Genomic DNA, 45,289 nt, shown 5'->3' on the forward strand with positions numbered 1-45,289 from the left:
GGGAGGGGTGCTTCTGCTCTAGAGCTTTTAGCGCTTGACGCCAGCCAACACCGCAGCACGCATCGCCTCGTACTCCGCCTCACCCATCTGCCCGGCCTGCCTGCGCTGCTCCAACGCACGCAGCTTGGCATCCACATCACTGCCCTGCGCTGCCTCACGCTGCAGCCGCTCGGCCGCCGAGTGCAGTTCTGGCGGACGCTTGCCGGCACGCACGATGGCAGCAATGAACACACCAATCGCCACTGCAAACAGCAGCACCCCGATCAGCCATACCGCCCAGTTGTAGCCTTCAAGGCCGGGAACATTCATCTCACGCCTCCTTCAACCAACGTGCGATCTGCGGTGCGTAATAGGTCAGTACACCGTCGGCGCCGGCACGCTTGAAGCCGATCATCGTCTCCATCACGCACTTGCGTTCGTCCAGCCAGCCATTGGCCGCGGCCGCCTTCAGCATCGCGTATTCGCCGCTGACGTGATACGCGAAGGTTGGCACACCGAACTCGGTCTTCACCCGGCGCACGATATCCAGGTAAGGCATGCCCGGCTTGACCATCACCATGTCAGCGCCTTCGTCCAGGTCCAGTGCGATCTCACGCATGGCCTCGTCGCTGTTGGCGGGGTCCATCTGGTAGGTCTTCTTGTCAGCCTTGCCCAGGTTGCCCGAGCTGCCCACCGCATCGCGGAACGGACCATAGAACGCCGAGGCGTACTTGGCCGAGTAAGCCATGATGCGCGCATTGATATGGCGGGCCTCGTCGAGTGCGGTGCGGATGGCGCCGATGCGACCGTCCATCATGTCCGAGGGCGAGATGATGTCCACACCGGCATCGGCATGCGATACCGACTGCTTGACCAGCGCCTCGACGGTGATGTCGTTGAGCACATAGCCTGTTTCGTCGATGATGCCGTCCTGGCCATGCGTGGTGTACGGGTCCAGCGCCACGTCGGTCATCACCCCCAGCTCGGGGAAGCGCTGCTTCAGCGCGCGCACCGCACGCTGCGCCAGGCCATCCGGGTTCCAGGCCTCGGCCGCGTCCAGCGACTTGCGCGACGGGTCGATCACCGGGAACAGGTCGATCACCGGCACGCCCAGTTCCAGCGCCTGTTCGGCCTCGCGTAGCAGTTCGTCGATGGACATGCGGTCCACGCCCGGCATCGATGCCACCGCCGCGCGGCCTTGCAGCTCATGCACGAACACCGGCCAGATCAGGTCGTTGCTGGTGAGCGTGTTCTCACGCATCAACCGACGCGAGAACTCGTCGTGACGCATGCGGCGTGGGCGGTACTGGGGGTGGATCATCGCGATACTCCTTGATTCCGGAAACGGGGCTTACTGCAGCCGGTAACCCTCGGGCTGCAGTGGCTCGGGCAGCGGGCTGTGGCCCACTGCATCGAGCAGATCGATCTCGATGGTACGCACCATGGCGTCCAGCGGCAGGTCATTGGGTTCGGTGCCGAACGGGTCTTCCATTTCCTCGCCGAGCTGGTCCAGGCCGAAGAAGGCATAGGCCAGCAGCATTGATACCACCGGCGTTGCCCAGCCCAATGCGCCGGCCAGGCCAAACGGCAGCAGCACGCAGAACAGCCAGGCACAGCGGTGCAGCAGCAAGGTGTAGGCAAACGGCAGCGGGGTGCCGGCAATGCGCTCGCAGCCGGCCTGTACGCTGGCCATGCCCTGCAGGCGCGCGTCGAACTGCGCGTAGAGATAGGGATCCAGGCGACCTTCGCGCAGGGGCACGGCCAGTTCGCTGGCCAGCTGGTCCAGCACGGCATCGGCAATATTGCGTCGCGCCAGCAGCGCCTCCTGGTCCGGCTGCAACCAGGCGGCGCAGGCGGCGGCCTGGTCGCGCCCACGCAGGCGCGCGGCCAGGGCATGGGCAAACGCGATGACCAGGTGCGTGCCGCGCTCACGCAGCTGTGGTTCGGCAACCAGCAGCGCGCCCGCCGCACGGGCGAAACCGCGCGATTCGATCAGCAGCTGCCCCCACAGTTTGCGACCTTCCCACCAACGGTCGTGGCAGGCGTTGTTGCGGAAGCTCAGGAAGATCGACAGCACCAGGCCCAGCAGGGTGAACGGCACCACCGACAGACCGCTCCCACCCAGCGGGTGCCAGCTGCGGCTGAACGCCGCCACCAGCACCGCCAGCACACCGATCGCCAGCACCTTGGGGGCAATGGCCGGCACGATCGAGCCGCGCAGGATGTACAGCAGCTGCCAGCCAGTGGGACGGGGGCGGATGATCATCGGAAAGCCGGTAACGCCTGCAACAGGCCAACGACGCCGGAGGGCTTCCGGCCAGCCGTGTCATTTTACGCCCCCCGGCTGTACCCCGCCGGCACGGCGGTGGCCCCGATCAGATGAAGCCGCCGCCAATGCTCAGGCGGATCACCCCGACGACAATGACGATGGCATTGAGCAACAGACCGGTCTTGGCCCGGCCGCGCTTGCTGGCATGGGTGAACAGCAGGCCGATGGCAGCGATGATCGCCCCCACGGCCGCGAACGGGATCAGGAACCAGTTACCCCAGCCAAGCAGTGGAATGAATGCCAATACCATCCACAACAGGGCAATAATTCCCCAAATCAGGCTGATCAGCCCCATGTGCCTTCCTCCACCAGATACAGCCTGCAAGATAGCCGGGAACACGTGCAGAGCAAAAGGCCTTCACCCTGGCCGGAAGTTCTCGACAGATTCAGCCGGCGCCATGGATCATCCGCAATTACCGATCACCGGGGAGTGAAACCATGAAACTTCCGCTCGTTATCGCACTGTCACTCGGCGTCGCGCTGGCTGTCGGCGGCTGCGCCAGCACTTCCAAGGTCATGCTTGGCCAGGCCCGCGCACCGGTGGACCCGGCCAGCGTGCAGATCTATTCCACCCCGCCGGCCGGCTCGGTGGAGATCGCCCAGCTCGAATCCTCCAGCGCGGTCGGCTTCGGCACCCAGGGCCAGACCGATGCGGCGATTGCCCGGCTCAAGCGCGAGGCCGCCGCACTCGGCGCCAACGGGGTGATCCTGATGGGCGTGGGTTCCGGTGGTTCGCCGGTTGGCATGTCGGTGGGTGCGGGCAGTTATGGCCGCCACACCGCCGGCGGCCTCAGCGTCGGCATCCCCACCCAGCAGAAGCGTGCCGCAGGCGTGGCGATCTGGGTACCGCCGGGCGCAGGCAAGTAAGTCCTGCTGCCCGGGTAATGCAACAAGGGCGCCGTGAGGCGCCCTTGTTGCAGGCAATCCGGTGGTGGTCAGCTGTGATCGCGCAGGAACCGCGCCATCGACGATACCCCGGGTACCGCCGGTTCGAATTCACCGGCCACGTCGATGAAGCCGCGCATGATGGCGATGTCGCGCGGGGTACGGTTGATCGCATCGCGCATCTCCGGATCGGCACCAGCACGCAGCAGCCGCTGTACCAGTTGCGGCAGGCCGTGCAGGGCGGCCAGATGCAGCGGACCGAAGCCGCGCGGGTCGCGTACGTCCAACGACACGTCCTCATCCAGCAGCCGATCCACGGCCGCCAGCACCACGCCTTCGTCGCAGGCCGTGCCCGGTTCGGCGCGTGCACCCAGCAGCAACAGCAACGGCGTCACCGTGCCGGCGGAGGCCTGGTCCGGTTCGGCACCGGCCAGCAGCAAGGTATCCAGCAGGGCCAGCAGGCGGGTACGGTCACGCGAAGTGAAACCGTACAGCGCGGCACAATGCAGCGGCGCCAACTGCTGGTCGTCACCGGCATGCACGTCGGCACCGGCAGTGAGCAGGCGCGCGACGATATCCGGCAAGCCCAGCGCCGCGGCCAGCATCAACACGGTAACGCCGCCGGGCAGGCGATGTTCGAGTTTGGCGCCGGCATTGAGCAACGCGGCCACGATCGTGGTCTGGCGCATGCTCACCGCCGCCGACAACGGCGTGGCACCGCTGGCCGCCGCATGCTGTGGGTCGGCACTGCGCGACAACAGCAGGTCCACCACCGCCGCATGACCACCGCCGGCGGCACGCAGCAGGCCGGTGCAGCCCTGCGCATCGACCGCGTCGACGGCAAAACCAAGATTGAGCAGGCGGCGTACCGCATCGGCATCGCCGGCCATGGCCGCGGCCGCGACGTCGGCATCGCGCAGGGCGCGCAATGGCAGCTGCCAGCCACGCCAGTCCAGCAGGTCGGCCAGATCGCGACGTCCGCTGGACAGGGCAACACCCAAGGGCGTCTGTCCATCCGCCGCACGTGCATCCGGCGATGCGCCCTGCAGCACCAGCTGCTTGAGCGCCGCCTCGCGTGCCAGTGCGGTGGCCAGGTGCAGCGCGGTCATGCCATGGCTGTCGCGCGCCTCGCGGTCGACGCCATTGAGCAGCAGGTGCTGCTGCAGCTTCAGCCAGCCCAGGCGTACCGCCAGCGACAAGGCCGGATCACCGGCCGGCGAGGCGGCAAACGGATCAGCGCCGCGCTCCAGCAGTTCCAGCGCGAATTGTTCGGTGCTGCGCGCACCGTGGTCGTGCTGCGCGCAAGCAGCCAGGAAACGGGTCAGGCCACCCCGGCCGGCCGGCGACACGCCCCGCTGCAGCAGTACCTGCAGGGTCGGGATCGCATCGACGCCACGCGACAGCAGCGCGAACATCGGGGTATCACCGCAGGCATCGAGCACTTCCGCCGCGGCGCCCTGCGCCAGCAGCCAATCGACCACGCGCGGCTGCAGGGCCAGTTCCGGATCGTGCAGCAGTCCACCCAGTTCATCGGCCGCGCACAGCTTGGCCAGGGGTGCCATGCCGTCGACGTTGCCGAATACCAGCGCTTCGCGCAGCAAGGCCAGCGGCGCGCGGTCGTTGAGCACCGGCACGGCGTCACCTTCTGCACCTTCGGCGCTGCTGGCGGCAGCATCGCTGACGGCCGCAGGTAATGGATAGCCCGGGTCAAGCAGCGAGACGATGCTCCAGCGGCCGGCGGCAGCGGCATGTTCGATGGCGCGACGGCCATCGCTGCCGACCACATCGGCGGCAATGCCCAGGTCCAGCAGGCGGCGGATCAGCGCCGCCGAAACATGCTCGGCACGGCTGGCCAGCAGCAACGCGTTGCAGCCCTCGCCGTCAACGGCATGGACATCGGGCTTGTGCGCCAGCAGCCGCTCCAGCACCCCGGCATGTCCCTGCGAGGCGGCATCCAGCCACGGCGTGCGGCCAGCGGCGTCGCGCGGCTCCACATTGGCACCGGCATTGAGCAGGGTTTCGACGATATCGACATGGCCGGCCACGGCGGCCTCATGCAGGGCGCTGCGACGCTGGCGGTCGCGCGCATCCAGTCGTGCCTTGTGCTTGAGCAGCAGCTGCACACCGGCCGGGTCATCGTCATCGGTGGCGGCGGCCTGGACCAGCACCGGCACGCCATCGGCCGGTTCCACCTTGGCGCCGCGCTCCAGCAGGAACTTGCCCAGCCGCCAGTTGCCGGCCTGGCAGGCCACCGCCAGCGGGCTGTGGCCATCGTTGTTGAGGGCATCGATCTCGGCTGCGGCATCGCGCAGCAGGGCTGCCACGCCGGGATCGGAACTGCGCGCGGCGTGGTGCAGCGGGGTATTGCCATCGGCGTCCGGCGTGCGCGGATCGGCACCGTTGGCCAGCAGGGTCATCACCGCCTCGGGACGGCCGTGCCAGCTGTCGCGGGTTGCCGCCAGCAGCGGGGTCATGCCCTTGTGGGCCTGGTTGACGTCGACGCCACGGCTGATCAGCGCACGCAGCAGCCGCAGGTCCGGCAGTACCGCCGCCAGTACCGCCAGGCTGCGCTGGTCGCGCGATTCGGCAGGCGCCGGCGCATGCGCATCGGCACCTGCATCCAACAACTGCAGGGCACGATCAATGCGGCCGCCACGGGCGGCGTCATACAACTGCGGCACCAGTTCGTGCTGCGCGATCGGCTCCAACGGTGCAGGCTCGGCCAGCGCTTCGGCAAACGGATCGAAGGCCGGCTGCGGATTGCCGCTGGCCTTCGCCGCAGCCACGCCCGGCGCACTGCGCATCGACTGCAACAGGTAATGCAACAGCGGGGCGGCGATGGCGGTGGCAATGGCCAGCGGCCAACGCAGGCCGCTACCAACCAGGCCCGGCCAGGCCGCAGCGACGATGGCCGCACACAACAGCAACACCACCGCTGCCGCGCCCAGGCCATGCCAGGAATCCAGGCTGCGGCCGCTCAGGGCCTGCCATTGCGTGCGCAGCGCGCTGTCCTCACGCTCCATCGCCTGCCATAGCGGCCAGGTACGCCACAGCGCCAACAACGCCACGCTGACCGCGATGCTCAGCGCCAGCACCGCCGCCAGGCTGCCGCTGTCGTGCAATGCCGCCAACGGCCAGGACACCAGCACCGCGACGATGGCCGCGCCGCCGGCCCACAATCCCAGCAGGCCAGGCAGTTCACGTTTGAATACTGCCAGCGACGGGGTCACGCTGCGGGTACGCCGCCACCACGACACCGCCAGCGCGAAGGCCGGCTGGGCCAGCACCCCGCATACAGCCGCGGCCACGCCACCGAACGCCGTGGCCAGGGTCAGCAACACCCCCAGGCCCAGCGCGGCGGCAACAACACGGCTACGTAATGCTTCAGTCATCGCGACCGTCGATGCGGGCGATTTTCACCGGTGCCAACGGCATCGGTGGTGCCTGCAGGTGGAAACCGCGTTCGGCCAGGTTGGCGCGCACCTGCGCGACATCGGCCTGGGCCAGACGACGTTCGGGAGTCAGCGCCACCTCCAGCACGAAGGTGAACGGCGCCAACGTGCTACCCAGCACGGCCGGAATCACATCGAAATCATCACGCTTGGCGAGGTACACGTAGGTGTCCTGCTTGCGTTGGCTTTTATAGACGTAAGCTTGCATGCCAGCGGGCTTTGCCCTGCATCGGGAGTCAGAGATTGTGTCGGAAATCTGGCGCTGTTGAAAGGCGGCGCGCCTCGTCGCAGCGGGATTTGCCACGGTCTTATACATTCATTTACATCAAGATTCTGTTGAGATGGGGGTATGCCCGCGGTCCGGCTGATCGACGGGAAGCCACCTGTCGATATACTCGCGCCCCTTCGAACCCTTGGAAGACAACGTGTCGCCTGCATCACCGCCACGCCTGGCACCGCTGAACATCCTTGCCCACACCGCGACGACGGCGCTGGGTGCGGGCCTGGCTGCGCAACGACAAGGGCTGCGCGCGCGGCGCAGCGGTCTGCGTCCGAACGATTTCGGTGATGAACCGCTGCCCTGCTGGATCGGCCGCGTAGCCGGCCTGGAGGAAGTGACGTTGCCGCCGGACCTGGCCGGGTTCTCCTGCCGGAACAATCAGCTGGCCTGGCTCGCGTTGCAGCAGGACGACGTGCTGGCAGCGCTGCAGCAGGTGCGTGAACGCCACGGCGCATCGCGGGTGGCGGTAGTCATGGGCACCTCCACCTCCAGCATCGGCGCCACCGAAGAAGCCTATGCCCGGCTTGAAGCCGATGCCGACGGCAACCTGCATTTCCCGCCCGACATGCTGCGCCCACGCATTCATACCCCACATTCGCTGGGCGATTTCGTGCAGGCCGCAACCGGGCTGGGCGGCCCCTGCGTCACCGTTGCCACGGCCTGCTCGTCCAGCGCCAAGGTTTTCGCCCAGGCCGCGCGCCTGATCAATGCCGGCCTGGCCGACGCTGCCCTGGTCGGCGGCGTGGACACCTTGTGCGGCAGCGTGCTGTATGGCTTCAACTCGCTGCAGCTGGTCGCGCCCACGCCATGCCAACCGTTCGACGCACGCCGGGTCGGCCTGTCGCTGGGTGAAGCCGGTGGTTACGCGGTGCTTGAACGTGTCGGCGCAGGCCCGGCCACGCCCCTGCAGCTGCGCGGCTATGGCGAATCCAGCGATGCACACCACATGTCGGCCCCGCATCCGGAAGGACTGGGCGCACGGCTGGCGATGCAGGCAGCGCTGCAACGCGCCGGTATCGATGCGGCCGAGCTGGGTTACCTGAACCTGCATGGCACCTCGACCCCGGCCAACGACAGCATCGAAGCCGCCGCGGTTGCCGCGCTGTTCCCGCCGAGCCTGCATGCCAGCTCGACCAAAGGCTGGACCGGCCACACGCTGGGCGCGGCCGGCATCGTCGAATCGGTGTTCGCGCTGCTGGCGTTGAGTGACGGCGTGCTGCCGGGCACCTTGAACAGCGAGATCCCCGACCCGGCCTGCGGCCCGCAGATCCGCTTTGCCAATGCCCAGGCCGAGATTGACTATGCGATGAACAATTCCTTCGGCTTCGGCGGCAACAACTGCGCGCTGGTGTTCGGCAAGGCAGGATGAGACAGATGCTGGAAGCTACCTTGGAAGGTGTCGGATTCTGGGGCAACGGCCTGCCCGACTGGGACAGCGCCTGTGCCTGGATGCGCAAGGGCGAACGCCCGCAGGACCCGCCGGCGCGCCCGTCGCCGCAGCTGCTGGCTGCCAATGAGCGGCGCCGCGCACCCGGCACGGTGGCGGTCGCGCTGGAGGCCGCGCTGGCCGCCTGTGAGGCGGCCGATCGCGCACCGGCAAGCCTGCCGTCGGTGTTCACCTCCACCCACGGCGAGCTGACCATCACCGATTACATGTGCGCCACCCTGGCCACCGACCCGGCTGCCATTTCGCCAACCAGGTTCCACAACTCGGTGCACAACGCCGCCGCCGGCTACTGGACCATCGGTGCCGGCGCACACGTCTCGGCCACCGCGATCAGCGCCGGCCACGACAGCTTCGCGCAGGGCCTGCTGGAAGCCATGGTGCAGCTGCAGGCTGGCGAGGAAGCGGTGCTGCTGGTCGCCTATGACGGCAACGCCAGTGGCCCGGCCGCCGAAGTGTCACCCAGCAGCGGCCTGCTGGGTGCCGCCTTCGTGCTGTCACGCAGCCCATGCGATGGCCTGCCGGGCTTGCAGCTCAAACTGCATGACGCAGCACCGTCAGCGATCCTGCGTGATGTGCCGCAAGGCCCACTGACGCAGTTGTTTGCCGACAATGCGATGCACCCGGTGCTGCCACTGCTGGAGGCCCTGGCGATGGATCAGGACATGCTATGGATGCGCGCAGGCGCGCAGCAGTGGCTGGAGATCGGCATCCGCCATGACTGAACCGGGCCCGCTGTCCGCGGACAATGTCGCCGTGGTGATTCCGGCACTGAACGAAGAACTGCGCATCCGCCAGGTGGTCGAAGGCGCGCTGCAGTACTACCCGCACGTCATCGTCATCGATGACGGCTCAACCGACCGTACCGCCGACTGCATCGCCGATCTGCCGGTCACGGTACTGCGCCACCCGCAACGCATGGGCAAGGGCCAGGCACTGCGCAGCGGCTTTGCCGAAGCCAGCCGACTCGGCCTGCGCGGCGTGCTGACCCTGGACGGCGACGGCCAGCATGTTGCCGCCGACCTGCCGCGCCTGCTCGCCAGCGCCAACCGCCACCCCGGCTGTATCATCATCGGTGCGCGCCTGCGCAAGCGCGCATCGCAACCGCTGTACCGCCGCCTGGCCAACGAGTTCGGTGACTGGGGCATCGCCTGGGGCACGCATTACCAGGTGGCCGACAGCCAGAGCGGGCAGCGTTTCTACCCGGCCGAGGTGATCGCCCTGCGCGACATCGCCGCCGAGGGTTTCGTGTTCGAAGCACAGGTGGTGATCTCGGCTGCGCGCCAGCTGGGCACGCGCTGCGTGTCGGTACCGATCGAATCACGCTACCGCTGCGCCGACAGCGACGAACAATTCCGCCCCAGCCATTTCAAGCCGCTGCAGGACCTGTACCGCATCACCAGCCACATCGTGCTGCTGGCGCTGCGGCATGGCCATGTCTGGCGCGTCTACCGCACCATCCGCAGGAATCCGCCGGTGATCGACAGCACCGACGTCGCCAACTGAGCGACCGCGCTCAGCCCATGCCGCCGTTGATGCCGATCACCTGGCCGTTGATGTAGCCGGCGGCATCGCTGCACAGGAAGGCCACCAGCGCCGCCACCTCTTCCGGCTTGCCGGCGCGCGCGGCCGGTACGGTCTGCTTGATCAGCTCAGGCGGAAACGCATCGGCCGCCATCTGGCCCTCGATCACCCCCGGCGCGACCACGTTGACGCTGATGCCACGGCTGGCCATTTCCCGCGCCAGCGACTTGCTTGCCCCGTGCAGGCCGGCCTTGGCCGCGGCGTAGTTGGTCTGGCCGCGATTGCCCAGCACGGCTGCCACCGACGATACGCTGACAATGCGGCCCCAGCGCGTGCGCGCCATCGGCAACAGCAGCGGCTGGGTCACGTTGAAGAAACCGTTGAGGCTGACATCAATCACCCGCTGCCAACGCTGCGCATCCATGCCGGCCATCGGCGCGTCATCGTGGATGCCGGCATTGTTGACCACGATCTGGATGGGACCATCGACCAGCAGGGCCTCCAGCGCGGCATTCACCGCTCCATCATCGGCAACATCGAAGGCCACCGCCTGCGCACTGCCACCGTCGGCGACGATCTGCGCCACCACCGCTTCGGCGCGCGCCAGGTTGGCGTTGGCATGCACGATCACATGCACGCCGTCGCTGCCGAGCCGATGGCAGATCGCGCCACCCAGATCACCACTGCCACCGGTCACCAGCGCACGTCGCTGCTTGCTCATCAGGGGTTTGCTCCGCTAGGTCTCATTGAATATTCATGGCAGCTGCAGCATCACCGCGGCACGGCCTTCTGCCAGCAACTGCCCGCGGTGATGGATGCGGAACGCATACTGCTGGCTGCCCTCGCCTTCCACCAACACCTGCGCGGTCGCCTCCAGTGCATCGACCAGATCATCGATGCGCACCACATGCAGCTGCACGTCACGCAGCGCGACCAGTACGCCCGGCAACGCCGCGCCACCCCGTTCGCGCCCGCGCAGGCCACCATGCACGGCCATCGCCTGTGCACCATATTCGCAGAGGTGGATTGCGCGCAGCTGGCCGTCATCGCACAGCGGATGCGCCGCATCGCGGTGGTTGAACGCCCGTAGCGCGATGTCCTGCGCCGACCAGCTCACGACCTCGTCCCACAGGCACATGCCGCCCTGATGCGGGACCAGTTGCAGGATTTCCTCACGTCCCAGCATGTCCAACCTCCTGCAGCGGATGCCGCGATATCAGCAGGGCCAGCACGAAATTGCAGACCACGCCCAATGCCACCGTGCTGCCGATCGCACGCAGCACCGGTATCGAGGACAAGCCAAGCAGGCTGAACACCAGCAAGGTCATCACGCTGCATACCAGCAAGCCGTGCAGGGTGCGCAGCTGGTCGGCATGGCTGTCGCCTGCGTGTTCGAAGAACAGCCCGTAATCCAGGCCCAGGCCAGCGGCGAGGATCAAGCCGATAAGGTGGAACAGGTTCAACTCCACGCCCACGCCGCGCAGCACCGCCAGCACCAGCACGGTCGTCAGCAGCATCGGCAGCAGCACCCGCAACACGCGCCGTGGCGAGCGCAATGCAGCGCCAACGGTCAGTGCCAGCAGCAGTACCGCAAGCGCAAGCGCGACCAGCACACGGCCGCGATAGTCGGCAACGAGGGATTCGGAGGCCTGCTTCATGTCCAGCAGCTGCGCGCCATGCAATTGCGCCGTGCTGGCCACCGCGGCCACATCGTTGAGGCCGCTGAGCGAGACCAGCGCGATGGCGTGATCCCTGCCCTGCACCAGCAGGCCATCGACTGCCGTCGCCAGTGGCGTGCCCTGCAGATCAGCCGGTTGCAATGGCGGCGCACGGCGCGCCTGCTGCACATCGGCGACAAATGGCTCGAACGCATCATCGATGAACGGCGTTCCCGCCACCGCCGTTGCCAGCGCCGCGCGCAGGCTGGCTTCATCGGGCAGCTGTTGCTGGCGCTGGCGCTGCACGGCGGCGCTGGGCAGATAACGCGCCGCCATGTCGTAGCGCTCCAGCGCGCCGTTGGCGACCAGCGCATCCAGGGCCGGCCGCAGCCGTTCACTGGCGGCCAGCGCAGCCTGTGCGTCGCTGCCGCGCACGGTGACCAGATAGCGCACATCCGGCGCGCCCAGTTCGCTGCGCAGCTGTGCATCACGCTGCAGGTCCTGCGGGTCCACCGGGGTCAGCCGGCCCAGGTCGTTCTGCCAGAAGGTGCCCGGGGCAAACACCATCACCGCCACCGCCAGCGCGGCGAGTACGGCCAGTGACCAGCGCGGCCGTGGCAGGCGCTGGGTGTGCTTCCACAGCCGCGCCAGCCGGTCGGAGTCGGCGAAATCGCGTGTTGCCGGGTCAATCAATGCCGGCAGCAGATAGCGCGTGGCCAGCGCCGCCGTCGCCAGTGCGGTGATGGTGAACACCGACAGCTGTTTCAAACCATCCACGCCGGAGAACAGGAAGGTCAGGTAGGCAATGCAGGTGGCGATCACCCCCGTGCCCAGCGTCGGCCACAGCGCGCGCACGTTGTCCCATGCCGAGCGACCCGGCCGCTGGTGGCTGAAGAAGTGGATGGGGTAGTCCTGCACAACGCCGATCAGGGTGAAGCCGAACGCGATGGTGATGCCGTGTACGCCATCAAAGCCCAGCGCCACCGCGCACAGCCCGGCCAAGCCGGCACTGGCCAGCGGCAAGAAACCCAGGATCGGCATTTTCCAGCTGCGGTAGGCGAACCACAGCAGCAGGATCATGCCGATGGTATCCAGCGTGCCGATCATGCCCGCTTCGCTGGCGGTGCGGTTGCCGATCTTGACCGAGAACGCGCCCGGCCCGCTCAGCTCGATGCGGCTGCCGCTGGCGGCGGCGATGCCGACAAACCGGTTGTTGATCGTATCCACCGCCAGCTGCTGGGCGCCAGGATCAAAGCCTGCCGCATGGGTCTGCACCAGCAACAACGCCTGCTTGCCGGCGCGATCGAACCAGACGTCATCGATACGTTGCGGCGCATTGGCTGGTTGCAGGGCCTCGGCCACGCGCAGCACCTGCAGGGTGGGATCGGAAGGCAGCAGGGGTTCGATCAAACCACCGGCAGGCGAGCCAAGGTCCTGCAGGCGTGCCTGCAGTTCTTCACCGAGACGGGCGCTGGAAAACGCATCTGCCGGCAATGCACCGATCAGATAGCGGTAGGGCAGCAGACGCTCGGGGAATGCCTCCAACCCGGCCTGCTCACCATTGGCAACCAGCTCGAACTGCGCATCGGCGGCCAATGCTGCACGCAGCGCGCGCGACTGCTGCGCCAGCTGCTCGGGTGCGGCGTCGGACAGTGCGACCAGCAACAACCGCGCACCCGGGCCTTCGCCCAGTTCATCCAGCAACAGCTTCTGCGCGGGCGTACGTGCGTCGGGCATGAACTTGCGCAGGTCGCCGCTGACCTGGATTCGGCTGCTGATCCACATGCCCAGCACACCGAGCAGCAGCAACCAGGCAATGGCCAGGCCGATGCGCTGCATGGATGACAGCTTCAACGCGTGCCACCGGCACTGCACAGCCCACTCAACGCGGCGGCGTCGCGAACGGCGGCCGCGGCAGTGGCGGCACCGCCCAGCAAGGTGCGCTGCACCTCGCCCTTGGCCGGCTGGGTTTCGATGCAGCGCAGTTCCGCGTTCTGGCCGTGCAGGATCACCGACCGCACGCGCCGGGCCAAGGCCTCTGCCTTGGGCGTCAGCTGCAGTTGCCAGCGCTGCGCACTGCCGGAGGCCTGCAGGCGATAGTTCTGCTCCAACGCGGCCAGATCACCGGCCAGCATCGCCCCGAAACTGGCCTGCAGATCGGCCAGTTCGGGCACGCGTTGCAGCGCGAACACCCGCGGCGGCTTGCCGGCGCGGGCAATGCTGACCTGGCCATCGGCGATGGTCGTTGTCTCTGCATAGGGCGTGCGCACCTCGCGGACCAGCGTGCCGGCATCCGGGCGGCGGTATTGGCCTTCGACCCGCAGCGGCTCCTTCAGCAATGCCGAGCCACGCAGTTCGACGAAGTTGGTCTGGCTGGGTGCCGGCTGCGCCAGTTGCCGCAGTATCCATGTGGCATCGACGCCACTGGCCAGGGCGGGGCTACTGGCCAGCAGGCCGGTCAGCAGGCACGGGAGCAGCCGTCGCACGGTCTTGGGGATGCCAGAAATCATAGAAATTGAACCAGTTGTAAGGGGCCTCGCGCAGGTGATGCTCCAACCTGCCGGCATAACGGTGGATAAGCGTGGAAAGGATCTCCGCCCGGCCGCGGCGCGGGATATCCACCACCTCGGCAAATGACTCGAAGCGCAGGTCGTAGCGGTTGCCGCCAAGGTACAGGCCAAAGGCCAGCACCACCGGTGCCTTCAATGCGTTGGCGATCAACCACGGCGCTGCCGGGAATGCAGCGTCACTGCCCAGCAGCGGGGCGGCGACAGCCGGTTCATCGGGACGCGCCCGGTCCACCAGCAATGCCACCATCGCGCCATCTTCCAATGCCTGCTGGATGGCCAGCACGATCGCGGTGCCCTCCTGTCCGGCATCGATGATGCAATCAGCCAGCTTGGGGTCGAGTTCGGCCAGCAGTTCGGTGATGGCGGCATTGTGCGCGCGGTCCATCAGCACCCGCAGCTTCAGGTCCGGGCGCATCCTGGCCAGTACCCGCAGCGCATCGAAGCTGCCGAGGTGGGAACCGAACACCAGCACCCCGCGCCCCTGGTCCAGCTGCTGCAGCAAGGGCTCGGTACCGCTGCTGCGGATGTCGAACAGGGCGGTGCGGCCGGCCAGCAGGAATACCCGGTCGAGGATGGTGGCGGCGAAGGTATGGATATGGCGGGCCACTTCCAGCGCACGCGCCGGACGCCCGCGCAGGCGTCGCAGGTAATCGGCGGACGCGCGCCGTTCGGCACCCCGCACACAGTAGAAATACAGGGTGATCGGGTACAGGCAGGCGCGCGCGATGCCGCGCCCGCCATGCCGCGCGATGCCGCCGATCAAACGAATGGCGAACCGTCCGCCGCCTTCGGGACGATGCTTCCAGTCCGCCTCGTTCATGCGCCTGCGTCGCCTTCGACCAACACCAGCTCGCCACGCACCAGCAGCTGGTCCTCGCGCAACACGCGGAATTTCCAGCGTGGCGCCTGGCCTTCCAGCTCCACCCGTGCCTGCTGATCCGGCAGCAGTGGTGCCATGAACTTCACCTGCGGCAGGCGCAACGCGCCGACCGCCTGCCCCTGCTCGATCGCCACCGCCTGCAGTACCTGCTCCAGCACCACCACGCCAGGCACCAGCGGCCGACCGGGGAAATGCCCGGGCAGGCAGGGATGATCGGAGGGAATACTGAACTGCATCAGATGCTGTACCGGCGACTTTGGCACACAGGATACCGGCAGCCTTGTGTTTCAGCGCAGCAGGTCGCGCCAGAACGCCGGGCCCAGCTGGCCCATCTGGCGCAGGAAATCCCAGGCATTGCGGTAGGGCCGCTGCGGGAAAAACTGCGAACGCACGGCGTACTCCACTGCGAAAAAGCCACCGATCAAGCCCCAGTCGGCGATGTTCGCGCACCACGACCATTGTTCATGGGTCACCGGCCACCACGGTTGGATGCCGAAGGCGGCCAGCAGACCGTCGGGGACGGCGCTCATCGCCAGGCCCAGATTCACCGCCGCCAGCAGCACCAGCACCAGCGCCCAGGCAGCACTGAGGCGGCGCGTATAGCGCTCCAGTGCCGCGGTCACCGGCATGCCGGCGCGGCTGTACAGGGCCTGCACGATGCGGGTGATCAGCGGAATCCGCCCGGGCAGCAGTGAGCGCGCGAAACCCCAGGCCACCAGCAGCGGAAACACCACCGGTGGCGCCAGCAGCAGCATCCACGCCCAGGCCGAACCGCCCAGCCACCACAACAACGCACAACTGGCCGCCAGCAGGCCCCATGCCCACGCCTGCCGCCGCGCCAGCGGTTCCAGCAGGCACAGCAGCACCAGCCCGGCCAGGGCGGCCGCGGCCCACATGCCCTCGTTGCGCAGGCTGGCCACATGCGACAGCACCGGATAGGCCAGCAGCAGGATCACCCGCAGCGCCAGCGCCACCGGCCCGTGGCCGGGTTCAGGGCTGGCGGCACTCACGCCGTTCAGACCGTCTTGTTGGCTTGGATATGCGCCGACAGGGCCCGCAAGGAACCGAAAATACGGCGGTTGTCCTCGTTGTCCGAACGCAGCTGGAAGCCATAGCGCTTGCTGATGGCCAGCGCCAGTTCCAGCGCATCGATCGAATCCAGGCCCAGCCCGTCGTTGAACAGTGCCGCCTCCGGATCGATCTGGGCCGGGTCCACGTCTTCCAGGTTCAGGCTCTCGACCAGCAACCCGGCCAGCTCGCGCTCGGCTTCATTTTGTTGCGACATTTCCATACCCACGGCAAATAGACCCGCAACGATCCGGCATCGCCGACGGTTGCGCAAGCATGACAGTTCAGACGCGCGGGGTATCATTGCCGTCTCTGCGATGCCCGATACGCCGTGCAATGACGTCCCCGCTCCACGCCCGCCGCCGCTTCCACCTGCGCGCCACCTGCCTGCCCACCAATGTCACGGAGGTCTGAGATGAATGCCCAGACGTCTCCGGCGGCGGCTGCCGCGCTGCACATCGACTATGCCGATCCCTCGCAGCTGCCGGCCCTGTTGGCCGATCCGCAGGTGCTGGCCGTTTTCGGCTTCCAGGCCGGCGACGCGGCGGCCCCCAGTGACGATCCGCGCTATCTGCAGGTAGGCCTGCAGGCCGACGGCGTGGCCAAGCTGGAAGTGTGGCGCAGCGACAAACCGGTCAGCCATGGCCGCGATGCCAACGGTGTGGCCTGGGCCAGCGACGGTGCGCTGATGTTCGGCGCCCTGCAGGTAGACGAAAACCTGCACGGCGGCATCCTCGGCGCCTCCGAACACGCCTACGCCCAGATGCTGCAGGCATTGTCGGCGCATGCCTATCCGCACCTGCTGAGGATATGGAACTACCTGGATGCCATCACCGAAGGCGAAGCCGACAACGAGCGCTACCGCGAATTCTGCGTCGGCCGAGCACGCGGCATCGGCGCTATCGACACCGCCACCCTGCCCGCCGCCACCGCCATAGGTCGGCTGGATGGGGTGCGCGTGCTGCAGGTGTATTGGTTGGCCGCACGTGATGCCGGCACGCCGCTGGAAAACCCGCGCCAGGTCAGCGCCTACCGCTACCCGCGTCAATACGGGCGGCAATCGCCCAGCTTCGCCCGCGCCATGCTCGCCGCGGGCGGCAGCCGCCTGCCGCTGCTGCTGTCGGGCACCGCCAGCGTGGTCGGCCATGCCACCCTGCATGGCGACTGCACGCAGCGCCAGCTGCAGGAAACCTTTGCCAATTTTGAAGCCCTGATCGGCGCGGCCCGCGCGCACCGGCCGAGCTTGCCAGCGCAGTTCGGCGAGGGCAGCCGGCTCAAGGTCTATGTGCGCGATGCGGCTGAAATCGGCGATGTGCGCGCGGCGCTGGCCCTGCATCTGCCGGCGCAGGTGCCGTACATCGTGCTGCATGCCGCGGTATGCCGGCGCGACCTGCGGGTCGAGATCGACGGCGTCCACGACGCCTGACAGCCTTCAGGCAGAGGCGCCGCAGCAACAGCCGCGGCGTGGCGCCTGTTCAGTGCCCCAGCAAGGCCAGCACCGCATCGCGCGGCAACTTGCCGGTGTCATTGCGCGGCAGCACCGCCACCTTGCGCAATGGGCGTGGCAGGAACACCGGATCCATGAACTCGCGCAGATCGCGCAGGATGTCGGCCTCCTCGCGCCCGGGTGCCACCACCAGCGCGGCAATGCGACCCACCGCGTGGCCGGGCTCGGCGGCCAGTTGCACCACCACCGCATCCACCACACCGGGAACGGCCTGCAGCTTGCGGGTCAGGTCACCCAACGAGGCGCGTTTGCCGGCGATTTCCAGCAGATCGGCACGCCGACCGCGCAGCACGAAGCGATCCCCCGGCAACAGTTCCACCAGGTCCGCCAGGTTCACCGGCGCGGGCAGGTGCGCCGCATGCACGCGCGTGCCATCGGGCTGGGGTTCCAGGCTCACACCCGGCAGCAGGCTCCAGGCGGTTTCGCTGGCGGTGCGACGGCGGGCAAAGATGCAGGTCTCGGTAGAGCCGAACATCTCCCGCACCTCGGTGGAAAAAGCCTGTTCGGCCGCTGCCGCAAGTTCCTGCGACAGCGGCGCGGTGGCGGTGACGATGCCGGCCAGCGGCGGCAAGCCCACGCCCGACTCCACCAGCGCCTTGAGGTGCACCGGGGTGGTGATCAGCACCCGCGGTTCCTGCACCTGCTGCAGCGCGAGCACCACGTCCTGCGGAAAGAACGGACGCCCTGCCTGCAGCGTTGCCGGTGCCAGCAAGGGCAGCAGTACCGCCATCTCCATGCCATACATGTGCTGCGACGGCACCGTTGCCACCAGCGCCGGCTGCGCCTCGCCCCACAGGTCCTGCAAGGCTTGCAGGTTCTGCGCGGTGCTGGTCAGGAACGACCCCCAGGTCTTGCTGTTGGCGCTGGGTGCACCGGTGCTGCCGGAAGTAAAACCAATCGCCACCAGCTGCGTATCCGCCAATTGCGGCAGCACGCCGTCAAGACGCGGCAATTCCATTGGCAGGACGAAGCTGCCCGGTGGCAACGGCTGCTGGGCGTCGTCAGCCAGGCAGTAGGTCTGCGGATAGCGCTGCTGCACATCGGCAACGACCGCATGTGCGCGCGACGAAGGCAGCAGGTTCACCTGACCGCGCAGTGCCACCGCGCAGAACGCGACCAGGAAGCGGTAGCGGTCGTCGCACAGGTTGACCGCATGCTGGCCCGCCGGCAGCAGTGCGGCCACGCCACGCACATGCGCGAAGAAGGTCTGCAGATCGATCGATCTGTCCGCGCCGACCGCCAGCAGGCGCTGCAGGCCACCATTGGCCAGCGGGTGGCGGGACGGGGATGACAACTGCTCGGGAACAACCGACATGCGACTACCAGGACCTCGTTCGATGGACAGCCCATCGCGACGCCGGCCACAACGGGGCGGCCAGCTTGGCCCTGCGCGGCCCGGCTGGCAAGCCGGGCCATGTCACCGGGGTTCAGTGATAGCCGGTTTCGGCCGTGACCTTGCCGCGGAAGACCTTGTACGACCACACCGTGTAACCCAGGATCACCGGCAGCAGCAGCACCAGCCCGACCATGCTGAAGCCCAGCGAGGACGCCGGTGCGGCGGCCTGCCACAGGGTCAGGTGCGGCGGCAGCAGGTAGGGCCACATGCCCAGCACCAGGCCGATGAAGCCCAGCACGAACAGCGCCAGGGTCAGCAGGAACGGCGGCAGGTCACGGCGTGGGTGCATGGCGCTGCGCCACAGCGCCACCGCCACGGCCAAGGTCAGCAGCGGCACCGGCGACAGCCACCAGAAGTTGCCGTCGCTGAACCAGCGCTCCATCACCCGCGACTGCAGGAACGGCAGCCAGGTGCTCACCAATCCCATGAACACGATCACCGCCACCATCAATGGCCGCGTCAGCGAGCGCGCCAGCGCCTGTTCCCGGCCCTCGGTCTTGAGGATCAGCCAGGTACTGCCAAGCAGCGCATAGCCGGTGACCACCGCCACCCCGGTCAGCATCGAGAACGGGCTGAACCAGCCGAATGCACCGCCGCTGTAATGCCCGTCCTGCATCGGCAGGCCCTGCACCAGCGCGCCGAGGATCACGCCCTGCGCGAACGAAGCCAGCAGCGAGCCCAGCGCGAACGACACGCTCCACAACGCACGCGAACGATGCGCCTTGAAGCGGAACTCGAAGGCCACGCCGCGGAACACCAGTCCCATCACCAGCAACAACACGGGCAGATACAGGCCCGACAGCAACACCGCATACACCTGCGGAAACGCCGTCATCAGCCCTGCGCCGCCGAGCACCAGCCAGGTTTCATTGCCGTCCCAGATCGGCGCGGCGGTATTCATCATCACGTCGAGCTGCTTCTCGTCCTCGGCAAACGGCGCCAGGATGCCGATGCCGAGCACGAAGCCATCCAGCACCACGTACATCAGCACGCCGAAGCCAATCACCGCGAACCATGCCACCGGCAGCCAGGTTGTCATCTCCATGTCAGCGCTCCTCCAGTGGTTCGTTGACGCCGGACAGCGGCCGCGCCGGGGTATGCATGCCGTCGTCGCGCGGCGGCGGGTCATGTGGCTTGGGCCCACTGCGCATGATCTTGACCAGGTACCAGATGCCCCAGCCGAACACGAACAGATAGCCGATCACGTAGATGGCAAGTGACAGCACCGTCATCCACACGCTCTGCGTACCCACCGCATCGGCGGTGCGCAGCACGCCATACACCACCCACGGTTGCCGGCCCATTTCGGTGACGAACCAACCGGCCACCAGCGCAATGAAGCCGCTGGGCAGCATCCAGTTCCAGCCGCGCAGCAACCACTTCGATTGCAGCAAACGCCCACGCCATAGCTGGAAAGCCGATATCCACGCCAACACCAGCATCAGCGTGCCGATGCCAACCATGATGCGGAATGCATAGAACACCGGTACCACCGGCGGTCGCTCGCTGGCCGGCACCGAGGTCAAGGGCGCAAAGCTACCGTCCATGCTGTGGGTCAGGATCACGCTGCCAAGCTTGGGGATGGCAATCTCGTAATCGTTGCGCTCTTCCTTTTCGTTCGGCACCGCGAACACCACCAGCGGCACACCTTCGCCCGGCCGGGTTTCATGCCAGTGCGCTTCCATCGCCGCGATCTTCATCGGCTGGTGCTCCAGCGTGTTCAAGCCATGCATGTCGCCAACGAAGATCTGCACCGGCACCGTCAATGCGGCGAATGCGACCGCGGCCACCAGCATCTTGCGGCCGGCTTCCACATGCACCCCACGGCGCAGGTACCAGGCACCGACGCCGCCGATAACAAAGCAGGTGGTGATGAACGAGCCCAAAGCCATATGCGCCAGGCGATACGGGAAGGAGGGATTGAACACCACCTGCCACCAGTCCTGCGGATGCACGATGCCATCGACCAGCGTGTAGCCCGCCGGGGTATGCAGCCAACTATTGGAAGACAGGATCCAGAAGGTGGAAAACAAGGTACCCAGCGCCACCATGCAGGTGGAGAAGAAGTGCAGCCGTGGCGACACCTTCTCCCAGCCGAACAGCATCACGCCGAGGAAACTCGCTTCGAGGAAGAACGCGGTCAGCACCTCGTAGGTAAGCAACGGCCCGATCACCGTACCGGCTACCTCGCTCAGGCGCGGCCAGTTGGTACCGAACTGGAAGGCCATGACGATGCCGCTGACCACGCCCATGCCGAAGGACACGGCGAATATCTTCTGCCAGAAAAAAAACAACTCACGCCAGACCGGGTTGCGGGTGCGCAACCAGCGCCATTCGACGAAGGCCAACCAGCTGGCGGTGCCGATGGTGAAGGCTGGGAACAACACATGAAAACTGACGACGAAGCCGAATTGGATCCGGGACAACAGCAGCGCTTCCACGGGCGCTTCTCCGCATGACCTTTAATTGGGGCAATTCTGGTCCGGTATTGGTTAAGACCGGATGTGACCGGATGTCGCAGTGCGTCAAAAAGTCGCAGCCGCTCTAGCCCCCTCCCTTTGGCGCAGCCAAGGGGAGGGTTGGGGAGGGGTGAGCATTTGGCTGGTCCTGTAGAGCCGAGCCATGCTCGGCTGAGGCCTTACCGGGAAAGCCCCTGCCGAGCATGGCTCGGCACTACCCTTCTGCAGCAGCTATTCGGGCAACCGAAACATTGCCGATTCCGGCAGCTCAACCGCCGAACCCGGCCCCCATGACCTGTGGCCCAGCCCGCCGCAGGTGGTCGCTGCTACCCTTGCGGGGTTCTCTTTCACCGGTGCCGAATGATGCCCAAGCTGCTGCCCCTGTCCCTGCTGTTGTTGACCGCTTTCGGCAGCGCCCATGCCGCGCCCACGCCGATCACCATCGAGCAGGCCATGGCCAACCCCGACTGGATCGGGCCGCCGGTGGAATCGGCCTGGTGGTCGTGGAACGGCCAGCAGGTCGAATACACGCTCAAGCGCCAGGGCAGCCAGGTGCGCGACAGCTTCCGCCTGCCGCTCAGCGGCGGCGTCGGCCAGCAGGTCGCCGATGACCAGCGCGGCACCCTCGATGCCGGCGACCGCGTCTATGACAGCAGCCGCCAGCGCATGGCCTTCGTGCGCAACGGCGACGTGTTCGTGCGTGACCTGCGCAGCGGCGCGCTGACCCAGCTGACCCGCAGCAACGACCGCGCCAGCGACGTCAACTTCGCCAGCGATGGCGGCGTCATCTGGCAGGTGAGCAACAACTGGTTCCATTGGAACCCGCGCAACAACAGCACCCGCCAGGTCGCCCAGCTCAAGGCCGACAAGAACCCGGCCGACGCCCCCAAGGCCGACGTACTGCGTGACCAGCAGATGCGCACCCTGTCCACGCTGCGCAGCGACCGCGCCCAGCGCGAGGAACTGCGTGAGCAGGGCGAACGCTGGCGCCAGGCCGACCCGACCCGCGCCGCGGCACCGATCTTCCTGGGCGCCGATGTCGAGATCGTCAGCAGCGCGCTGTCGCCCGATGCCCGCCACCTGATCGTGGTCACCAAGCCCAAGGGCTACGACGAAGGCCGCGGCGGCAAGATGCCGCTGTACGTCACCGAGTCGGGCTACGAGGAAGCCGAGGACACCCGCACCCGCGTCGGCCGCAATGATCCGGAGCCGCATGGGTTCTGGCTGGCCGACGCCGCCACCGGCAAGGTCCAGCCGCTGTCGCTGGACAACCTGCCCGGCATCGCCACCGATCCGCTCGCCGAGTTGCGCCGCAAGGCCGGCAAGGACGCGCTGAAGGGCAACCGTCCGCTGGAACTGATGAGCGACTTCATGGGCGGCGGCATCCGCTGGAATGCCGACGGCAGCCAGGCCGCGATCATGCTGCGCGCCAACGACAACAAGGACCGCTGGATCGCCACCACCAGCGCCACCAGCGCGCGCCTGGAAAACCGCCACCGCCTGACCGACGGCGGCTGGATCAACTGGGGTTTCAACGATTACGGCTGGATGCCCGATGGCCGCACCCTATGGCTGCTGTCCGAAGAATCTGGCTATTCGCACCTGTACACGCAGAGCGGCAGCGCCAAGCCCAAGGCCATCACCTCCGGCAACTGGGAAACCTCGGCACCGGTGGTCAGCGCCGACGGCAACAGCTTCTACTTCCTGTGCAACCAGAAGTGGCCGGGGGATTACGAGGTCTGCAACGTCAACGCCAACGGCGGTGCCGTGCGCGAAGTGACCGCGCTCGATGGCGTGGAAGACTTCAGCCTGTCGCCGGATGGCCAGCAGCTGCTGGTGCGTTATTCCGCGCCCTACCTGCCGGCGCAGATCGCCGTGCTGCCGAGCAGCGGCGGTGAAGCCCGCCAGCTGACCGACACCCGCAGCGCCGAGTTCAAGGCCCGCGAGTGGGTGCAGCCGCAGATGGTGCAGGTGCCGTCCAAGCACGGCGCCGGCCACGTCTGGGCCAAGTATTACGGCCCGGAAAAGCTGGAAGCCGGCAAGCAGTACCCGATCGCCATGTTCGTGCACGGTGCCGGCTACCTGCAGAACGTGCATGCGCGTTATTCCAACTACTTCCGCGAGCAGATGTTCCACAACCTGCTGGTGCAGAAGGGTTACATCGTGCTGGACATGGACTACCGCGGCAGCGAGGGCTATGGCCGCAACTGGCGCACCGCCATCTACCGCAACATGGGCCACCCGGAACTGGAAGATTACCTGGACGGCCTGGACTGGCTGGTCGAGACCAAGCAGGGTGACCGCAGCAAGGCCGGCATCTATGGCGGCTCCTACGGCGGTTTCATGACCTATATGGCGCTGTTCCGTTCACCGGGCACGTTCAAGGCCGGCGCTGCGCTGCGTCCGGTCGGTGACTGGCACCAGTACAACCACGCCTACACCGCCAACATCCTCAACACCCCTGACATCGACCCGGAGGCCTACCGCATCTCCTCGCCGATCGAGTACGCCGAGGGCCTGCAGGACAACCTGCTGATCGCGCACGGCATGATGGATGACAACGTGTTCTTCCAGGACTCGGTCAACATGACGCAGAAGCTGATCGAGCTGCACAAGGACAACTGGTCGATCGCGCCGTATCCGCTGGAACGCCACGGCTATACCCGCGCCGACTCCTGGCTGGACCAGTACAAGCGCATCCTCAAGCTGTTCGAGCAGGAACTGAAGTAAGCATCTGCAAGGGCGCCGCGAGGCGCCCTTGTTGTTTGTGGGTGGTGGATGTTTTCTGCATACAGCCAAGAGCACCCCTCCCCAACCCTCCCCTGCGCGTTGCGCAAGGGAGGGGGCCGCTTTGCTCCCTCCCTTTGGCGCAGCCAAGGGGAGGGCTGGGGAGGGGTGCTTCTGCTTCTGCTTCTGCTTCTGCCCACCACCCTCCAAGCCTCCAGTACCATTCCCCACACGGAGCCCCACCCGCTGGAAGCACATGTCCACGACTGAAAACCCCATCCGCATCGTCACCGCTGTCATCCTCGATCCGCAGCAGCGCGTGTTGGTCGTGCGCAAGCACGGCTCGGATACCTTCATCCAGCCCGGCGGCAAGCGCGAGCCCGGCGAGGACGCCCTGCAGACCCTCACCCGTGAGCTGCACGAAGAACTCGGCGTACACGTCGATCGCAGCAACGCGCTGGCGCTGGGCACTTTCGAAGACGCCGCCGTCAACGAACCCGGCCGCCGTGTGCAGGGCGAGTCCTTCCTGGTACACATCAGCGGCATCCCGCAGGTACAGGCGGAAATCGCCGAGCTGACGTGGATTCCGCTGCTGCCACCGCACGGCGTGAAGCTGGCACCACTGAGCGCCCGGCATGTATTGCCCGCAGCATCCGCAGCCCTCCTCCGCGGCGGGAAAGCCAGCTGAGTCCCGTCATCATTCCTCAACGCATCCGTAGCCAGCCATCGTGAATCCACCCCAGTTTCCGTCCTCTCCAGCCCCCTCTTCCGCAGCCGCCTCGTTTGTCGCCGTCACCGCAAAGCTGTCGCTGGTGATGGCGGCGATGGCCATCATCTGGAGCCTGCTGCAGCTTCTGCTGGTAGCGCTGATGGGCCGGTTAAACATCACCGAGGTGATGCAGAACGAAGGCCTGCCGCTGACGCCGGGCATGCTTTGGCTCGCCGATCATGCGTTCTCGCTGAGCGTGCTCGGCCTGTTGCTGTCGATCGCCTTCCTTGCCGTGTCATGGGCATTGCTCAAGCAGCGCGAATGGGGCCGGATCGGCTTCATCGTCTTCCTGGTGCTGGTGGCCGTGGCCAACTTCGCCTTCCTGCCGCTGATCCACGGCATGTTTGAAGCGATGCAGGCCATGGTGCCTGCCGACTTCCTCAATTCTCCAGAAGGCCTGGAAATGCGCGTGCAACTACGCGTTGGCCTGTGGACCTCGCTGATCACCGGCATCGCCGCCGCGCTTGCATTGGCCGGACTGCACGGCTGGCTGGTGATCAAGCTGAGCCGTCCCGACGTCCGTTCCCTGTTTCACTGAATCCCCCGGAGTTTCCATGTCTGTTCCACGTCTACTGTCCGCCCTCGCCGGCGGCCTGCTGGCACTGAGCGCATTGCCGGCGGCTGCCGCCAGCTTGAGCTGCGGCAGCTATAGCGCCGAAGAAGGCTCGGCCCGCTTCGTGATTGAAAGCAGCAGCCAGGCCACGATGCGCTATGAAGGCCTGGCGCCTACCCAGTATGTAATCCGCCAGCAGGGCAACACCCTGCACGCGGCTGACGTATCGAATGGCTTCAGCACCGAGTACAGCCTCAGCAGCGACGGCAAGCGCATCACCGGCAGCCTAGGCGACTACGTGCTGGAGGCCAGCAGCAGGTGCAAGACCGCGCCCACACCGGCCGCGAACAGCTGCCGTGCCGATATCGACAGCTGCATCGAGAACGCCAGCGCGGCAACGCCGCAGCAGCTGCGCCAGTGGTGCCAGGAAGACCTGCCCTTCGCCTGCGAGCGCCTGCTGTCCAGCTACCGCAACGAAGCCCAGGCCGCACTACAGGCGGCAACGCCCGATCCGGACCTGGAAGAACCTGCCGTCTGCAAGGAAGGCACTCCGCAGTACAGCGAAGCGGCCTGCCTGGCAGCAGCCAAGGAAGTCCTCGGCATCGCCATGGCCAAGGCGCTGGTCGGCGCGTTCGGCAGCAATAGCGCGGTGCTGCCCGAGCCGCGTTTGAACGAGCTGCTGCAGCTGTGCCGCAGCCATCCGGACGCCGGCTTCTGCAGCGAGGTCGCCGATGCGCATTGGGATGCCGGACGCTACCTGCCCGCGCGCGAAGCCCTGCAGCTGGCCTGCAAGGCCGGCGCCGACGAGATGACCTGCAAGCGCGCACAAGCGCTGACTGCATTGAGCGCCACCGAGCTTGATGTCGCCCCCGCCAGCAGTCTGCCCTGCGGCGACTACAAGGCCAGCACCGGCCTGATGGATGCGCTCGGTTTCGGCAACGATGGCCTGGTGACGATGGGCATGGGCAGCGAGCTGCGCGCCCGCCTGGAGGATGGCGCCATCCATATCCGCCACGACAAGGGCGGCGACTTCGTGCTCAAGCCGCTGCGCAACGGCGGCCTGCTCGGCATCGACAGCTGGAACCGCTATGCCGTCTACCAGCGCACCGGCGGCAACAACCACTGCAGCGCGCCCAAGGTATTCGTCGAGCTGCCGCTGCCGCAGGATTGCCCAGCGGGCAGCGACCCGCAGGCCTGCTGCAACAGCGGCAAGCTGCAGGGCTGCAACACCCTCGGCCACCGCCACTCGCTGGCCGGTGACTGGCAGGCCGCCGCACCGTATTACCAGAAGCTCTGCCAGGCCGGCGTCCGCGTTGGCTGCGAGAACCTGCGCAGCGTCTACGAGAACACCGGTGACGAAGACATCCCCGGCAAACTGCTGTCCATCTGCAAGCGCGACGGCAAGGGCACCCATGTGGCCTGCGATGTCTACGAGACCACCAACTGGGCAATGGCCGGTCTGGGCGCGCAGCTGATGCGAGCCGCCGAAGACCTCGACAACGAAGAAGACGCCGACGCACCGGCGCCCCCCAGCAAGGGCAAATCGCTGCGCAAGTAAGGCATGCGGCGCAGGTCGCGGCAGCGGCCTGCGCTACAGTACGCATATGAACGAATTCGACCGCGTACGCGACTATCTGACCGGCCTGCAGGACCGCATCTGCGCCGCCATCGAGCAGGCCGACGGCCAGGCCCGTTTCAACGAGGACCGCTGGCAGCGCGCCGAAGGCGGCGGCGGCCGCACCCGTATCCTGCGTGATGGCGCGGTGTTCGAGCAGGCCGGCATCGGCTTCTCCGACGTCGCCGGCACCCGCCTGCCGCCCTCGGCCTCGGCCAATCGCCCGGAGCTCGCAGGCGCCTCCTGGCGCGCCTGTGGCGTGTCGCTGGTGTTCCACCCCAGCAACCCCTACCTGCCGACCACCCACGCCAACGTGCGCTACTTCCAGGCCGAGCTGGATGGCAAGACGGTGGCAGCCTGGTTCGGCGGCGGTTTCGACCTGACCCCGTTCTATCCCTTCGACGAAGACGTGCAGCACTGGCACACGGTTGCTCGCGAGCTGTGTGCGCCTTACGGCGAAGACCGTTATGGCGCGCACAAGCGCTGGTGCGATGAATATTTCTTCCTCAAGCACCGCAATGAAACGCGCGGCGTTGGCGGCCTGTTCTTCGACGACCTGCACGCGGACTTCGAAACCGACTTCAATTACCTGCAAGCGGTCGGCGACGGATTCCTCGATGCCTACCTGCCCATCGTCGAGCGCCGCAAGGACACGCCCTACGGCGAGCGCGAGCGCGAGTTCCAGCTGTACCGCCGCGGCCGCTATGTCGAATTCAACCTGGTCTACGACCGCGGCACCTTGTTCGGCCTGCAGAGTGGTGGCCGCAGCGAGAGCATCCTGATGAGCCTGCCACCGCGCGTGCGCTGGGAATACGGCTACACCCCCGACAACGGCAGCGATGAAGCACGCCTGGCCGAGTACCTGGTCCCAAGGGATTGGCTGTAGTGCCGAGCCATGCTCGGCAGGGGCCTTACAAGCAGCACCACAACCTGTAGTGCCGAGCCATGCTCGGCAGGAGCCTCACAAGCAGCACCGCAACCGTAGTGCCGAGCCATGCTCGGCAAGGGGCCTTACAAGTAGTCTTGTAGGAGCGGCGTAAGCCGCGAAGCCATCAAAAATGAAATCGCGGCAATACCTGCAATCGGATGGTCCGCCAGCTTCGCGGCTTACGCCGCTCCTACAACACCTCTGCCGAGCATGGCTCGGCACTACATCCGGTCCTTCTTGAGGATGATGGTGATGTGGCCGTTGGTTTCAAGCAGTGCCAGGTCTACTTCATCCACGTCGTCGCAACCTGCGTCGCGCATCGCCTTGGAAAAATCGGCCTTGCTCACCAGCTCGCGCCGCAACACCTTCTGCAGTACGTGGCCGTGCCGGGCCAGTACCACCGGCTCGCCTTCGATCACCCGCTCCATCGCCGGGCTGCGGGTGGTGATCCAACCTACGAAATAATTCAGCGCAATCAGCGTGGCCGCCAGCAACAGGCCGCCGCCCAGTGAGGTGTCCTGGCCAAGCAATGCGTTCTGCACGGCGTTGCCCAGCAACACCAGCAACAGCATGTCGAACGGGGTGAATTGGCCCAGCGTGCGTTTGCCGGCCACCCGCACCATCACCAGCACCACGACATAGACAATCACCGCGCGCAGGATGAATTCCCACCACGGCATCGCCAATGCGAACAGGTCGGACATGATTCCCCTCCATCACTCGATGGCAGCATCCTCGACCAGCACGGATAAAGGGAATGCGAGTATCGCGACGGCGTTATCGCGGGTCAAAATGGTTTCATTTGCTACAAAAAGAAGCCCCGCCGACCAGGGGGGGGTCGACGGGGCCGGGGAGCGGGCATTTGGGGAGGAATCCCCGCTCCGAGATCTGCTCCAGGGGATGGGAGAGATCCGCGACAGACGTTGCGTCTGTCGCGGACTATATGAGCATTCCCAACCTTGATGGATCGTGAAGAATCTGTCGTGCTTTCAAAATAATTAAGGACAGATTCATCTGCCAAATACCGCTGGCATTTAATAAATGCGGTGTAACGCGACGCATTGTTTCATTTACTAATACTTTCTAGTTAAGAAACTAGAAAATCAATGAGCCTCGTCCCAATTTTCCCCGATTCCGGTGTCAACAACCAACGGTACCCGCAGCGTCGCAGCCGACGCCATCCGTGACTCGACTTCCGCACACAAGGTGTCGATGAATGCGGCATCGGCTTCAAATACCAGTTCGTCGTGCACCTGCAGGATCATCTTGGCCTGGTCGCTGTACCCCTGCAGCCAGGCGTCCACGCTGACCATCGCCCGCTTGATGATGTCCGCCGCGGTGCCCTGCATCGGTGCATTGATGGCGGCACGCTCGGCACCGGCACGCAGGCCCTGGTTGCGGGCGTGGATGTCATTCAGATACAGGCGCCGGCCAAACAGGGTTTCCACATAGCCCTGCTCGCGGGCCTGCGCACGCATGCGCTCCATGAAGTCACGCACCGCCGGATAGCGGCTGAAATACAACGCGACATAATCCTGCGCCTGACCACGGTCGATACCGAGGTTCTTGGCCAGGCCAAAGGCGCTCATGCCGTACATCAGGCCGAAGTTGATCGCCTTGGCGGCGCGGCGTTCGTTCGCCGTCACCTCGTCCAGCGCGCGCCCGAACACTTCGGCCGCCGTTGCGCGGTGCACGTCGGCGCCCTGCTCGAACGCACGCACCAGACCCGGGTCTTCGGACAGATGCGCCATGATCCGCAGTTCGATCTGCGAGTAGTCGCAGGCCATCAGCTTGCGACCCGGTGGGGCGACAAAGGCCTTGCGGATGCGGCGGCCATCCTCGGTGCGTACCGGGATGTTCTGCAGGTTCGGATCGGACGAGGACAGCCGCCCGGTCGCCGCACCGGACTGGTGGTAGCTGGTGTGCACGCGGCCGGTATCCGGGTTGACCATCTCCTGCAGCTTGTCGGTATAGGTGCTGCGCAGCTTGGTCAGGCCGCGGTATTCCAGGATCACCCGCGGCAGCTCATGCTGCTCGGCAATCGCCTCCAGCGCCTCTTCATTCGTGCTGGGCTGGCCCTTGGGGGTTTTCACCAGCGCCGGCAGGCCAAGCTCGTCGAACAACACCGCCTGCAGCTGCTTGGGCGAATCCAGGTTGAAGGTATGCCCGGCCAGCTCGGTGGCCTTCTGCTGCGCGGCCAGCATGCGTGCGGACAGGTCATTGCTCTGCCGCTTCAGCTCGGCCGCGTCGATGCGCACGCCATTGGCCTCGATGCGCGCCAGCACCGGCACCAGCGGCATCTCGATGTCGCGGTACACGCTTTCCAGCGACGGTATCGCTGCCAGCTGCGGGGCCAATACGCGGTGCAGGCGCAGGGTGATGTCGGCGTCTTCGGCGGCGTAGGCGCCGGCTTCGTCGATGCCTACCTGGGCAAACGAAATCTGCTTTGCGCCCTTGCCCGCCACGTCCTCGAACTTGGTGGTGGTGTAGCCAAGATAGCGCTGCGCCAGTGAATCCATGTCATGGCGGGTGGCGGTGGAATTGAGCACGAAGCTTTCCAGCATCGTGTCATCGGCATAGCCCTGCACGTCCACGCCATGGCGGCGCAGCACGTGGATGTCGTACTTGCCGTGCTGGCCCAGCTTGTTCTTGCCAGCGTCCTCCAGCAACGGCTTGAGCGCGTCCAGCACCTGCTGCAGGGGCAGCTGCTCGGGCGCACCCGGATAGATGTGGCCCACCGGGATATAGGCACCCTTGCCCGGCTCCACCGCCAGACTGATGCCGACCAGGTTGGCGCGCATCGCGTCCAGCGCGTCGGTTTCGGTATCGAAGGCAAATTCGTCGGCAGCCTGCAGACGCGCAACCCAGGCCTGCAGCTGTTCGCTGGTGAACACCGTTTCGTATTCACCCTTTTCTGCCATCGCTGGATCAAGGCCAACAACCGGCTCGCTATCAGCTGCCTTGGCGTAGCCGGCGGCGGTGCCGCGCAGGCTGGGCTTGCTGTCGGCGGCCACGTCCGGCGCGGCCACGCCGCCCAGCTCACGCAGGGCCTGGGTGAAGCCGTAACGCGCATACAGCTCGCGCAGCGTCTCCACGTGCTGTTCGCGCAGCTTCAGGTCGCGCGGGCCCTGTTGCAGCGGCACATCGGTGCGGATGGTGACGAGGTCACGGTTCAGCGGCAGCCGCGGCAGCGCGGCGCGCAGGTTCTCGCCGATCTTGCCCTTCATGGTCGGGGCGGCGGCAATCACGCCGTCCAGGTCGTTGTACTCGGCCAGCCACTTGGCAGCGGTCTTGGGGCCGCACTTCTCCACCCCCGGCACGTTGTCGACGGTGTCGCCCATCAACGCCAGGTAATCGACGATCTGCTCGGCACGCACGCCGAACTTGTCGATCACCGCCGCATCCGAATCGGTACGGCTGCCGGTCATGGTATTGACCAGCACCACGCCCGGCCGCACCAACTGGGCAAAATCCTTGTCGCCGGTGGAGATGGTGACTTCCAGGCCGTCCCTGGCACCGGCCAGGGCCAGGGTGCCGATCACGTCATCGGCTTCCACGCCGTCCACGCGCAGGATGTCGATACCCAGCGCCTGCACGATGTCGCACATCGGCTGCACCTGCGAGCGCAGGTCGTCGGGCATCGGCGGACGGTTGGCCTTGTACTCGGCATACATGTCGTCGCGGAAGGTCTTGCCCGGCGCATCGACCACGAAGGCGACGTATTCGGGTTTTTCCTTCAGCGTGGAGCGCAGCATGTTGACCACGCCGAACAGCGCGCCGGTGGGCTCGCCATTGGCGTTGGTCAGTGGCGGGAGCGCGTGGAACGCGCGGTACAGGTAACTGGAACCGTCAATAAGGACTAATCTGCTCATGCGCTGATTCTACGCGGCGGGCCGCTGCTGCATGTGGACAGGCATAATCGGACCATTCCCACCGAAGGAAGCACCACCATGAAATCCTTGCTGCTGATCCCCCTGCTGGCCCTGGCCGGCTGCGCCACGCTCGGCGCTGGCTCGCCACCGGTTGATGTCAAAGGTGCGGATGTCACCCGCAAGGCGATGGACAACGGCGACACCATCGAGGAATACCGCGTCGGTGGCACCCTGCGCATGGTCAAGGTGACCCCGGCCCGTGGTGCCCCGTTCTACATGTACGACCGCGACGGCGACGGCCGCATGGACAGCGACAAGGACGGCACCAAGCCGGTGTATTGGAAGCTGTATAGCTGGTGATCCAGCCCCCTCCCTTGCGTGCGCAGCACGGAGGGGAGGGTTGGGGAGGGGTGCTTTGGGCAGCCAAGCGTGAATAGCAGCCGACCCTTTCACCTGCTCCTACAAAGACCTCGTTTGAGGGCTTTGCTGATTCGGCTCACTGGTTTCTTTGGGGACACAGCGGGAAGCACCCCTCCCCAGCCCTCCCCTTCGCTGCGCGAAAGGGAGGGGGCAAAAAGCCGAAAGCCCTCTAATCGAGGGCTTTGTTGATTCTGGTTGCTGGTTTCTTTGGGGACACAGCGGAAAGCACCCCTCCCCAACCCTTCCCTTCGCTACGCGAAAGGGAGGGGGCAAAAAGCCGAAAGCCCTCCAATCGAGGGCTTTGTTGATTCTGGTTGCTGGTTTCTTTTGCGGACACAGCGGAAAGCCCCCTCCCCAGCCCTCCCCTTTGCCTTCGGCAAAAGGGAGGGGCCAAGCTTTGCCCCTCCCCTTTGGCGTAGCCAAGGGGGAGGTTGGGAGGGGGTGGTCTTGTGCTTTGGGCTTTTGCGGCTCCAGCCAAGAGCCCCGTCCACAGCCCTCCCTTCGCTGCGCGAAAGGGAGGAAGCTGAAAGCCTCAGCGGATCACCAGCACCGGTACCGTGCTGCGGGCCAGCACTTCGGAGGTCTGGCTGCCCAGCAGTACCCGGGTGACGCCACGCCGGCCGTGCGATGTCATCACCAGCAGGTCGCTGTTGCAGGCCTTGGCGGTGTCGATGATGCCGTCGGCGGCGTAGCGGTCCAGCACGTGGTGGGTCTGCACGTCCGCCACATCGGCCGCGTGTGCGGCGGCCAACGCCGGTTGCAGGATCTTCTGCGCGGCTTCCTCACGGTCCTTCTTGTACTCCGGACTGGCCTCGTAGCCAGCGCTCCAGCCCATGGCGTCGTACATGCCCACCGCCCACGGCTCGGAAACCGTGACGATGTCGACATGCGCGCCCAGTTGGGCGGCCAGCTCCAGCCCCTTGGCCAAGCCCTTGGCGGAAAGCTCGGAACCATCGGTGGCGATCAGGATGCGCTTGTACATGGCAGTTCTCCTTGGATGAAAGGGGGTGGTGACACCATTGCACACCCGATGGTGCCCCCATGCCTTGCGCCAAATCAAACCGGGACCCTCAAACGTTGACCCATACCTCCCAGTGTGGTCCGCGCTGCTGCCAGTCGAACTCAACCGGCAGGAACTTCTCGATCAGCCGCGCATTGCTGCGCAGGTGGTCGCTGAGGCTGGCGGTGGTGAAGCGCCCACCGCCGGCCAGCGCCATCGGCAACAGTAGTTGGTCCGACAGGTGCTCGCCCACGCAGGCACCGCCGTCCAGATAGGTCTGCACGGTCTCGGCCAACCGGCCCGCCACGTCCTCGGCAGCCAGTCCACGTTCGCCATGACTGTCGAAATGCTCGACATGCAGGTCATGCCGCACCGTCACCGAGGCCACGTTGCCCGGCCCCAGGGCCGGCCGCACCACCCGCACATGGCGTGGATGGGCATCCAGCCCAAAGCGCTTGGCCAGCACATCCAGCTCGCGCTGGCCGATGGCGGCAGGCAGGCCCGATACCAGCACCTGCGCTTCCAGCTTCTGCAAGGGCCCGCGCACGCTGAATTCCTGTGCCTGCAGTTGCGGGCATGGCTGTACCGTGGCCTCAAGCATACCGCCACCGGCCGGGTGGAAGCCCGGTACATGCAGCTGCAGTTCCGCCTGCACGCCCATCCGCGCCAGTGCCGGCAGATAGCAGCTGCTGACGAAGTCGGCACTCGGCGCCATCGGGTTGTGCGTACCGCCTTCCAGCCGCACACGTGACGGCGCGGGCGCCTGCCATAGCGCGGGCAGCACCGTCTGCAGCACCAGCGTCGCCGAACCTGCGCTGCCGATGGCGAAGTGATAATCGCCCGCCTGCACGATGCCCGGCACGAAACGCAGCGTGTTCGCGCCCAGGGCAGCGCCTTCCACCTGCGCATTGCTGATCCGCGCCGCGGCGTTGACCGCAGTCAGGTGCTGGCGCATCAGTCCCGGCCGCGAACGCATCGCGCGGATGTCCTGCATGGCAAAGCCAATCCCGGTGCACAGGCTCAAGCTCAGCGCGGAACGCAGCAATTGCCCGCCACCCTGACTCCCATCTATTTCAATCATTTCCATTGTCCTGCCTTCCTGTGGCGCCCCACCGCAGTGGGGCGCCATCTTGCCTTATCCCTTCACACACACCACCTGACGCAGGGTATGCATGATCTCAACCAGATCGCGCTGCGCCTCCATCACCGCCTCGATCGGCTTGTAGGCAGCCGGTGACTCATCCACCACCTCGGCGTCCTTGCGGCACTCCACGTGCGCGGTGGCCTTGATGTGGTCATCCACGCTGATCAGCTTGCGCGCCTTGGTGCGGCTCATCACGCGGCCGGCACCGTGGCTGCAGCTGTGGAAGCTGTCCTCGTTGCCCAGCCCGCGCACGATGAAGCTCTTGGCGCCCATGCTGCCCGGGATGATGCCCATCTCACCCTTGCGCGCACTCACCGCGCCCTTGCGGGTAACAAGTACATCCTTGCCGAAGTGGTGCTCGCGGTTGACGTAGTTGTGGTGGCAGTTGACCGCCTCGGCCTGGGCCTCGAACGGCTTGCTGATCACCGTACGCGCGGCCGCAACCACATTGCGCATCATCACCTCACGGTTGATACGGGCAAAACGCTGCGCCCAGTCCACCGCAAACACGTAGTCGCCGTAATGCGCGCTGCCTTCCGGCAGGTACGCCAGGTCCTGGTCCGGCAGGTTGATCATCCAGCGACGCATCTCCTGCTTGGCCAGCTCGATGAAGTAGGTGCCGATGGCGTTGCCGACGCCACGCGAGCCGGAGTGCAGCATGAACCACACGCGCTGTTCTTCATCCAGGCATACCTCGACGAAGTGGTTGCCGGTACCCAGCGTTCCCAGGTGCTTGAGGTTGTTGGTGTTCTTCAGCTTGGGGTGACGCTCGCAGATCAAGGCGAAGTCGGCCGCAAGCTGCGACCAGCCTTCCACCGCCAGCTCCGGCGCGGTGTCCCAGCTGCCCTTGTCACGGCCGCCACGGGTCACGCTGCGGCCGTGCGGCACCGCGCGTTCGATCGCGCTGCGCAGCGCCGACAGGTTGTCGGGCAGGTCACTGGCGGTCAGCGTGGTACGGGTGGCGATCATGCCGCAGCCGATATCCACGCCCACCGCCGCCGGAATGATGGCACCGATGGTCGGCACCACCGAGCCCACGGTTGCGCCTTTGCCCAGGTGGACGTCAGGCATCACCGCTACCCATTGATGGATGAAGGGCAGGCGCGCGATGTTCTTCAGCTGCTCGCGGGCTTCGTCTTCCAGCGGCACGCCGCGCGTCCACAGCTTGATCGGTGCCGCACCCGGCTCCTGGATGACGTTGTAGTTGGTGTCGTTCATTGATGGCTTTCCTGTCATCTTCAAATATAGAGGTGCGGTGACAAACAGTGGTGGAAGTGTCCGCAACGCCAGAAGTAACTTCTGCCGTTGCGGCCGGGAGTCGAACCCGACCCCGCAGGGCTGCCTTTGTAATTCCACCTGCATTCACCGCATGGAACAGCTACGAAAGGTGCCGGCCTGCACGACGAGGTTTGAAGGAACATCCTGCTCTAACCAGACTGAGCTACCGCTGCGTTTCGGGCGGGATTCGAACCCACGACCCGGAGCTTAAGAGGCTGTAGTTCCTTCGGCATTCGTGCGTGCCGACGTTGAAACGTGTTCATGCCGAAGCATGAAGTAATACAAATAAGGTGCCGGCGAATACGACAAGAATGATGGAACGTTTCACCGCTGTGCCACGAGGGCAAGGCGGCGATCCTGCTCTATCCACTGAGCTACCGATGCATTGCGGCATCGGGCGGGAATCGAACCCGCGACCTGGAGCGTCAGATGCTGTAGTTCCATCGACATTCGTACACGCCGACATTGAGGGGTGGGAGCAGACGGCAAGGGTTGGACTGACTCTCCGGATTCGAACCGGAATGAACAACCAATGTAGTCAGGCCGGCATCCGCCTTCTCCCATGAAATAGTCTCCAGGCCCGGCCGGCCCCATTGCCGGCCGGGCATCACTGCGGCGACATCCGTATCGCCCTTACAAATCCATTGCCGCGATCCGCTCCACCCAGCGCGGGCGCTGTGCCGGCGGCAGGCTGGCATTGGCCAGCAGCTCGAACACCGCATCGCTGAAGCCGCCGATATGCAGCACGTCCTCGCGCTCAACGGTCTGGCTGCTGGCCACCGGCTGCAGATCGATGCAGATCAGCTGCGCCTGCGGGCAACGCGCCTTCAGCGCGGCCCACTCACGCATGGTTGCGGTCTCACGGCTGCCGCGGGTGTCACGCCAGCTCTCGTTGTCCGACACCAGCACCAGCAGATCCACCTGCGCCCGCTTGCGGTTGAGATAGGCCAGCGGTGCACTTACCGAGGTACCGCCACCATTGATCGCCAACTGCCGTGCCAGCGTCATCACGCTGTCACGCGGGTTCAACTGCTGCGGATGCACCTCGGTGTCGAACGGCAGCACCTGCGCCTGCGGGTGACCGCGCAACACGCAGGCCGCGATCAAGGCCGCCACGTCGACGCACCGCGCCGCCGAGCTTGCTCCCTTGCGATAGCCGGTCACCGGCCACTGCATCGAGCCGGAGACGTCCACTGCCACCACCACCTTGCCCTGCAATGCCGGCACCGACGCAGTCGCCACTTCCATCGCGTCCTGCAGCGCGTCCAGGATCGGACGCGGCAGTGCCGCACCGGCGTGGTAGGCCATCAGCAGCTGGTAGGGCAGCACCCGCGAACGGGCGATCTGCTGCGGGTCACGCAGCTTCGCTGCCACTTCGGCAACCATCACCGCATCCTCGAACACACCGTGACGGGCAAAGGTGTTCAAGTTCATCCGCAGCTGCTGCCAGCTTGAGTTGCGCGCCAGCACCGACCACTGCGCGGCATCCAATGCCAGCGCGCTGTAGTACTGGAACGGCAGGTCCGGCAGCATCCCGCGCGGTTCGCGCTTGAACGCCTCGTAGGCACGCAGTTCCGCTGGTAACAGCGCCTCGTCGTACGGCCGCCCGATCACCCAGGCATACAGCGCCTCACGCGCGGCATCCTGCGGCTTGGGGTGGACCATGCGGATCACATCGGCCAGCGACGGCTGGTTGCCGATCGCCGCGCGGATGATCGCCTTCGGCGAGGCCTGCTGCAGCCACTGCCGCAGCATGCGCTTCGGCAACGAGCCCAGCGAACGGCGGCCCACCCGACCGCTACGCATGATCTGCACGAAGGTACGCAGCATGCGGCCGTTGTCGATCACATGCGGGAAAGCAGCGGCAAACGCCTCGCCATCACGCACGCTCAGCAGCGCCAACAGCAGCGCCGGCACGTCCTTCATATGCGCCACGCCGTGGGCATAGGCGGCAGTGCGTGCAATGAAGCCGGCATCGACCTCGTTGCACAGCGCCTGCACCTGCTCCAGTTGCGCATCGGCGCTGGCGTAGAAGGTGCTGTTCAAGCAACCGGTGGCGGCGAACAGGGCCAAGGCCGCACGCGGGTCGCGAACATAGGCCGATCCACCGGCTTCGTTGCGGACCGTGGCCTTCGGCAGCAGGGCGCCCCGGAAGGATGCGAACAGGTTTGCGTTGGCCATTTCGTACTCCTTGGCGGGAACTGCCCGCCGCTCTCTTGGCCCTATACAACGCAATGGCCGTGCCAACTTTCCCCGACTTCAATCAATTAATTGATTTTAAAAGTTATTTTTCGATTCAGACCGAAGATTTGCGCACCCGAAGCGCGGCTTTACGTATACTTTTAGCGCGCTACTTATAGGAATTGATATGTCCAAGCGTCAGGTCATCTTCGGCATGCTCGGCACCCAGCTCGATTCGGGCAGCGGCCCCGGCCGCTGGGAGAAATGGCGGCCCACGGTCGCTCTGGGCATGCATGAGGACTTCCAGCCCGATCGCATCGAGCTGATGCTGGACGAGCGCCGCTTCAGCCGGCTGGCCAAGCTGGTGCAGGAAGATCTGGCATTGGTATCGCCCGGCACCGAGCTGCGCCTGCACGACACCTACCTGGTCGATCCCTGGGAATTCGAAGGCGTCTACGCACGCCTGCATGACTTTCTCGCGAGCTATCCCTTCCAGCCGGACGAGGAGGACTATTACGTCCACATCACCACCGGCACCCACGTCACCCAGATCTGCTGGTTCCTGCTGACCGAGAGCCGGCACTTCCCAGGCCGCCTGCTGCAGACCTCGCCGCCGCGCAAGCAAACCAATGGCGACCCCGGCAGCCACACCGTGATCGACCTGGACCTGTCGCGCTACGACCACATCGCCCAGCGCTTCGCCCAACAGCAGCTGCAGGACCGCGACCTGCTCAAGAGCGGCATCGCCACCCGCAACCCGGCATTCAACCGGATGATCGAGCAGATCGAGAAAGTCGCGACGCGCTCGCGCGCACCAATGCTGCTGACCGGCCCCACCGGTGCCGGCAAGAGCCAGTTGGCCAAGCGCGTATTCGAGCTGAAGAAGCTCAAGCACCAGCTGCCAGGTCGCTTCGTCGAGGTGAACTGCGCCACCCTGCGTGGCGATGGCGCGATGAGCACCTTGTTCGGCCACACCAAGGGCGCCTATACCGGCGCCAGCAGCGACCGCGCCGGCCTGCTGCGCTCGGCCCACCAGGGCCTGCTGTTCCTCGACGAGATCGGCGAACTGGGTGCCGACGAACAGGCCATGCTGCTGCGCGCCCTGGAAGAGAAGCGCTTCCTGCCAGTAGGCAGCGACCGTGAGGTGGAAAGCGACTTCCAGCTCATTGCCGGCACCAACCGCGATCTGCAGCACGACGTACGACTAGGCCGCTTCCGCGAGGATCTGCTGGCGCGCCTGAACCTGTGGACCTATCAACTGCCGGGTCTGGCCGAACGCAGCGAAGACATCGAACCCAACCTCGAGTTTGAACTGGAGCGCTGGTCACGCGAGCAGCACGAGCGCGTGCGCTTCAACGCCGAAGCGCGTAGCCGCTATCTGACATTCGCCACCAGCAGCGAAGCTGCATGGCGCGGCAACTTCCGCGATCTGGGCGCCAGTGTTGTGCGCATGGCGACGCTGGCAAATGCAGGACGCATCCAGACCGACGGCGTCGATGAAGAGATCAACCGCCTGCGCACGCAATGGCATGGCGGCGATGATGCATCGCCACTGCAGGCATTGCTCGGCGATGCCGCAAACCAGCTGGACCGCTTCGACCGCGTGCAACTGGAAGAAGTGGTGCGCGTCTGTCTGCGTTCGAAAACCCTGTCTGCCGCTGGCCGCGAACTGTTCGCGGTATCGCGCACCCAACGCGCCAGCACCAACGACGCCGATCGCCTGCGCAAATACCTGGCCAAATTCGATCTGGATTGGGAGCAACTGAGGAATCACGCAACCCCACCGTAGTGCCGAGCCATGCTCGGCAGCCCTTCGCGCACAGGCAATGCGCAGATCACGTCCCGGGTGCGCTGCGCTTACCCGGGCTACGCGGCTACGTGGCTCACCGCTTGATCAGATCACCGTCAGATTCGCATACGCCATCACCAACCACTTGCTGCCGGCGTCGGCGAACTCGACCTGCACGCGAGCGTGCTGGCCGTTACCTTCGTAGTCGGTGACCATGCCTTCGCCAAACTTGGGATGATTCACCAACGCGCCCAGCTTGATCGGCGGTGCTTCGATATTGGCGTGGCCGCCCATCGACCGGCTTGCACCCAGCGAGGCCGGGCGCGAGACCTGCACCTTGGGACGAACCTCGTTGAGCAGCTCGCGCGGGATCTCACGCAGGAAGCGTGACGGCAGGCTGTAATTGTCCTGGCCGTGGATGCGGCGCGATTCGGCATAGCCGAGTACCAGCTTCTGCCGCGCGCGGGTGATGCCGACGTAAGCCAGACGGCGCTCTTCTTCCAGACGCCCACTTTCTTCGAGCGAACGCGCACTGGGAAACAAGCCTTCTTCCATGCCGGCCAGGAACACCAGCGGGAACTCCAGGCCCTTGGCCGAATGCAGCGTCATCAGCTGCACTCCCTCTTCACCTGCCTGTGCCTGGCCTTCGCCAGCTTCCAGCGAAGCATAGGACAGGAACGCCACCAGCTCGCTCATGTCCTCAGCGCCTTCCTCGATATCATCTTCGCGACGCACGAAGCGCGAGGCCACCGAGATCAATTCGTCGAGGTTGTCGGTGCGCGATTCCGAATCCAACGCGTTGCGACTCTCCTTGCCCCAGTGCTCACGCAGCGCCGAACGTGACAGCACGTGATCGATGCGCTCGGACAGATCCATCTCGCCGGTTTCGGCGGTGATCTGCTGCACCAGGTTGATGAAACCGGCCAGCGCATTCTTCGCGCGGGAGGTCAGATCGGTGCCCTGCGTGGCCAGCATCGCTGCCTCCCACAATGGCAGCGCCTGCTGCCGTGCGATGCGCCGCACCTCATCCAGGGTGCGCTCGCCAATGCCGCGCGTCGGTGTGTTCACCGCACGCTCGAAGGCCGCATCGTCGTTGCGGTTGGTCATCAGGCGCAGGTAAGCCAGCGCATCCTTGATTTCGGCACGCTCGAAGAAGCGCATGCCACCGTACACGCGGTACGGCACCTGCTCGCTGAGCAGCGCTTCTTCGAAGGCGCGCGACTGCGCGTTGCTGCGGTAGAGCACGGCGACGTCGCCATAGCTGCCACCATCGCGGACCCATTGGCGTGCACGCTCGACCAGGTAACGCGCCTCGTCCATCTCGTTGTAGGCAGCGAACAGATCGATCGGATCGCCGTCGCCGCTGTCGGTCCACAACTGCTTGCCGATGCGGTCCGGGTTGTGCGCGATCACCGCATTGGCGGCACCAAGGATGTTGGCGGTGGAGCGGTAGTTCTGCTCCAGGCGAATGGTCTGCGCGCCAGGGAAATCTTTGAGAAAACGCTGCACGTTCTCGACCTTGGCCCCGCGCCAGCCGTAGATGGCCTGGTCATCGTCACCGACCACGAACACATGCGCGCTGTCGCCGGCCAGTACCCGCACGAAGGCGTACTGGATGGCGTTGGTGTCCTGGAACTCGTCGACCAGGATCTCGCGGAAGCGGGCACGGTAATGCGCCAGCAGCGCCGGGTTGTCGCGCAGCAGTTCATGCGCGCGCAGCAGCAGCTCGGCGAAGTCGACCAGGCCGGCGCGGTCGCAGCGCTCCTGGTAGGCCGCATAGGCCTGGCGCAGGGTTTCGCCCCACTGGTCATGCGGCTCGGGCTGGATGTGCTGCGGACGGCGGCCTTCATCCTTCTGCGTGTTGATCCACCACATCACCTGCTTGGGCGGGTACTTGCTGTCGTCCAGCTCCAGCTGCTGGACCACGCGCTTGACCATGCGCAGCTGGTCGTCCGAATCCATCACCTGGAAGGCTTCAGGCAGCTTGGCATCGGCCCAGTGCAGGCGCAGCAGGCGATGGGCCAGGCCGTGGAAGGTGCCGATCCACATGCCACGGCTGCCCTTGCTCAGCTGCAGGTCGATGCGGTGACGCATTTCGCCGGCTGCCTTGTTGGTGAAGGTAACCGCGAAAATGCCGTGCGCCGGCACGCCACAGACTTCGGTGAGCCAGGCGATGCGATGGATAAGCACGCGCGTCTTGCCGGAACCGGCGCCGGCAAGAATCAGGTGGTGACCAAGAGGCGCCGAAACGGCCTCGCGCTGGGCTGCGTTCAGCCCGTCGAGCAAGTGGGAGACATCCATGCGCCCATTTTACGGGAAGCAGGCCAACGCTACCTGTAGTGCCGAGCCATGCTCGGCAGGGGCTTTACCGGCGAGGCCTCTGCCGAGCATGGCTCGGCACTACATTTGGATTGCCTGGGAGGCCCCTGCCGAGCATGGCTCGGCACTACAAGGCTTGTTTTGCCGCCGCTGCTGCCTGCCCACGCAATTCAGGAATCGCCAGGCTTTCCCACAGGCTGCCGATGCGCAGACTGCCCAGCACCTGCATGCGCGGCTCAACCATGCCATCGGCGTCGATCAGGCTGCCGTCGGCCGCTGTATCCAGGCCGATTCCATGCGGGCCGGCACGGCCCACGCCACTGCCCAGCAACTGCTGCAGCAGCGGATTACGCATCGCCTGCGCGCGCATCTCCACGCCAGTGGCGTTGACCACGCATTGCACTTCCAACTGCAACGGCTGACGCCAGCGGTCCAGCGCGCCCAGCCGCACACAGGCACCTTCGGCAACGGCGGTTTCCAGGCGACCACGGTGCAGCTGCAGGCGACCGGCCTGCTGCAGCTCCAGCAGCTGCGCATGCAGCGGCGCGGCGATGCGGTGGCGATGCACGTCCCAGTAACGCACCACATGCCGCAGGAAACGGCGCTGGTCGTCGAATGAAAGGCTTTGCCACAAGCGCTGACCCAGCGGGCGGATACGCTCCATCACGCTCTGCCACGGAATATCGCGGGCTGCCGCCTCGGCTGCATGACGCCGCAATGCGTGCATGCGCTGGCGCAGGCTCATCGACAGCAAAGGCTCGGGATCGTAGTCAGCGGCAGCACCCTTGGCGTGCGGCAAGGGCAGCAGTGCATGCCGCGACAGCACATGGATACGCCCGCGATGACCGTTGGCCTGCAGCGTCGCCACGCTGTCCGCCATGCTCAGGCCGGAACCAATGATCGCAACATCGGCATTGTCTGCAATGGCGTCGAGCGCGGCGTAATCCCAGGCCTCCACGCGCTTGCCGCTGACCAGACTGCTGGCACCGCGCGCCGGCAGTGGCCGCAGCGCATTGCCCACCGCCAGGACCACTCGCCCAGCCTGCACTGGCCGGCCCGAATCCAGGGTCAGCAGCACGCCTTCCTGATTGGGCTGCAGCGCCTGTACCCGCGCAGCCAGAATCTCCAATTGCGCAGGACTGGCGTCCACCGCCTGCTGCAGGCGCAAGCGCAGGTAGTCGGCGTAATGCCGACGCGACACGAACTGCCCAGCCACCTGCTCCCGCGATAGCGCAGGAAACGCCTGCACTTCACACAGGTAATCAAGGAAGTCCTCGGGTTGTTCAGGAAAGCCGCTCATCTTGGCGGCCGGCACGTTCAGCACGTGCTCCTCGCGCGTGGTCGCATAGGCCACGCCGCGGGCCAACGGCAGGTTCGGCTCGATCACCAGCAGGCGCAGCGGCTGGCTTGCGCCACGCAGTACGCCGATGGCGGCGAGTACGCCAGCAGCGCCACCACCAATGATGGCCAGATCACACAATGCAGGGGTATCGATAACACTCATCTGCCCGATTGTAGGCGATGCAGTACCACCGCCTGATGCTGCACGGGCATGTATTCATGCTGGCAGGGCGGGAACTTTTTCACAGCCCTGAAACACAGAACCCGCCTTTCGGCGGGCTCTGCTTGGAACAGCAGCTCAAACAATCCCTGGGGATTACTTGATCTTGCCTTCCTTGTACATCACGTGCTTGCGAACAACCGGATCGTACTTGAGGAATTCCATCTTCCCCGGGGTGTTCTTCTTGTTCTTGTCGGTCGTGTAGAAGTGGCCAGTGCCGGCCGAGGAAATCATACGGACCTTATCGCGCTTACCTGCCATGATCGTTTACTCCTCAGACCTTTTCGCCGCGGGCACGCAGCTCAGCCAGAACGGAATCGATACCGTTCTTGTCGATGGTGCGCAGTGCATGCGCGGAAACACGAAGCTTGACCCAGCGGTTCTCGCTGGCAACCCAGAAACGGCGCTCGTGCAGGTTCGGCATGAAACGACGACGGGTCTTGTTGTTGGCGTGCGAGACGTTGTTACCCGTCTGCACTCGCTTGCCGGAAACTTGGCATACGCGGGACATTGCGCACCTCGGTAATGTTGATGACTTCCTTAGCCAGGAAGACGGCGGCCCCGGCGGTTACCCGCCACGCGTCATGGGAATCAAAGGGTTACGCTGACAAGGATGGCCAGATGACGTGTTCCCGGCCACCGATCCGGAGAATTCCGGACACAGCGAGCCGCGTATTATGCCAAGACCAGGGCCTGCTTGCAAATCAGTGGCTTGGCGGCTGCCATTGGGCCTATTCAGGCAGCCCCCAATTCCCGCCACGCCGCCCGGGCCACCTTCCAGGCCGAGCGCAGGAACAGCAGCAGCAAGGCCACGGCGATCAGCAGATCCGGCCAGCCGGCGCCGAAGGCCCAGACCGCCAGCGCAGCCAGGATCACAGCGCCGCCCTCGTATACGTCATTCAGCGAACAGGCCCAGGCCGAGGCCAGGTTGATGTCGCCCTGCCGGTATGGCCACAACAGGCGCAGGCAGAACAGATTGGCGGCAAGGTTGAGCAGCGCGGCGATGCCCATGCTTTCGAACAGCGGCAGATGCGGATGGGCCAGCTTCCAGGCAATGCCTGCAGCGACCGCAATTGCCGCGCACAGAATGAAGACCGCCTTGAGCATGGCCACCCGCGCCTTGGCGGCAAGGCTGGCGCCGACCACGGCCAGGCTGAGTGCGTAGGTGAGTGCGTCGCCGAGGTTATCCAGGCTGCCGGACAGCAGCGAGGCCCAGCCGCTATGCCAGGCGGCGAGCATCATCATCACGAAGGTGATCAGGTTGATTGCCAGCACCTGGTAGAGCACGCGGCGCTGCTGCGCCTGCATGCGCTCGACTTCCAGGGTTTTGCCGCAGCCACAGCAGTCGCTCATTGGGGTTCCGCAGGAATGTTTTGTTGGATTATCGCGCTGATGTGCCAGGGCAAGTAGAAATCAGCGAGCCGCCAGCGGTAGTGCCGAGCCATGCTCGGCAGGGGCCTTGCCAGCGAAAAGCTTGCCCTCACCCCAACCCCTCTCCCGTAAACGGGAGAGGGGCCAGAAAGGTAGTGCCGAGCCATGCTCGGCAGGGGCCTTGCCAGCGAAAAGCCGCCCTCACCCCAACCCCTCTCCCGTGAACGGGAGAGGGGCCGGAAAGGTAGTGCCGAGCCGTGCTCGGCAGGGGCCTTACCAGCGAAAAGCTTGCCCTCACCCCAACCCCTCTCCCGTAAACGGGAGAGGGGCC

40 protein-coding genes are annotated in these 45,289 nt (G+C 65.8%); 12 read left to right on the forward strand and 28 right to left on the reverse strand.

The window, feature by feature from the left end:
• Positions 1-27: 27 nt before the first annotated feature.
• From RT131_RS17690 to RT131_RS17705, 4 genes are all read right to left on the reverse strand, one after another.
• Positions 28-309 (reverse strand): SHOCT domain-containing protein, encoded by a 282-nt coding sequence (locus RT131_RS17690; RefSeq protein WP_313174099.1) that lies wholly within the window; start codon positions 307-309, stop codon positions 28-30.
• Between the two features lies 1 nt (position 310).
• On the reverse strand, positions 311-1,300 hold the full coding sequence (gene hemB, locus RT131_RS17695) for a porphobilinogen synthase (protein WP_313174101.1): 990 nt from the start codon (positions 1,298-1,300) through the stop codon (positions 311-313).
• Positions 1,301-1,330: 30 nt separating this feature from the next.
• Positions 1,331-2,245, reverse strand: coding sequence for a bestrophin family ion channel (locus tag RT131_RS17700; RefSeq protein ID WP_313174103.1), 915 nt, complete (start codon positions 2,243-2,245; stop codon positions 1,331-1,333).
• 109 nt (positions 2,246-2,354) lie between these two features.
• Positions 2,355-2,603: a hypothetical protein gene (locus RT131_RS17705; RefSeq protein WP_313174105.1), complete on the reverse strand. Its 249-nt coding sequence runs from the start codon at positions 2,601-2,603 to the stop codon at positions 2,355-2,357.
• Between the two features lie 143 nt (positions 2,604-2,746).
• On the opposite strand from RT131_RS17705, the gene RT131_RS17710 reads away from it, so the two are divergent.
• Positions 2,747-3,175 (forward strand): hypothetical protein, encoded by a 429-nt coding sequence (locus RT131_RS17710; protein ID WP_313174107.1) that lies wholly within the window; start codon positions 2,747-2,749, stop codon positions 3,173-3,175.
• 68 nt (positions 3,176-3,243) lie between these two features.
• On the opposite strand, the gene RT131_RS17715 is transcribed toward RT131_RS17710, so the two are convergent.
• Positions 3,244-6,585 carry an ankyrin repeat domain-containing protein gene (locus RT131_RS17715; protein WP_313174108.1) on the reverse strand — a complete coding sequence of 1,114 codons (3,342 nt, stop codon included), beginning with the start codon at positions 6,583-6,585 and terminating at the stop codon, positions 3,244-3,246.
• On the reverse strand, positions 6,578-6,853 hold the full coding sequence (locus RT131_RS17720) for a YcgL domain-containing protein (protein WP_313174110.1): 276 nt from the start codon (positions 6,851-6,853) through the stop codon (positions 6,578-6,580). The genes RT131_RS17715 and RT131_RS17720 overlap by 8 nt, the downstream gene beginning before the upstream one ends.
• Positions 6,854-7,094: 241 nt before the next feature.
• Between RT131_RS17720 and RT131_RS17725 the strand changes: the two genes are divergently transcribed.
• From RT131_RS17725 to RT131_RS17735, 3 genes are read left to right on the forward strand one after another with little or no spacing between them, the layout of a single operon-like run.
• Positions 7,095-8,294 (forward strand): beta-ketoacyl-[acyl-carrier-protein] synthase family protein, encoded by a 1,200-nt coding sequence (locus RT131_RS17725; RefSeq protein ID WP_313174160.1) that lies wholly within the window; start codon positions 7,095-7,097, stop codon positions 8,292-8,294.
• A gap of 5 nt (positions 8,295-8,299) precedes the next feature.
• Positions 8,300-9,094 (forward strand): beta-ketoacyl synthase chain length factor, encoded by a 795-nt coding sequence (locus tag RT131_RS17730; RefSeq protein WP_313174112.1) that lies wholly within the window; start codon positions 8,300-8,302, stop codon positions 9,092-9,094.
• A complete protein-coding gene (locus tag RT131_RS17735; RefSeq protein WP_313174113.1) occupies positions 9,087-9,875 on the forward strand; it encodes a glycosyltransferase family 2 protein in 789 nt (262 codons plus the stop codon). The genes RT131_RS17730 and RT131_RS17735 overlap by 8 nt, the downstream gene beginning before the upstream one ends.
• A 10-nt stretch (positions 9,876-9,885) precedes the next feature.
• Here RT131_RS17735 and fabG read toward each other — a convergent pair whose 3' ends face one another.
• The 8 genes from fabG to RT131_RS17775 are packed head-to-tail and all read right to left on the reverse strand — an operon-like array spanning position 9,886 to position 16,286.
• The gene (gene fabG, locus RT131_RS17740; RefSeq protein WP_313174161.1) at positions 9,886-10,617 is read right to left on the reverse strand and encodes a 3-oxoacyl-ACP reductase FabG; all 732 of its coding nucleotides are present in this window, start codon (positions 10,615-10,617) and stop codon (positions 9,886-9,888) included.
• 30 nt (positions 10,618-10,647) lie between these two features.
• Complete coding sequence (locus RT131_RS17745; RefSeq protein ID WP_313174114.1) at positions 10,648-11,079, reverse strand: phosphotransferase; 432 nt, start codon at positions 11,077-11,079, stop codon at positions 10,648-10,650.
• On the reverse strand, positions 11,066-13,390 hold the full coding sequence (locus RT131_RS17750) for an MMPL family transporter (protein ID WP_313174163.1): 2,325 nt from the start codon (positions 13,388-13,390) through the stop codon (positions 11,066-11,068). The genes RT131_RS17745 and RT131_RS17750 overlap by 14 nt, the downstream gene beginning before the upstream one ends.
• Positions 13,391-13,401: 11 nt before the next feature.
• On the reverse strand, positions 13,402-14,037 hold the full coding sequence (locus tag RT131_RS17755; RefSeq protein WP_313174116.1) for a LolA-related protein: 636 nt from the start codon (positions 14,035-14,037) through the stop codon (positions 13,402-13,404).
• Positions 13,991-14,941, reverse strand: coding sequence for an acyltransferase (locus tag RT131_RS17760; RefSeq protein ID WP_313174118.1), 951 nt, complete (start codon positions 14,939-14,941; stop codon positions 13,991-13,993). The genes RT131_RS17755 and RT131_RS17760 overlap by 47 nt, the downstream gene beginning before the upstream one ends.
• Complete coding sequence (locus tag RT131_RS17765) at positions 14,938-15,237, reverse strand: 3-hydroxyacyl-ACP dehydratase FabZ family protein (protein WP_313174120.1); 300 nt, start codon at positions 15,235-15,237, stop codon at positions 14,938-14,940. The genes RT131_RS17760 and RT131_RS17765 overlap by 4 nt, the downstream gene beginning before the upstream one ends.
• A 51-nt stretch (positions 15,238-15,288) precedes the next feature.
• Positions 15,289-16,011, reverse strand: coding sequence for a ketosynthase (locus RT131_RS17770; protein ID WP_313174121.1), 723 nt, complete (start codon positions 16,009-16,011; stop codon positions 15,289-15,291).
• Between the two features lie 5 nt (positions 16,012-16,016).
• Positions 16,017-16,286, reverse strand: a complete 270-nt coding sequence (locus RT131_RS17775; RefSeq protein ID WP_312367181.1) for a phosphopantetheine-binding protein — start codon at positions 16,284-16,286, stop codon at positions 16,017-16,019.
• Positions 16,287-16,484: 198 nt separating this feature from the next.
• Here RT131_RS17775 and RT131_RS17780 point away from each other — a divergent pair, with 198 nt between their 5' ends.
• Positions 16,485-17,495 carry a pteridine-dependent deoxygenase gene (locus tag RT131_RS17780; RefSeq protein WP_313174124.1) on the forward strand — a complete coding sequence of 337 codons (1,011 nt, stop codon included), beginning with the start codon at positions 16,485-16,487 and terminating at the stop codon, positions 17,493-17,495.
• A 49-nt stretch (positions 17,496-17,544) separates the two neighbouring features.
• On the opposite strand, the gene RT131_RS17785 is transcribed toward RT131_RS17780, so the two are convergent.
• From RT131_RS17785 to RT131_RS17795, 3 genes are all read right to left on the reverse strand, one after another.
• On the reverse strand, positions 17,545-18,891 hold the full coding sequence (locus RT131_RS17785) for an AMP-binding protein (protein ID WP_313174125.1): 1,347 nt from the start codon (positions 18,889-18,891) through the stop codon (positions 17,545-17,547).
• 112 nt (positions 18,892-19,003) lie between these two features.
• The gene (gene cydB, locus RT131_RS17790) at positions 19,004-20,017 is read right to left on the reverse strand and encodes a cytochrome d ubiquinol oxidase subunit II (protein WP_313174126.1); all 1,014 of its coding nucleotides are present in this window, start codon (positions 20,015-20,017) and stop codon (positions 19,004-19,006) included.
• Position 20,018: 1 nt separating this feature from the next.
• On the reverse strand, positions 20,019-21,413 hold the full coding sequence (locus RT131_RS17795) for a cytochrome ubiquinol oxidase subunit I (protein ID WP_313174128.1): 1,395 nt from the start codon (positions 21,411-21,413) through the stop codon (positions 20,019-20,021).
• A 381-nt stretch (positions 21,414-21,794) separates the two neighbouring features.
• On the opposite strand from RT131_RS17795, the gene RT131_RS17800 reads away from it, so the two are divergent.
• The 5 genes from RT131_RS17800 to hemF all read left to right on the forward strand — a co-directional run bounded on the left by RT131_RS17800 (position 21,795) and on the right by hemF (position 27,981).
• Positions 21,795-24,161, forward strand: a complete 2,367-nt coding sequence (locus tag RT131_RS17800) for a S9 family peptidase (protein WP_313174130.1) — start codon at positions 21,795-21,797, stop codon at positions 24,159-24,161.
• 253 nt (positions 24,162-24,414) lie between these two features.
• On the forward strand, positions 24,415-24,846 hold the full coding sequence (locus tag RT131_RS17805; protein ID WP_313174132.1) for an NUDIX domain-containing protein: 432 nt from the start codon (positions 24,415-24,417) through the stop codon (positions 24,844-24,846).
• A gap of 40 nt (positions 24,847-24,886) precedes the next feature.
• Positions 24,887-25,465, forward strand: coding sequence for a hypothetical protein (locus tag RT131_RS17810; protein ID WP_313174134.1), 579 nt, complete (start codon positions 24,887-24,889; stop codon positions 25,463-25,465).
• A gap of 16 nt (positions 25,466-25,481) precedes the next feature.
• The gene (locus tag RT131_RS17815) at positions 25,482-27,038 is read left to right on the forward strand and encodes a hypothetical protein (protein ID WP_313174136.1); all 1,557 of its coding nucleotides are present in this window, start codon (positions 25,482-25,484) and stop codon (positions 27,036-27,038) included.
• A gap of 46 nt (positions 27,039-27,084) precedes the next feature.
• Positions 27,085-27,981, forward strand: a complete 897-nt coding sequence (gene hemF / locus RT131_RS17820) for an oxygen-dependent coproporphyrinogen oxidase (RefSeq protein ID WP_313174138.1) — start codon at positions 27,085-27,087, stop codon at positions 27,979-27,981.
• Between the two features lie 263 nt (positions 27,982-28,244).
• Here the strand turns inward: hemF and RT131_RS17825 are convergent, their stop codons facing one another.
• Complete coding sequence (locus RT131_RS17825) at positions 28,245-28,727, reverse strand: YetF domain-containing protein (RefSeq protein WP_313174140.1); 483 nt, start codon at positions 28,725-28,727, stop codon at positions 28,245-28,247.
• Positions 28,728-29,126: 399 nt separating this feature from the next.
• The gene (polA, locus tag RT131_RS17830; protein ID WP_313174141.1) at positions 29,127-31,895 is read right to left on the reverse strand and encodes a DNA polymerase I; all 2,769 of its coding nucleotides are present in this window, start codon (positions 31,893-31,895) and stop codon (positions 29,127-29,129) included.
• 78 nt (positions 31,896-31,973) lie between these two features.
• Here polA and RT131_RS17835 point away from each other — a divergent pair, with 78 nt between their 5' ends.
• The gene (locus RT131_RS17835) at positions 31,974-32,255 is read left to right on the forward strand and encodes a DUF2782 domain-containing protein (protein WP_313174142.1); all 282 of its coding nucleotides are present in this window, start codon (positions 31,974-31,976) and stop codon (positions 32,253-32,255) included.
• A gap of 592 nt (positions 32,256-32,847) precedes the next feature.
• Here RT131_RS17835 and RT131_RS17840 read toward each other — a convergent pair.
• From RT131_RS17840 to RT131_RS17855, 4 genes are all read right to left on the reverse strand, one after another.
• A complete protein-coding gene (locus RT131_RS17840) occupies positions 32,848-33,297 on the reverse strand; it encodes a universal stress protein (RefSeq protein ID WP_313174144.1) in 450 nt (149 codons plus the stop codon).
• 88 nt (positions 33,298-33,385) lie between these two features.
• Positions 33,386-34,402, reverse strand: coding sequence for an RNA 3'-terminal phosphate cyclase (gene rtcA / locus RT131_RS17845; RefSeq protein WP_313174146.1), 1,017 nt, complete (start codon positions 34,400-34,402; stop codon positions 33,386-33,388).
• A 48-nt stretch (positions 34,403-34,450) separates the two neighbouring features.
• Entirely contained in the window at positions 34,451-35,677 is a 1,227-nt protein-coding gene (locus RT131_RS17850) for an RtcB family protein (protein ID WP_313174147.1), read from the reverse strand.
• Positions 35,678-36,370: 693 nt separating this feature from the next.
• Positions 36,371-37,918, reverse strand: coding sequence for a VWA domain-containing protein (locus tag RT131_RS17855; RefSeq protein WP_313174149.1), 1,548 nt, complete (start codon positions 37,916-37,918; stop codon positions 36,371-36,373).
• A gap of 187 nt (positions 37,919-38,105) precedes the next feature.
• Between RT131_RS17855 and rtcR the strand changes: the two genes are divergently transcribed.
• Positions 38,106-39,707: an RNA repair transcriptional activator RtcR gene (gene rtcR / locus RT131_RS17860; RefSeq protein ID WP_313174151.1), complete on the forward strand. Its 1,602-nt coding sequence runs from the start codon at positions 38,106-38,108 to the stop codon at positions 39,705-39,707.
• 105 nt (positions 39,708-39,812) lie between these two features.
• Here the strand turns inward: rtcR and uvrD are convergent, their stop codons facing one another.
• The 5 genes from uvrD to RT131_RS17885 all read right to left on the reverse strand — a co-directional run bounded on the left by uvrD (position 39,813) and on the right by RT131_RS17885 (position 44,940).
• Positions 39,813-42,008, reverse strand: coding sequence for a DNA helicase II (uvrD, locus tag RT131_RS17865; RefSeq protein ID WP_313174153.1), 2,196 nt, complete (start codon positions 42,006-42,008; stop codon positions 39,813-39,815).
• A 145-nt stretch (positions 42,009-42,153) separates the two neighbouring features.
• Positions 42,154-43,530 (reverse strand): FAD/NAD(P)-binding protein, encoded by a 1,377-nt coding sequence (locus tag RT131_RS17870; RefSeq protein ID WP_313174155.1) that lies wholly within the window; start codon positions 43,528-43,530, stop codon positions 42,154-42,156.
• Between the two features lie 153 nt (positions 43,531-43,683).
• Positions 43,684-43,851, reverse strand: coding sequence for a 50S ribosomal protein L33 (rpmG, locus tag RT131_RS17875; protein ID WP_172675037.1), 168 nt, complete (start codon positions 43,849-43,851; stop codon positions 43,684-43,686).
• Positions 43,852-43,861: 10 nt separating this feature from the next.
• The gene (gene rpmB / locus RT131_RS17880) at positions 43,862-44,098 is read right to left on the reverse strand and encodes a 50S ribosomal protein L28 (RefSeq protein ID WP_313174156.1); all 237 of its coding nucleotides are present in this window, start codon (positions 44,096-44,098) and stop codon (positions 43,862-43,864) included.
• 224 nt (positions 44,099-44,322) lie between these two features.
• Positions 44,323-44,940 (reverse strand): cation transporter, encoded by a 618-nt coding sequence (locus RT131_RS17885; RefSeq protein ID WP_313174158.1) that lies wholly within the window; start codon positions 44,938-44,940, stop codon positions 44,323-44,325.
• Between the last annotated feature and the right edge of the window lie 349 nt (positions 44,941-45,289).

Origin of the sequence: Stenotrophomonas sp., assembly GCF_032066555.1 — a bacterium.
In the GTDB taxonomy this organism is placed as follows: Bacteria; Pseudomonadota; Gammaproteobacteria; order Xanthomonadales; family Xanthomonadaceae; genus Stenotrophomonas.

Bases quoted from the DNA above. Each gene is read 5' to 3' on its own strand.
- rtcR (WP_313174151.1), top strand. From the start codon at position 38,106: ATGTCCAAGCGTCAGGTCATCTTCGGCATGCTCGGCACCCAGCTCGAT.
- RT131_RS17720 (WP_313174110.1), bottom strand. From the start codon at position 6,853: ATGCAAGCTTACGTCTATAAAAGCCAACGCAAGCAGGACACCTACGTG.
- RT131_RS17750 (WP_313174163.1), bottom strand. From the start codon at position 13,390: ATGCAGCGCATCGGCCTGGCCATTGCCTGGTTGCTGCTGCTCGGTGTG.
- RT131_RS17855 (WP_313174149.1), bottom strand. From the start codon at position 37,918: ATGGCCAACGCAAACCTGTTCGCATCCTTCCGGGGCGCCCTGCTGCCG.
- RT131_RS17825 (WP_313174140.1), bottom strand. From the start codon at position 28,727: ATGTCCGACCTGTTCGCATTGGCGATGCCGTGGTGGGAATTCATCCTG.
- RT131_RS17775 (WP_312367181.1), bottom strand. From the start codon at position 16,286: ATGTCGCAACAAAATGAAGCCGAGCGCGAGCTGGCCGGGTTGCTGGTC.
- RT131_RS17815 (WP_313174136.1), top strand. From the start codon at position 25,482: ATGTCTGTTCCACGTCTACTGTCCGCCCTCGCCGGCGGCCTGCTGGCA.
- rtcA (WP_313174146.1), bottom strand. From the start codon at position 34,402: ATGGAAATGATTGAAATAGATGGGAGTCAGGGTGGCGGGCAATTGCTG.
- RT131_RS17760 (WP_313174118.1), bottom strand. From the start codon at position 14,941: ATGAACGAGGCGGACTGGAAGCATCGTCCCGAAGGCGGCGGACGGTTC.
- RT131_RS17835 (WP_313174142.1), top strand. From the start codon at position 31,974: ATGAAATCCTTGCTGCTGATCCCCCTGCTGGCCCTGGCCGGCTGCGCC.
- RT131_RS17730 (WP_313174112.1), top strand. From the start codon at position 8,300: ATGCTGGAAGCTACCTTGGAAGGTGTCGGATTCTGGGGCAACGGCCTG.
- RT131_RS17700 (WP_313174103.1), bottom strand. From the start codon at position 2,245: ATGATCATCCGCCCCCGTCCCACTGGCTGGCAGCTGCTGTACATCCTG.
- hemF (WP_313174138.1), top strand. From the start codon at position 27,085: ATGAACGAATTCGACCGCGTACGCGACTATCTGACCGGCCTGCAGGAC.
- RT131_RS17715 (WP_313174108.1), bottom strand. From the start codon at position 6,585: ATGACTGAAGCATTACGTAGCCGTGTTGTTGCCGCCGCGCTGGGCCTG.
- cydB (WP_313174126.1), bottom strand. From the start codon at position 20,017: ATGGAGATGACAACCTGGCTGCCGGTGGCATGGTTCGCGGTGATTGGC.
- RT131_RS17735 (WP_313174113.1), top strand. From the start codon at position 9,087: ATGACTGAACCGGGCCCGCTGTCCGCGGACAATGTCGCCGTGGTGATT.
- RT131_RS17765 (WP_313174120.1), bottom strand. From the start codon at position 15,237: ATGCAGTTCAGTATTCCCTCCGATCATCCCTGCCTGCCCGGGCATTTC.
- RT131_RS17840 (WP_313174144.1), bottom strand. From the start codon at position 33,297: ATGTACAAGCGCATCCTGATCGCCACCGATGGTTCCGAGCTTTCCGCC.
- RT131_RS17805 (WP_313174132.1), top strand. From the start codon at position 24,415: ATGTCCACGACTGAAAACCCCATCCGCATCGTCACCGCTGTCATCCTC.
- RT131_RS17705 (WP_313174105.1), bottom strand. From the start codon at position 2,603: ATGGGGCTGATCAGCCTGATTTGGGGAATTATTGCCCTGTTGTGGATG.
- RT131_RS17690 (WP_313174099.1), bottom strand. From the start codon at position 309: ATGAATGTTCCCGGCCTTGAAGGCTACAACTGGGCGGTATGGCTGATC.
- uvrD (WP_313174153.1), bottom strand. From the start codon at position 42,008: ATGGATGTCTCCCACTTGCTCGACGGGCTGAACGCAGCCCAGCGCGAG.
- rpmB (WP_313174156.1), bottom strand. From the start codon at position 44,098: ATGTCCCGCGTATGCCAAGTTTCCGGCAAGCGAGTGCAGACGGGTAAC.
- RT131_RS17885 (WP_313174158.1), bottom strand. From the start codon at position 44,940: ATGAGCGACTGCTGTGGCTGCGGCAAAACCCTGGAAGTCGAGCGCATG.
- RT131_RS17800 (WP_313174130.1), top strand. From the start codon at position 21,795: ATGCCCAAGCTGCTGCCCCTGTCCCTGCTGTTGTTGACCGCTTTCGGC.
- RT131_RS17710 (WP_313174107.1), top strand. From the start codon at position 2,747: ATGAAACTTCCGCTCGTTATCGCACTGTCACTCGGCGTCGCGCTGGCT.
- RT131_RS17785 (WP_313174125.1), bottom strand. From the start codon at position 18,891: ATGTCGGTTGTTCCCGAGCAGTTGTCATCCCCGTCCCGCCACCCGCTG.
- RT131_RS17745 (WP_313174114.1), bottom strand. From the start codon at position 11,079: ATGCTGGGACGTGAGGAAATCCTGCAACTGGTCCCGCATCAGGGCGGC.
- polA (WP_313174141.1), bottom strand. From the start codon at position 31,895: ATGAGCAGATTAGTCCTTATTGACGGTTCCAGTTACCTGTACCGCGCG.
- RT131_RS17780 (WP_313174124.1), top strand. From the start codon at position 16,485: ATGAATGCCCAGACGTCTCCGGCGGCGGCTGCCGCGCTGCACATCGAC.
- RT131_RS17870 (WP_313174155.1), bottom strand. From the start codon at position 43,530: ATGAGTGTTATCGATACCCCTGCATTGTGTGATCTGGCCATCATTGGT.
- RT131_RS17850 (WP_313174147.1), bottom strand. From the start codon at position 35,677: ATGAACGACACCAACTACAACGTCATCCAGGAGCCGGGTGCGGCACCG.
- hemB (WP_313174101.1), bottom strand. From the start codon at position 1,300: ATGATCCACCCCCAGTACCGCCCACGCCGCATGCGTCACGACGAGTTC.